At 36.7% G+C, this 57,671-nt stretch carries 58 protein-coding genes (2 of these 58 cut by a window edge); 31 read left to right on the top strand and 27 right to left on the bottom strand.

Annotated features, from left to right (window positions below):
- On the bottom strand, window positions 1-552 hold the 5' portion of the coding sequence (hemA, locus tag ABN212_RS08160; RefSeq protein ID WP_109372210.1) for a glutamyl-tRNA reductase. The gene continues 711 nt to the left of window position 1, outside the view; the window shows 552 of its 1,263 coding nt (coding positions 1-552); its start codon is at window positions 550-552; its stop codon lies beyond the left edge, outside the window.
- Between the two features lie 240 nt (window positions 553-792).
- Between hemA and lolB the strand changes: the two genes are divergently transcribed.
- The 3 genes from lolB to prs all read left to right on the top strand — a co-directional run bounded on the left by lolB (window position 793) and on the right by prs (window position 3,338).
- Entirely contained in the window at window positions 793-1,431 is a 639-nt protein-coding gene (gene lolB / locus ABN212_RS08155) for a lipoprotein insertase outer membrane protein LolB (protein WP_198632175.1), read from the top strand.
- Window positions 1,428-2,303 carry a 4-(cytidine 5'-diphospho)-2-C-methyl-D-erythritol kinase gene (gene ispE, locus ABN212_RS08150; RefSeq protein WP_198629995.1) on the top strand — a complete coding sequence of 292 codons (876 nt, stop codon included), beginning with the start codon at window positions 1,428-1,430 and terminating at the stop codon, window positions 2,301-2,303. Before lolB ends, ispE begins: the two co-directional genes overlap by 4 nt.
- An 87-nt stretch (window positions 2,304-2,390) precedes the next feature.
- Window positions 2,391-3,338, top strand: coding sequence for a ribose-phosphate diphosphokinase (prs, locus tag ABN212_RS08145; RefSeq protein ID WP_036912921.1), 948 nt, complete (start codon window positions 2,391-2,393; stop codon window positions 3,336-3,338).
- Window positions 3,339-3,576: 238 nt separating this feature from the next.
- Here prs and ychH read toward each other — a convergent pair whose 3' ends face one another.
- Complete coding sequence (ychH, locus tag ABN212_RS08140; protein WP_072068239.1) at window positions 3,577-3,855, bottom strand: stress-induced protein YchH; 279 nt, start codon at window positions 3,853-3,855, stop codon at window positions 3,577-3,579.
- 344 nt (window positions 3,856-4,199) lie between these two features.
- On the opposite strand from ychH, the gene pth reads away from it, so the two are divergent.
- Entirely contained in the window at window positions 4,200-4,784 is a 585-nt protein-coding gene (pth, locus tag ABN212_RS08135) for an aminoacyl-tRNA hydrolase (protein ID WP_198619972.1), read from the top strand.
- 190 nt (window positions 4,785-4,974) lie between these two features.
- A complete protein-coding gene (ychF, locus tag ABN212_RS08130) occupies window positions 4,975-6,066 on the top strand; it encodes a redox-regulated ATPase YchF (RefSeq protein ID WP_023582042.1) in 1,092 nt (363 codons plus the stop codon).
- 93 nt (window positions 6,067-6,159) lie between these two features.
- On the opposite strand, the gene ABN212_RS08125 is transcribed toward ychF, so the two are convergent.
- Complete coding sequence (locus tag ABN212_RS08125; protein WP_349443096.1) at window positions 6,160-7,977, bottom strand: hypothetical protein; 1,818 nt, start codon at window positions 7,975-7,977, stop codon at window positions 6,160-6,162.
- Window positions 7,978-8,248: 271 nt separating this feature from the next.
- Here ABN212_RS08125 and budA point away from each other — a divergent pair, with 271 nt between their 5' ends.
- The 12 genes from budA to lhgO all read left to right on the top strand — a co-directional run bounded on the left by budA (window position 8,249) and on the right by lhgO (window position 20,468).
- Complete coding sequence (gene budA / locus ABN212_RS08120; RefSeq protein WP_198619969.1) at window positions 8,249-9,076, top strand: acetolactate decarboxylase; 828 nt, start codon at window positions 8,249-8,251, stop codon at window positions 9,074-9,076.
- A gap of 66 nt (window positions 9,077-9,142) precedes the next feature.
- Complete coding sequence (gene alsS, locus ABN212_RS08115; protein WP_349443095.1) at window positions 9,143-10,822, top strand: acetolactate synthase AlsS; 1,680 nt, start codon at window positions 9,143-9,145, stop codon at window positions 10,820-10,822.
- A gap of 305 nt (window positions 10,823-11,127) precedes the next feature.
- Entirely contained in the window at window positions 11,128-11,556 is a 429-nt protein-coding gene (locus ABN212_RS08110; protein ID WP_198619967.1) for a PPC domain-containing DNA-binding protein, read from the top strand.
- Window positions 11,557-11,633: 77 nt separating this feature from the next.
- On the top strand, window positions 11,634-12,215 hold the full coding sequence (locus ABN212_RS08105; protein WP_349443094.1) for an ECF transporter S component: 582 nt from the start codon (window positions 11,634-11,636) through the stop codon (window positions 12,213-12,215).
- Between the two features lie 2 nt (window positions 12,216-12,217).
- Complete coding sequence (locus ABN212_RS08100; protein WP_198619966.1) at window positions 12,218-12,919, top strand: energy-coupling factor transporter transmembrane component T; 702 nt, start codon at window positions 12,218-12,220, stop codon at window positions 12,917-12,919.
- Window positions 12,913-13,755, top strand: a complete 843-nt coding sequence (locus ABN212_RS08095) for an energy-coupling factor ABC transporter ATP-binding protein (RefSeq protein WP_198619965.1) — start codon at window positions 12,913-12,915, stop codon at window positions 13,753-13,755. The genes ABN212_RS08100 and ABN212_RS08095 overlap by 7 nt, the downstream gene beginning before the upstream one ends.
- The gene (locus tag ABN212_RS08090; RefSeq protein ID WP_198619964.1) at window positions 13,742-14,542 is read left to right on the top strand and encodes an energy-coupling factor ABC transporter ATP-binding protein; all 801 of its coding nucleotides are present in this window, start codon (window positions 13,742-13,744) and stop codon (window positions 14,540-14,542) included. The genes ABN212_RS08095 and ABN212_RS08090 overlap by 14 nt, the downstream gene beginning before the upstream one ends.
- 78 nt (window positions 14,543-14,620) lie before the next feature.
- Complete coding sequence (locus ABN212_RS08085) at window positions 14,621-15,133, top strand: DedA family protein (RefSeq protein ID WP_349443093.1); 513 nt, start codon at window positions 14,621-14,623, stop codon at window positions 15,131-15,133.
- A gap of 388 nt (window positions 15,134-15,521) precedes the next feature.
- Entirely contained in the window at window positions 15,522-16,556 is a 1,035-nt protein-coding gene (locus ABN212_RS08080) for a TAXI family TRAP transporter solute-binding subunit (RefSeq protein WP_109372195.1), read from the top strand.
- A gap of 12 nt (window positions 16,557-16,568) precedes the next feature.
- Entirely contained in the window at window positions 16,569-18,536 is a 1,968-nt protein-coding gene (locus ABN212_RS08075; protein WP_349443092.1) for a TRAP transporter permease, read from the top strand.
- The gene (locus ABN212_RS08070; RefSeq protein ID WP_109372191.1) at window positions 18,537-19,250 is read left to right on the top strand and encodes a FadR/GntR family transcriptional regulator; all 714 of its coding nucleotides are present in this window, start codon (window positions 18,537-18,539) and stop codon (window positions 19,248-19,250) included.
- 15 nt (window positions 19,251-19,265) lie between these two features.
- Complete coding sequence (gene lhgO, locus ABN212_RS08065) at window positions 19,266-20,468, top strand: L-2-hydroxyglutarate oxidase (RefSeq protein WP_349443091.1); 1,203 nt, start codon at window positions 19,266-19,268, stop codon at window positions 20,466-20,468.
- Window positions 20,469-20,537: 69 nt separating this feature from the next.
- Here lhgO and ABN212_RS08060 read toward each other — a convergent pair whose 3' ends face one another.
- Window positions 20,538-21,416: a LysR substrate-binding domain-containing protein gene (locus tag ABN212_RS08060; RefSeq protein ID WP_198630012.1), complete on the bottom strand. Its 879-nt coding sequence runs from the start codon at window positions 21,414-21,416 to the stop codon at window positions 20,538-20,540.
- Window positions 21,417-21,587: 171 nt separating this feature from the next.
- Here ABN212_RS08060 and bla point away from each other — a divergent pair, with 171 nt between their 5' ends.
- Window positions 21,588-22,484, top strand: a complete 897-nt coding sequence (gene bla, locus ABN212_RS08055; RefSeq protein ID WP_198630011.1) for a class A beta-lactamase — start codon at window positions 21,588-21,590, stop codon at window positions 22,482-22,484.
- Window positions 22,485-22,990: 506 nt separating this feature from the next.
- Here the strand turns inward: bla and ABN212_RS08050 are convergent.
- Window positions 22,991-23,455, bottom strand: coding sequence for an Lrp/AsnC family transcriptional regulator (locus ABN212_RS08050; RefSeq protein ID WP_023582027.1), 465 nt, complete (start codon window positions 23,453-23,455; stop codon window positions 22,991-22,993).
- A gap of 161 nt (window positions 23,456-23,616) precedes the next feature.
- Between ABN212_RS08050 and ABN212_RS08045 the strand changes: the two genes are divergently transcribed.
- Window positions 23,617-24,228, top strand: a complete 612-nt coding sequence (locus ABN212_RS08045; RefSeq protein ID WP_100160242.1) for a LysE family translocator — start codon at window positions 23,617-23,619, stop codon at window positions 24,226-24,228.
- Window positions 24,229-24,285: 57 nt separating this feature from the next.
- On the opposite strand, the gene ABN212_RS08040 is transcribed toward ABN212_RS08045, so the two are convergent.
- Both ABN212_RS08040 and ABN212_RS08035 read right to left on the bottom strand, forming a co-directional pair.
- Entirely contained in the window at window positions 24,286-24,855 is a 570-nt protein-coding gene (locus ABN212_RS08040) for a HutD/Ves family protein (protein ID WP_198619959.1), read from the bottom strand.
- A 114-nt stretch (window positions 24,856-24,969) separates the two neighbouring features.
- The gene (locus ABN212_RS08035; protein ID WP_198619958.1) at window positions 24,970-26,385 is read right to left on the bottom strand and encodes a PLP-dependent aminotransferase family protein; all 1,416 of its coding nucleotides are present in this window, start codon (window positions 26,383-26,385) and stop codon (window positions 24,970-24,972) included.
- Between the two features lie 136 nt (window positions 26,386-26,521).
- On the opposite strand from ABN212_RS08035, the gene ABN212_RS08030 reads away from it, so the two are divergent.
- The 5 genes from ABN212_RS08030 to ABN212_RS08010 all read left to right on the top strand — a co-directional run bounded on the left by ABN212_RS08030 (window position 26,522) and on the right by ABN212_RS08010 (window position 31,288).
- Window positions 26,522-27,856 carry a cytochrome ubiquinol oxidase subunit I gene (locus ABN212_RS08030; RefSeq protein ID WP_198619957.1) on the top strand — a complete coding sequence of 445 codons (1,335 nt, stop codon included), beginning with the start codon at window positions 26,522-26,524 and terminating at the stop codon, window positions 27,854-27,856.
- Complete coding sequence (gene cydB, locus ABN212_RS08025) at window positions 27,846-28,853, top strand: cytochrome d ubiquinol oxidase subunit II (protein ID WP_198619956.1); 1,008 nt, start codon at window positions 27,846-27,848, stop codon at window positions 28,851-28,853. Before ABN212_RS08030 ends, cydB begins: the two co-directional genes overlap by 11 nt.
- Window positions 28,834-28,995 carry a DUF2474 domain-containing protein gene (locus tag ABN212_RS08020; protein ID WP_109372179.1) on the top strand — a complete coding sequence of 54 codons (162 nt, stop codon included), beginning with the start codon at window positions 28,834-28,836 and terminating at the stop codon, window positions 28,993-28,995. The genes cydB and ABN212_RS08020 overlap by 20 nt, the downstream gene beginning before the upstream one ends.
- Window positions 28,996-29,666: 671 nt before the next feature.
- Window positions 29,667-30,050: a DUF805 domain-containing protein gene (locus ABN212_RS08015; RefSeq protein ID WP_198619954.1), complete on the top strand. Its 384-nt coding sequence runs from the start codon at window positions 29,667-29,669 to the stop codon at window positions 30,048-30,050.
- Between the two features lie 392 nt (window positions 30,051-30,442).
- A complete protein-coding gene (locus tag ABN212_RS08010; RefSeq protein ID WP_198619953.1) occupies window positions 30,443-31,288 on the top strand; it encodes a siderophore-interacting protein in 846 nt (281 codons plus the stop codon).
- A gap of 88 nt (window positions 31,289-31,376) precedes the next feature.
- Here the strand turns inward: ABN212_RS08010 and ABN212_RS08005 are convergent, their stop codons facing one another.
- From ABN212_RS08005 to phoH, 6 genes are all read right to left on the bottom strand, one after another.
- Window positions 31,377-32,081 (bottom strand): fimbrial biogenesis chaperone, encoded by a 705-nt coding sequence (locus ABN212_RS08005; protein WP_198619952.1) that lies wholly within the window; start codon window positions 32,079-32,081, stop codon window positions 31,377-31,379.
- Between the two features lie 13 nt (window positions 32,082-32,094).
- On the bottom strand, window positions 32,095-33,174 hold the full coding sequence (locus tag ABN212_RS08000; RefSeq protein WP_198619951.1) for a fimbrial protein: 1,080 nt from the start codon (window positions 33,172-33,174) through the stop codon (window positions 32,095-32,097).
- Window positions 33,175-33,185: 11 nt separating this feature from the next.
- Complete coding sequence (locus ABN212_RS07995) at window positions 33,186-35,699, bottom strand: fimbria/pilus outer membrane usher protein (RefSeq protein WP_311747430.1); 2,514 nt, start codon at window positions 35,697-35,699, stop codon at window positions 33,186-33,188.
- A 13-nt stretch (window positions 35,700-35,712) separates the two neighbouring features.
- Window positions 35,713-36,405, bottom strand: a complete 693-nt coding sequence (locus ABN212_RS07990) for a fimbrial biogenesis chaperone (protein WP_198619950.1) — start codon at window positions 36,403-36,405, stop codon at window positions 35,713-35,715.
- Between the two features lie 50 nt (window positions 36,406-36,455).
- A complete protein-coding gene (locus ABN212_RS07985) occupies window positions 36,456-37,046 on the bottom strand; it encodes a fimbrial protein (RefSeq protein ID WP_100160253.1) in 591 nt (196 codons plus the stop codon).
- A 453-nt stretch (window positions 37,047-37,499) separates the two neighbouring features.
- The gene (phoH, locus tag ABN212_RS07980; RefSeq protein ID WP_198619949.1) at window positions 37,500-38,285 is read right to left on the bottom strand and encodes a phosphate starvation-inducible protein PhoH; all 786 of its coding nucleotides are present in this window, start codon (window positions 38,283-38,285) and stop codon (window positions 37,500-37,502) included.
- 352 nt (window positions 38,286-38,637) lie between these two features.
- Between phoH and ABN212_RS07975 the strand changes: the two genes are divergently transcribed.
- Entirely contained in the window at window positions 38,638-39,081 is a 444-nt protein-coding gene (locus ABN212_RS07975; RefSeq protein WP_160230411.1) for a methyltransferase family protein, read from the top strand.
- A 15-nt stretch (window positions 39,082-39,096) separates the two neighbouring features.
- On the opposite strand, the gene ABN212_RS07970 is transcribed toward ABN212_RS07975, so the two are convergent.
- Window positions 39,097-40,080, bottom strand: coding sequence for an endonuclease (locus ABN212_RS07970; RefSeq protein ID WP_232797457.1), 984 nt, complete (start codon window positions 40,078-40,080; stop codon window positions 39,097-39,099).
- A 253-nt stretch (window positions 40,081-40,333) separates the two neighbouring features.
- On the opposite strand from ABN212_RS07970, the gene ABN212_RS07965 reads away from it, so the two are divergent.
- Entirely contained in the window at window positions 40,334-40,516 is a 183-nt protein-coding gene (locus ABN212_RS07965) for a hypothetical protein (protein WP_064720096.1), read from the top strand.
- Between the two features lie 4 nt (window positions 40,517-40,520).
- Here the strand turns inward: ABN212_RS07965 and ABN212_RS07960 are convergent, their stop codons facing one another.
- The 6 genes from ABN212_RS07960 to ABN212_RS07935 form a co-directional block, all read right to left on the bottom strand.
- Complete coding sequence (locus ABN212_RS07960) at window positions 40,521-40,994, bottom strand: threonine/serine exporter (protein WP_198619947.1); 474 nt, start codon at window positions 40,992-40,994, stop codon at window positions 40,521-40,523.
- Window positions 40,985-41,788: a threonine/serine ThrE exporter family protein gene (locus ABN212_RS07955; RefSeq protein ID WP_198619946.1), complete on the bottom strand. Its 804-nt coding sequence runs from the start codon at window positions 41,786-41,788 to the stop codon at window positions 40,985-40,987. The genes ABN212_RS07960 and ABN212_RS07955 overlap by 10 nt, the downstream gene beginning before the upstream one ends.
- 354 nt (window positions 41,789-42,142) lie before the next feature.
- On the bottom strand, window positions 42,143-42,580 hold the full coding sequence (locus ABN212_RS07950) for a universal stress protein (RefSeq protein ID WP_088495397.1): 438 nt from the start codon (window positions 42,578-42,580) through the stop codon (window positions 42,143-42,145).
- A 66-nt stretch (window positions 42,581-42,646) separates the two neighbouring features.
- Window positions 42,647-42,985 (bottom strand): hypothetical protein, encoded by a 339-nt coding sequence (locus ABN212_RS07945; protein WP_072064066.1) that lies wholly within the window; start codon window positions 42,983-42,985, stop codon window positions 42,647-42,649.
- Between the two features lie 118 nt (window positions 42,986-43,103).
- On the bottom strand, window positions 43,104-43,532 hold the full coding sequence (locus ABN212_RS07940) for a universal stress protein (RefSeq protein ID WP_036912874.1): 429 nt from the start codon (window positions 43,530-43,532) through the stop codon (window positions 43,104-43,106).
- Between the two features lie 142 nt (window positions 43,533-43,674).
- A complete protein-coding gene (locus tag ABN212_RS07935) occupies window positions 43,675-44,559 on the bottom strand; it encodes an NAD(P)H-hydrate dehydratase (RefSeq protein WP_196532572.1) in 885 nt (294 codons plus the stop codon).
- Between the two features lie 271 nt (window positions 44,560-44,830).
- Here ABN212_RS07935 and ABN212_RS07930 point away from each other — a divergent pair, with 271 nt between their 5' ends.
- The 4 genes from ABN212_RS07930 to ABN212_RS07915 all read left to right on the top strand — a co-directional run bounded on the left by ABN212_RS07930 (window position 44,831) and on the right by ABN212_RS07915 (window position 48,017).
- A complete protein-coding gene (locus tag ABN212_RS07930) occupies window positions 44,831-45,052 on the top strand; it encodes a DUF2594 family protein (protein WP_006536484.1) in 222 nt (73 codons plus the stop codon).
- A 742-nt stretch (window positions 45,053-45,794) separates the two neighbouring features.
- Complete coding sequence (locus tag ABN212_RS07925; RefSeq protein ID WP_198619945.1) at window positions 45,795-46,157, top strand: hypothetical protein; 363 nt, start codon at window positions 45,795-45,797, stop codon at window positions 46,155-46,157.
- 352 nt (window positions 46,158-46,509) lie between these two features.
- Window positions 46,510-47,487 carry a porphobilinogen synthase gene (gene hemB / locus ABN212_RS07920; protein ID WP_072064069.1) on the top strand — a complete coding sequence of 326 codons (978 nt, stop codon included), beginning with the start codon at window positions 46,510-46,512 and terminating at the stop codon, window positions 47,485-47,487.
- 65 nt (window positions 47,488-47,552) lie between these two features.
- Window positions 47,553-48,017, top strand: a complete 465-nt coding sequence (locus tag ABN212_RS07915; protein WP_349443090.1) for an HIT family protein — start codon at window positions 47,553-47,555, stop codon at window positions 48,015-48,017.
- A 100-nt stretch (window positions 48,018-48,117) separates the two neighbouring features.
- On the opposite strand, the gene ABN212_RS07910 is transcribed toward ABN212_RS07915, so the two are convergent.
- From ABN212_RS07910 to ABN212_RS07900, 3 genes are all read right to left on the bottom strand, one after another.
- A complete protein-coding gene (locus ABN212_RS07910; protein ID WP_349443089.1) occupies window positions 48,118-49,395 on the bottom strand; it encodes a cytosine deaminase in 1,278 nt (425 codons plus the stop codon).
- On the bottom strand, window positions 49,385-50,635 hold the full coding sequence (gene codB, locus ABN212_RS07905; RefSeq protein ID WP_198619941.1) for a cytosine permease: 1,251 nt from the start codon (window positions 50,633-50,635) through the stop codon (window positions 49,385-49,387). Before codB ends, ABN212_RS07910 begins: the two co-directional genes overlap by 11 nt.
- A 292-nt stretch (window positions 50,636-50,927) precedes the next feature.
- A complete protein-coding gene (locus tag ABN212_RS07900; RefSeq protein ID WP_198619940.1) occupies window positions 50,928-52,388 on the bottom strand; it encodes a TrkH family potassium uptake protein in 1,461 nt (486 codons plus the stop codon).
- Between the two features lie 284 nt (window positions 52,389-52,672).
- Here ABN212_RS07900 and ABN212_RS07895 point away from each other — a divergent pair, with 284 nt between their 5' ends.
- On the top strand, window positions 52,673-53,830 hold the full coding sequence (locus ABN212_RS07895; protein WP_198632183.1) for a pyridoxal phosphate-dependent aminotransferase: 1,158 nt from the start codon (window positions 52,673-52,675) through the stop codon (window positions 53,828-53,830).
- A 98-nt stretch (window positions 53,831-53,928) separates the two neighbouring features.
- On the opposite strand, the gene oppF is transcribed toward ABN212_RS07895, so the two are convergent.
- The 4 genes in view from oppF to oppB are tightly spaced (at most 18 nt apart) and all read right to left on the bottom strand, a layout consistent with a single transcriptional unit that may run on beyond the window.
- Window positions 53,929-54,936, bottom strand: a complete 1,008-nt coding sequence (oppF, locus tag ABN212_RS07890; protein WP_198619938.1) for a murein tripeptide/oligopeptide ABC transporter ATP binding protein OppF — start codon at window positions 54,934-54,936, stop codon at window positions 53,929-53,931.
- On the bottom strand, window positions 54,933-55,919 hold the full coding sequence (locus ABN212_RS07885) for an ABC transporter ATP-binding protein (protein ID WP_198619937.1): 987 nt from the start codon (window positions 55,917-55,919) through the stop codon (window positions 54,933-54,935). Before ABN212_RS07885 ends, oppF begins: the two co-directional genes overlap by 4 nt.
- 10 nt (window positions 55,920-55,929) lie before the next feature.
- Window positions 55,930-56,838: an oligopeptide ABC transporter permease OppC gene (gene oppC / locus ABN212_RS07880; protein ID WP_100160272.1), complete on the bottom strand. Its 909-nt coding sequence runs from the start codon at window positions 56,836-56,838 to the stop codon at window positions 55,930-55,932.
- Between the two features lie 18 nt (window positions 56,839-56,856).
- A protein-coding gene (gene oppB, locus ABN212_RS07875; RefSeq protein WP_349443088.1) for an oligopeptide ABC transporter permease OppB crosses the window boundary here: on the bottom strand, window positions 56,857-57,671 show its 3' portion. It continues 106 nt past the right edge of the window; the window shows 815 of its 921 coding nt (coding positions 107-921); its start codon lies off the right edge, out of view; its stop codon occupies window positions 56,857-56,859.

Genomic DNA, 57,671 nt, shown 5'->3' with positions numbered 1-57,671 from the left:
AGTCAAAGAAGATAACGATTCAAAGATTTGACGCGCTAGCGTACAAGCTGCAAAAGCGACAGAAACCGCATTGGCACCGATTTGTGTCTCTGTTCTCACTCTTTTCGCAACTGAAAAAGATTTCTGAAACAAACGTTCCAGCTCTGAAGAGAGCGAGTGATAGCTTTGAGAATCGGCAAAGGCTTTTTTAACTTGCCCTAATATTTGAGGTTCACCTAATACTAGAGAATCTAAGCCACTTGCCACTCGCATTAAATGGCTGACAGCTTGATTATCTTGATGCCAATAAACACTGCTTTTCAGTTCATTTGGCTCTATTTGGTGATATTGACATAACCAGCGAATAAGCTGTTCATGACTATTTTCTTTGTCTTCCATACTAAGATAGAGCTCAGTACGGTTACAAGTAGACAGCACAACACCGCCTCTGACAGCGGGTTGCTGTAAGAGGTTATTTAAGGCATCACCCATGGTATCGGGAGAAAAAGAGACTTTCTCGCGTAAAGCAACGGGGGCTGTTTTATGATTAATACCTAATGCTAATAACGTCATATCAACTATATCGAGTTATGAATAAATACCGCCTCGCGACTTGACTTAGTGTAAACCTAAAACAGCGCATTTAGTATGGACTCTTCATTTCCGACATTCTACTTGATGAACAGATTCAATAAAAGAGCTTACTTGAGTGATAGGAGATTTCTATACACAATTTAACGAAATATCGTTATATCATAAGGTTTATGATACTCTTTTTTTTAACTAATAACGAATTAAAGGAATGTCTCAGCTATGCGTTCACGCTTTTTTTCAACCAAACAACTCCTGCGCCTTATCCCGCTAACGGCGTTGTTGCTGAGTGCCTGTAATCTAAATCAGATAAAGACTCAAGGTTCGGCATCTGATAATGATGTGCAATGGCAAGCTCGCCAACAAGCATTAAAGAAAATTTCACAATACGAAACCCGAGGCGCTTTTGCCTATATTGAAGATACCAATAAAACCTATGCCCGATTCTATTGGCAAGACAAAGCGGATGAGCGTTATCGCTTATTGTTAACCAATCCTTTAGGTACAACAGAACTCGATTTAAATGTTATGCCTGGTGTAATTGAAGTTACTGATAATAAAGGCAAAAAATATTATAGCGATAACCCTGCTGAGATGATCTACCAACTTACAGGAATGGTTATTCCACTGAAAAATCTGCGTGCTTGGCTTGTGGGTTTACCAGGTGATGCAACTGATTTCGAGTTAGATGCTAATCATTTATTAAAATCTGTCATATTACCTGCACCTGAAGGCGATTGGATTGTGACTTACCAAGCTTATGATTCAAGTACCACACCCAACCTGCCACAACGCCTTGAGCTAAAACAAGGTGAACGCACTATCAAATTAAAAATGGATAACTGGGATATACAGCAATGACACTAAGTTGGCCGTCTCCTGCCAAATTAAATCTTTTTCTCTACATTACGGGAAAACGCCCTGATGGTTATCACAATCTGCAAACGTTATTTCAGTTTTTAGATTATGGCGATACATTAACCATTACACCTCGTGATGATACCCAGTTAACTATCTTGACGCCGATTGATGGCGTAGAAGATAAAGATAATTTAATTATTAAAGCCGCTAAATTACTGCGTGATTATTGTCAACAACATAATATTTCTTTGCAGTATCACGGTGCAGATATCAGTGTTGATAAAAAACTGCCTATGGGAGGTGGTTTAGGTGGAGGCTCCTCTAACGCGGCAACCACCTTAATTGCACTTAATTACCATTGGCAAGCCGGTTTAAGTGATGAAACGTTAGCTGAATTAGGCGTTAGTTTAGGTGCAGACGTCCCTGTTTTTGTAAAAGGTCATGCAGCGTTCGCCGAAGGCGTTGGTGAAATTTTGACCCCCGCAGAGCCAAAAGAGCAATGGTATTTAGTCGCACATCCCGGAATTTCCATCCCAACACCGACAATCTTCACAGATCCAGAATTAAAACGTAATTCTCCTATTCGCTCTCTTGGCGCATTATTAAAGGCTCCGTTTGCAAATGACTGTGAAATGATCGCAAGAAAACGTTTTCGTGAGGTTGAATATCTGCTTTCGTGGCTGTTAGAATATGCACCGTCACGCTTAACTGGGACAGGTGCCTGTGTGTTCGGCGAGTTCGACTCACAAGTTGCCGCCAGTGAAGTGTTAATTAACGCCCCTGAGTGGGTGCATGGATTTGTAGCGCAAGGCGTCAACATTTCTCCTCTGCATTTATTCCGCTCAAGGATACCTGTGTTATTGCACCCGTAAGATGATGTTTACAAACCCTATGTTCATAAACACGTTCTTTACAGGTCAACAATATCTCTCTCTGGACGCAAGCCTGAGGTTTTTCTCGTGCCCGATATGAAGCTTTTTGCTGGTAACGCAACCCCGGAACTGGCTCAACGTGTTGCCAACCGACTCTACACTAGCCTAGGAGACGCGGCTGTAGGTCGTTTTAGCGACGGTGAAGTCAGTGTGCAAATCAACGAAAACGTACGTGGTGGTGATGTATTTATCATTCAATCAACCTGCGCACCTACTAATGATAATTTAATGGAATTAGTGGTCATGGTTGACGCATTACGTCGAGCTTCCGCTGGTCGTATCACTGCTGTTATTCCTTACTTCGGTTATGCCCGTCAGGATCGCCGTGTTCGTTCAGCCCGTGTTCCTATTACGGCAAAAGTTGTTGCGGATTTCTTATCTAGTGTAGGCGTAGACCGTGTTTTAACCTGTGACTTACACGCAGAACAAATCCAAGGGTTCTTTGATGTACCGGTTGACAATGTCTTCGGCAGCCCAATTCTTTTAGAAGATATGCTTCAAAAAGATTTGGACAACCCTATTGTTGTTTCTCCAGATATTGGCGGTGTTGTTCGCGCTCGTGCTATCGCTAAACTTCTGAATGACACTGATATGGCTATCATTGATAAACGTCGCCCTCGCGCTAACGTTTCTCAAGTTATGCACATTATTGGTGACGTTGCTAACCGCGACTGTATCCTTGTTGACGATATGATCGACACAGGCGGTACATTGTGTAAAGCAGCTGAAGCGCTGAAAGAACGTGGTGCTAAACGTGTATTTGCTTACGCGACTCACCCAATCTTCTCTGGTAATGCTGTTGAGAACATCAAAAGCTCTGTTATTGATGAAGTGGTTGTCTGCGATACAATTCCGTTATCAGCAGAAATCAAAGCATTAAATAAAGTCCGCTCATTGACCCTTTCTGGCATGCTGGCTGAAGCAATTCGTCGCATTAGCAATGAAGAGTCAATCTCTGCGATGTTTGAACATTAATTTGTTATAACATTCATTGCAATTTGAGATAACTAAACCCGCTATAGCATTTGTTATAGCGGGTTTTTTGATGTTTTTTTCTAGATTAAGAGAATTTTAGGCAACAAAAAACCCGTTATCATTAAACGGGTCTATAGGTGTATATTACAACGCATAATGACAACTATTATTCACTTAACATCAGTTTTTAATTTCTTGTTATTTTTATCTATTCTGATATTCATTTGTAATAATAACATTATGGATAACGGTGATTGTCATGACGACGATAACGTTCATCATGGTTACGTAACCACCAATATCTTTCTGCTATTGTTTCTCTACCACCAATACGGGCGCCAGCTAACCAAACTAGAGCACCAATAAAAATCCCCATTAAAGAGATATCCGCTAGAAATTCAGGGAGCCCTAATGGGAAAATATGGCTAAGAAGCGTATAACCAAGACTACCGAGCATCACAACCATCCCCGTAGCCATACATAAATTACCGACTGCAAATGCATGTTTATATTTCATGTTGCACCTCCAAGCGCGTCGTCAGACGATTCAACAACAAAATACATCGAATAACCTTTTATTCTTTGCAGTTATTATAGCCATAAATACTAAGAAGTTATTGTCGAAGGGATCACATCGCTCCGAAATTTATTGACAATTCTTAACAAAAAATGTGTTTTTTTCTTTCAAAAGAATAAAATAGCGCCGATTTTGTTATTTTCGCTCTTTTTGTTAAATCAAAAAATTAACATTTCCTCTGCTTATCATTTCAAAAAACATTCTATGTAATCTATTTTGTGCTTCTGAGCTTAGACAGGTAAACTATGGGCTTTCTTTTAAGACGATAACAGTGAAAGGCTATTGTGAGTAAAATTAAACTTATCGTCGGGTTAGCAAACCCCGGTGCAGATTATGCCCAGACTCGTCATAATGCGGGTGCTTGGTATGTTGATTTATTGGCTCAACGCCATCAACAATCTCTAAAAGAAGAGAGTAAATTCTTTGGTTACACTGCGCGTATTAATTTGAATGGTAATGATGTTCGATTATTAGTGCCTACCACTTTTATGAATTTAAGTGGTAAAGCGGTACAAGCAATGGCAAATTTCTATCGCATTGAGCTTGATGAAATTTTAGTTGCACATGATGAACTCGATTTACCACCCGGTGTTGTCAAAATGAAGCTAGGTGGTGGCAATGGCGGTCATAACGGATTAAAAGATATTCAAAGTAAGTTTGCTAATAATCCGAACTTCTATCGTTTACGCATTGGTATTGGTCACCCTGGTGATAAAAATAAAGTGGTTGGTTTTGTATTAGGCAAACCACCCATGAGTGAACAAAAATTAATTGATGACGCTATTGATGAAGCACTTTCATGCACAGAGATTCTCATGCGTGACGGCTATGAAAAAGCCATAAACCGCTTACATAGTTTTAAAGCTTAATCAGCATTAGTAAGCAAACTCAATTACTTTCAAGTTATTAAGTGGGTAAATCACCCTCTTCTTTTGCGCGATTAATCCCTGATGATTTAATCAATCGGGGATTTGCTCTATAATAGCGCCAAATTTTTTTTTAACAGCACACAACAGGAACACTCCCTCCTGTTGTTTTTATGTGACAAGGTGAACGTTTATGGGATTTAAATGTGGTATCGTCGGTCTACCTAACGTAGGGAAATCTACACTGTTTAATGCCTTAACTAAGGCAGGTATTGAGGCAGCCAACTTCCCATTCTGTACTATTGAGCCAAACACAGGTGTTGTTCCAATGCCTGATCCTCGCTTAGATAAATTAGCTGAAATTGTTAAGCCACAGCGTATTTTACCTACAACAATGGAATTCGTTGATATTGCGGGTTTAGTAAAAGGCGCATCTAAAGGCGAAGGTTTAGGTAACCAATTCCTAACTAATATTCGTGAAACTGAAGCGATTGGCCATGTGGTTCGTTGTTTTGAAAACGACAATATCATTCACGTTGCGGGCAAAGTTGATCCTGCTGAAGATATCGAAACTATCAATACTGAACTTGCCCTTTCTGACTTAGATACCTGTGAACGTGCAATGCACCGTAATCAGAAAAAAGCGAAAGGTGGCGATAAAATTGCTAAAGCAGAAATGGAAGTGTTAGAAAAATGCTTACCGCATTTAGAAAACGCGGGCATGTTACGTGCTTTAGATTTAACTGAAGAAGAAAAAGCGACTATTCGTTATTTAAGCTTCTTAACGTTAAAACCAACAATGTATATTGCAAACGTTAATGAAGATGGTTTTGAAAATAACCCTTACCTTGAAACCGTTCGCAAAATCGCAGAAGCAGAAGGCTCTGTGGTTGTTCCTGTTTGTGCTGCGATTGAAGCAGACATTGCTGAATTAGAAGATGCTGAGCGTGAAGAGTTTATGCAAGATTTAGGCATCGAAGAGCCCGGTTTAAACCGTGTTATCCGTGCGGGTTACGCATTACTGAACTTACAAACTTACTTCACTGCGGGCGTTAAAGAAGTACGTGCATGGACAATACCAGTAGGTGCAACTGCGCCACAAGCCGCAGGTAAAATCCACACTGACTTTGAAAAAGGCTTTATTCGCGCTCAAACTATCGCTTATAACGATTTTATCACTTACGGTGGTGAGCAAGGTGCAAAAGAAGCGGGTAAAATGCGTGCAGAAGGTAAAGAGTATATTGTTCAAGACGGCGATGTGATGAACTTCTTGTTTAACGTGTAATTCTCGTTATTACAAAAAATACATTTTCTTAATTAAACCCCAAAAGTTGATCTCCAGCTTTTGGGGTTTTTATGCTTTTGCAGTAAATAAGTATTATCTCCACTGTGGTGGTATCATCTTATTAAAAATAGAAGCACAGCGCATTTCTCCATATGCTCTCATTCGGAAATAAAGACCAGTTGTTTCAGTGGTCTCTTTACCGCTTCCCACTAAATCAGACATAAAATCATAATAATCATAGCCCATTAATTTTGCATTTAATTTATTAGCTTTATCTATTAATGCATAAGCATAAAGTTTCAATACTTGAGGTGACTTATTTCCCAAGCCAAATACATCGTTAGATGCATATTTAACAAATATAATTGCAAGGCACAGTAAGTATTTAGACTTTTCTTTATCCTTTAACCCGTTCAATTCAAAAATGTCACATATTTGTTGATAATGTTTATTTTTGAGTGATGTCATTGAAATATTGGTTTCTGGGATATCTATTAATTCTTTTAAAACCAAATATATTTTAGTTTGCTCTTTCTGATCACGATCAATTAATTTGTCATTAACCTGAATATGATTACCAATGAAAGCAGAATTGAATCCTTCAGCGTAACTATCAAAATTTGATGCTAGTTTCTTAAATTTCTCACTCAGAGCAAAATCATTATAATTCTCTTTAAAGATCTTAAAATCTTTATTAAATAAAACATAAAGATTGCTTTCGTTAACCTTCTGCAATATTTTATCGTTATAAAGATAAAATGAATTCCACTGTGTATCCGCTTTTTTAAGGTCGGCAAATAGCATTTTATTTAATTCGTTATAGCTTGTCACCATCGTTTTATTTTCATTAATAATAATTATATTATTAGCGTCTTTATTATCCCAATCAACCTTTTCATCATTAACAGTTTTATGCTTTTCATAAAAGGATCTTACCCTTTCTAATTTAAGATATTTATCATATAAAGTTCTAGATTTTTCTTGAATATTTCTGTCATCATGATAAAGAGCGACTGCCATTAAATTAATAAATTTTTTATTATTTTTCAATAGGAAATCATCCTGTTCTTGATCATTAAAAAACTTGGAAATAATATCCAGATATAACGATACGTGCTTTAGTGCTATATGTTTTTCATTATTATTAGTTAGAGTTAATTGATCAAGCAAAGATTTAACAGAATCTCTAATCTCTTTATCTTCCAAATAATATTCTTTTGAAAAAATGTAATCCAGAAATGAGTCAATATGTTGTACATTTACATAATTTTTATCCCAATAATGCACTGCTTTGATTAATTTCTTGACGAGATTTATTTTAATATCAGAATATTTATCATCAATACTTCTGAGAGTATTAAGTATTGCTTTCTTAGCCGGATCATCAATTATTTTTTCACCTATACACACTCTATCCATATATTTTATTTTTTTAAATTTTATTTGCGCACCATCAAGCTTGGCATTCGAAAAATCAGCATCATTTGCCTTGATTTTAGTTCCACTCAAATCACTATTTGTAAATTTCGATCTCTCCAAAAAATAACTACTTAAATCAACATTGGAAAGATCATAATTTGAAAAATCCATATTTACTTTAGAGAATTCATAATGAAATTTTTTTAAAGTTTCAAAACCTTTATGCCTAATATCTTTATCTTGATATGTTTTTCTTTGCTCAATTCCAGCTAATTTTCCAAGCAGTTTTTGGTATTTAATGGCTTTATTTATATTAAGTTCTTGATCCTTCTTTTTATAACAGAAATTACACTCAACAGTTGTTAACTTTATATTCAATATCTTTCTTGCGAAAGATAAGTTCTTAAAAGAAGGATGATAATCTGCCAGATCAACAGCGGCTGTAGTATCCTTAGCTAAATGAGCCTTTAGATATGTAAATACTATATTCATAATGGTAGCCTATATAATTAATTATGTATCGTAAGTGACGATAACAAGCATTTATGATTTCTACTTTTATAAAGCAACCACCATTCAAATAACTTAAAAGAAACCATTCAAATAACTTTATAAAATAATCACCACACACATCTAAAAAATAGTAAATTATCATTAATATTTTAATAACAATAAAAACATTTGAATTTTTTATTCACGAGACTAATAATTAAATTGATAGTCAATTAATGACCATCTTTATCAAATAAGGATCAGTTGCATTATGAATTATAATTTAAGCCATAATATGCGAGATAATAGCGATATAGCCCATAATAAAAATAGTAGTTGTCAATGTAGCCAAGAGATAGTAACCAATCTAAATAATTATATTAATAATCATCCCGAATGTACTATTTATCAGAATTCATTAATGAGCAGCTTAATTGCCGGCGTTTATGATAGTGATGTTACTATTGCTGATTTATTAAAACAGGGTGATTTTGGTTTGGGCACCTTTAATCAACTTGATGGTGAATTAGTTGCTTTTGATAACAACGTTTTCCAATTACGTTCTGATGGCAGTGCCCGTAAGGCATTAGACTCTCAAAAATCCCCTTTTGCTGTGATGACCTTTTTTAATTCTGATATTGAACATTCGTTTTCTTACGGCGCCTCACAACAAGAAATACATAATACAATCAATCAGTATGTTCCTTCTGATAATCTTTTTTGTGCAATTAAAATTGAAGGCGAATTTGAATTAGTCAAAACACGTACTGTTCCTCGCCAAGAGCCTCCTTACCTTCCCATGTTAGAAGCAATAAAAAATCAACCTATTTTCACGTTTCATAACGAAACCGGTATTATTGCAGGCTTTCGTTCACCACAATTTACTCAAGGAATAAATGTTGCTGGTTTTCATGAACATTATATAAATCAACAACGCCAAGGTGGTGGTCATGTTCTTGATTACTATTTAAAATATGGCACCTTAAAAATCGGTGTTATTTCTCGCCTTACCATCGACTTACCCTGCCAAGCTACGTTTCTGCAAGCTAACTTAATGCCAGACAATCTGCATCAGGCAATAGAAAAAGCTGAAAATTAATCTAGAAGCCTCTTAGCTTTATTACCCGCTTGTATTTTATTCACTTGCAAACTCAAAGAAGGTTATATGAACACTCATCATTGGAAATGTGGTGCAGATTTAGTCGTCAAACAATTAGAGCAACATGGCATCAAACAAGTATTTGGTATTCCGGGTGCAAAAATCGATCGTGTATTCGATTCGCTTGTTGATTCAAATATTGAAACTGTGGTTGTTCGTCATGAAGCGAATGCGGCATTTATGGCTGCGGCAGTCGGACGCTTAACGGGTAAAGCGGGAGTCGCTATCACTACATCAGGGCCAGGATGTTCTAATCTTGCAACTGGCATTGCAACGGCAACTTCTGAAGGTGATCCGTTAGTCGCATTAGGCGGTTCAGTAAAATCGGCGGATAGATTAAAACTGGTTCATCAGAGTATGGATACCGTTACCATGTTTAATCCTATCACTAAATTTTGTGCTGAAATTGATTCCTCAAAATCAATCTCTGAAATAATGGTCAATGCGTTTCGTCATGCAGAATCAGGAAGACCTGGCTCTGCTTTCTTAACATTTCCAATGGACATTTTAAATAATGCTGTTGATAGCCCAATATTAGTGCCTAAATCTAAATCTAATCTGGGTGGAGCAAACAATGATGCAATAAAAGAAGCGGTTACCTTATTATTAATGGCAAAAAACCCTGTCATTTTATTAGGTTTGCAGGCGAGTTATCCTGATAATGCATTATCACTGCAAAAACTACTCGATATTTGCCCTCTCCCAATTGTGGGAACTTATCAATCAGCAGGCGCTATCGCTCAACGCCATTTTCCTTTATTTGCTGGTCGCATAGGTTTATTTAATAATCAGCCAGGCGATGAATTACTTTCCCATGCTGATTTAGTCATTACGTTAGGTTATAGTCCAATCGAATATGAACCTTCATTATGGAATCACAACAATGCCAATATTATTCATATTGATGAAATTCCAGCTGAAATAGATCTAGCTTATTGCCCTGATTTAGAATTAACCGGCAATATCAAACTAACTCTCGATAATTTAACTCAGCGTTTCGCTAAACAATCCACATCTCAAATTACACTCTCAAATAACACTCGTCAGGTTTTAGAAAAAATTCGCCAGCAAAGAGAAACGCTGCAACAAAATAGTTATTTTAGGCAAGGTAGTCCTATTCACCCTTTAACCATTATTCATGAGATGCAAGATATTATTGATAACGATGTAACACTGTGTATTGATATGGGGAGTTTTCATATCTGGTTAGCTCGTTATCTTTATAGTTTTAGAGCAAGACAAATGCTGATTTCTAATGGTCAACAAACTATGGGTGTTGCATTGCCGTGGGGAATTGGTGCCTCTTTTGTTCGTCCTTCTGACAAAATTATTTCTGTTTCTGGTGATGGTGGCTTTATGCAATCTTCAATGGAATTAGAAACTGCGGTTCGTTTAAATACAAATATCCTACATATTATCTGGGTGGATAACGCTTATAATATGGTCGAAATGCAAGAAAAGGAAAAATATGGTCGTTATTCTGGCGTGAAATTTGGCGCAATTGATTTTAAACGTTACGCGGAATCCTTCGGAGCTAAAGGGTTTTCTGTTGAATGTGCTTCTCAATTACGTAGCGTTTTACATGAAGCAATGGCTGTTGATGGCCCTGCTGTTCTTGCTATTCCTGTCGATTATAGTGATAACGCTAAATTAATGGAACATATTGATTATAATTTGATTATTTAGTTATCTTACTTAAACGCCCTATTTAGAAAAATAAGGATGAACATTCTCCTTTCATCCTTATGCCCTCCTTTGTTTTTCCATATTTTATTCTTTTGATACAAAACAATTTCATTGTTAATAAAAAGTTATTATCTATTTCCTCTTTCGTTTTTTTTATTAATAATACATTATGCGAGTTTTGTGCATAAAAATGAAAGTAGATAATAAAAATAAACTAAGTCTTATCTTATCTGAAACGGTCATTTTAGTGCTTACAATAACCATAATAAATTAAATATAGACATTCAGTTATTAGGATAATCACCATGCCACACACCTCATTACTTTATTCCAATTCTCGATTTATTCCACTTCGCCTTCTCCCTAATGAAGATGTGATTATGGCATTACGACAGATGATTAAAGAACAAAACCTGAAATCGGCATTTATTGCAGGTTGTGTGGGCAGTTTAACAGATGTGGTATTACGCTTTGCAGGACGTGAAGAAAATCGCTATCTTACGGGTAAATTTGAAATTGTTTCACTAATTGGAACATTAGATGACCAAGGTGAACATTTGCATTTAGCGGTTTCAGATGAAAATGGATTAATGTGTGGTGGACATATGATGCCAGGTTGTACAGTGCGCACAACGCTAGAACTCGTTATTGGTGAGTTAGAGCAAGTGACTTTTAGCCGTCAGCCTTGTGAACACTCTGGTTATGAGGAGTTGGTCATCACACCGCGTAAATAGCCTTTTTATAAAAAGAGCGTTATTGATGCAGAATAATAAAACCAATAGTCACTATCCTTTGTAAAGGTTTTTAAACTATGTCTACAACTCCTCTAATTTCGAGCCGTACTCTTGTGCTCATTGTTGTTTCTATTGCAATAAATATGATCGGTGGTCAAATCACCTCAATGGTCAAACTTCCTATCTTTTTAGACTCCATCGGCACGCTTATCTGTGCCTTATTAGGTGGTCCATGGGTTGCATTATTTACTGGATTATTAACCAACCTGTTATGGGGATTAATTAGTGGCCCAATGGCTGCTGCATTTGCACCTGTTGCCATGATGATAGGATTAAGTGCAGGTTTATTAGCGCGTGCTGGTGGTTTTCGTTCATTAACTCGAGTTATTGGCTCAGGTATTATTATTACTTTAGCGTTAATGGTTGTCGCTGTTCCAATTCGGACTTATTTATTTGGTGGTGCCACAGGCAGTGGCGCAGATTTCTTTGTCGCTTATTTTCATGCGGTTGGTGAAGGGCTTATTGAATCTGTTGCAATTACTGTTTTAGGTGCAAATCTCGCCGATAAAATATTATCAGCGATTATTGCTTGGTTATTAGTACGTCAATTACCACAAAAAACACAACGCAACTTCCCTGCAATGGCTAAGGTTCGCTAATAATGCACCCCTTTACCTCATTGGCATTATGGCTTTGGCTAAGTGCCAGTGTGCTGTTTTTATCATTAAGCTTACCACTGCTGATAATTAGCAGTGGTACTTTTATTAGCTTATTACTCTGGAAAGCCTCTCGCTGGCGTTGGCGCCTTATTGCATGGTTGATGATCCCTATGGCGATAGGCCTATGGTTAGTTCATAGCGGTTGGTTTGCTTATTGGTTAACAGGTGGCATTTTAGATACCAGTAAACAAGCTATGGCAATAACGCTATGGCTAAGATTATTAGCAATAATAAGCGGTGCTCAATTGTGGTTGCAGTACACTTCAACCGAACAATTTATTAGGGCCTTATTTGCTAGCCGTCTACCTATGAGTCTTTCCTATTTATTAGCAGGGCCTTTGTTACTTGTAGAACAATTACGCCAACAGTTACACAATATAAGAGAAGCACAATTAGCACGAGGTGTACCTCTTGATGGTTCATTCTGGCAACGTCTAATAACATTGCCTGCTATTGTCTTGCCACTTATTAGCCATGTATTAAGTGATTTAACGATTCGTAGCGCTGCATTAGATATGCGAGGATTTCGTATTATTGCAAAACGTACCACGCTTTCTCCCCCTGTCGATACACCACTACAAGAGATGTTACGCTATTTTATTTTACTGCTTATCTTTGTTGAAGGAGCTATTTGGCTATGGTAATAAATCTTCAGCAATTTAGTTTTACTCCTAAAGACGATGAGCAACCTATTATTGGCCCTATTGATCTACAATTAAAGCAAGGAGAATGGCTTGTTGTTTTGGGAGGAAATGGCAGTGGAAAAAGCCTTCTTGCCCAACTACTAGCAGGTTGGCATCCCGATTTATTAACAGGCTCAGTGCAAGGCTTGGGAATTGTACAAAATATTGCTCTGGATAAAAGCCGATTAGTATCACTAGCCCCCGGTAGACAACTCGTTCAACAATCTCCTCAATTACAACTTTCAGGTTGTGCTTTTACAGTAGAGCAAGAGATTGCTTTTGGCCCTGAAAATTTAGGGTTAAGTGATAATGAAGTTCGATTTCGCGTAAAAGAAGCAATGATATTAACGCAATGTGACAGCCTTCGTTTCCGCCACCCTTCTACACTGTCAGGCGGAGAAGCGCAGCGTGTAGTCATTGCAAGCGCTCTTGCCATGCACCCTAAATTATTATTGCTTGATGAAGCATTTAGTCGTTTAACACCAAATGCAACACAACAATTACAGCAACGCATTAAACGGTACGCACAAGAGCACACATGTAGTGTGATTATTTTTGAACGCAATTTATTGCCTGCAATAACACTTAGTGAACAATTTTTATTGTTAGAAGCAGGAACAATAAAAGCAGCAGGTGCTTTAAAAGATATATTTCCTTTCTTATTTACAACAATTAATGCTCCTGATGCATGGTTAGCTTTAAATTGGTTAGTCGAAAACCATCATTGGAAAAAAAATATTGTAAATAACGATAAGGCCTTACTTAAGGCTTTTAAGGAGTTTTATGTTACAGCTTGATAAAGTGACTTATCGTTGGAGTGAAGATGTTCCACCGTGTATTTCTCAATTATCTTTAACATTAAATCAAGGTGAATGGATAACACTCGTTGGTGATAATGGTGCGGGTAAATCAACACTATTACGTTTAATTGCAGGATTGTTAACGCCTAATGAAGGTGAGATAAAACTCAATAATCAGTTATTATCTCAAATGAAAGCACAGCAACGTGCTCAATATATTGGTGTATTATTCCAAGAGCCTGAACGACAAATATTTCATAACACCGTAGAAAAAGAAGTTTCTTTTGGCTTGAAACAACGCAAGTTTTCTAAAGAAGAGATTAAAAAACGTTTGGATGAAACATTAATGCTTTGCGGTTTAAGCAATGTCGCTGATGTTCATCCTTTAGATTTACACGCAGGTCAACGTAGAATGGTTGCCGTTGCAAGTTTGAGTATTCTATCCCCCAAAATATTACTACTTGATGAGCCGACTCGCGATTTCGATGCACATTGGCTAACATGTTTTGAGAACTGGCTTCAGATACAAAAAACATTAGGTACATCTGTTCTTGCGATTAGCCATGATCTTGATTTTACGGCACGTCATTTTCAGCGGGTTATCCATTTATCATCAGGAAAATTAATTGCTGATGGTGCTCCTGAAAGTGTATTAATGAGCTCAACGTTGCAATCCCTTTCAGATATACCCGCACCTACGTTATACTCATTAAGTCAGAAATTAAAATTACCAATAAAAAACAGCCCTGTTGAATGGGCTAAAATGTTAATTAAGAATAAATAGAAATCATAATATTAGCTCATAATAATCTTAAGACTTATCTCTATTATTATCATTTATTTTGCTGCTGGAGATAATTAAATGGAAATCTTTCACATGGTATTAGACTCATTGAGTCACTTATCTCCTATTACCCTATTCTTATCTATTATCTTAATCACGGCTGGAAAATCGACCATCGGTATTTCTTCATTTTTGCCACCAGCATCTTTGATGTTGATCTTTATTTTTGGTGCCTGTTTACCACTTTACTCCCCGATATTTCTTTGGTTAGCAACCAGTTTTGGTGCCTTATTAGGTTCAATTTTAAGCTATGAATTGGGGTGTTCAATTTATCGTTTTCCTCGTCTTAAATTGTGGGTTAAGCGTTATCAATCAAAAATAAATCGAGTTCAACAGTTATTAAAAAATAAAACGTACTATATTTTGTTTATTTCTCGATTCTTAGCTGTCTTTCGTTATTTAACACCCTTTAGTGCAGGCTTATTAAAATTACCTGCTTATGGTATTTATATCACTAGCGCTATTTCTGCATTGGTGTGGTCTGCAATGTTTATTCTAATTGCAACAGGAGTGCTCTCTATTGCATTATAAGAATACTGATTAATCCTTAATTTTACTTATTTTCTTAATTCTCAAACTCATCTATTTTCACTTTTTTTCGCAAAATTGTTTAAATTTCTACCAACTTCTCTTTTTTTCATTTTATTTTTTATTATCGATAAATAGGCTATTTTTTAGCTCATTTTATCGTTTCCCTAGCAAGTTATTGATATTTTCTTTTGTGTTTTATGACTATCACCATAATTATGATTAAAAATTGCATAATTACTATGTTGATCACAAATTGTTATTTTCTTGTTTAAATTTCATTACGTCACCTCACAATTCTTTAACTTTCTTGTTTTCTATAAAAGTTGTCATGTTGTATACAAGTTAGTGTGAAACATTCACCTGCGTTTTTATGTACAGGAACAACATCATGAGAATAAGAAAAACAAAGCTTGCCATCGGTATTGTTGCTGTTATTGCTGTTGTCTCATTAGCAGTAATCGGCAAAAAAGAGAATGCGAATAAACAATTTCTCTCTGTAGCAACCGCTTCAACAGGAGGAACGTATTATCCGATGGGAGTGGGTTTAGCAAACGTATGGAGTACACATCTTAAGGACAGAGGTGTTCAAGTAACAGGACAATCTTCAGCAGGATCGATAGAAAATATCTATTTAATGCAGAAAAATGAAGCTCAACTTTCAATTTTACAAAGCCTTTTAGCCGTAGAGGCTTATGAAGGGGTGCGTAATTTTGAAGGCAAACCAGAAAAAGATCTGCGTTCAATTTCTATGTTATGGCCTAATGTTGAGCACTTTGTTTTAATGGATAACAAAGTAAAAACGGGCACATTAGAAGATATTCGCGCGACTAGCTTTTCTGTGGGTCCTCAAGCCAGTGGTACTGAACAATCCACGATTATTATTCTTCAAGGCGTGAATTTAACTAAAAAAGATATCACACCTGAATATCTTGGATATGGCGATACCGTTTCTGCCATGCGAGATGGCCGCCTTGATGGTGGTGCATTACCTGCTGGGGTGCCAGCTTCTGCGGTAACTGATATGTACGCAAGTGGTGTCAGTGCAAAATTACTCGAAGTCACGGATAAGCAACTTGATGATATCAATCATGTAGCGAATTCATGGTTTCGTTTTGAAATCCCCGCCAACACCTACCCTCGTCAAACTGAAATGGTCAATACGATTGCTCAACCTAATATCTTAATGACCACAACCAGCATTGATAATGATCTGGTTTATGAGTTGACAAAAACCATGTTTGAGAACCTTCCAGAGGTTCATCAAGTTCACAGCGCAGCCAAGTACATCACCACAGAAAATGCATTAAAAGGTGTTTCTGTACCATTACATTTAGGGGCTTACCGCTACTACAAAGAAATCGGATTAGAGATCCCTGATTATCTTATTCCACCAGAAGCTCAAACGCAGACTAATAATAAATAACAGGAGTGAGTTATGACTAACAATGACCACCTAACTCCGGTAGAGCCACCTGCATTAGATAAAGAAGCAAGCTCCGGCAATCGCCAACTTGCAGGTATTTACCTGAAAATTACCACGACTCTTGCAATATTAATTTCGCTTTACGCTATTTATTCCAACGCATTATCAAATACTCAAGAATTTTACCGTAATACTATTTTTCTTAGCGGTATTTTAATTCTAGGCTTTATTCTGTTTCCATTCTCTAAGCGTTTTTCAACGCCTAAATTTAATGGATGGGATTATCTTTTTATTGCTTTAACATTAATCAGTTATGGATATTTTTTCTTTAATTACGTCGATCTTCATGTTGTAAGAAAAAGTATTCCCAACACTACCGATTATGTCATGGCAATACTGGGTATTATTGTACTGTTTGAAGCAGCAAGAAGAACCACTGGGTATTTCATTCCAGGGCTTGCAACTTTTGCCATTATCTATGCTTTATTTGGTCAGTATTTTATGGGTATTTTCGGTCATGCCGGATTTTCTGTAGAAAGATTGTTATACCGTTTATTTATGACCAGTGAAGGTATTTTTGGGATCACCCTTTCAACAGCCTCGACAGCGATTGTTGTCTTTATTCTTTTTGGATCGTTCTTAAGTGTCAGTGGCGCAACAGCCCTGTTTAATGACTTAGCACTTGCTCTTGCGGGTCGTCGCCGAGGTGGTCCTGCTCAAGTCGCTGTTATTTCATCTGCATTAACAGGTTCATTAAGCGGAAGTGCTGTCGCCAACGTAGCAACAACGGGGACTTTTACCATTCCTTTAATGAAAAGCATTGGATTAACGCCTCGCTTTGCGGGTGCCGTAGAAGCAACAGCATCAACAGGCGGTATGATAATGCCACCTATTATGGGTGCTGCCGCATTTATTATGGCGGGCTTTTTAGGCATTTCTTATACCACTATTGTTATTGCAGCGATTATTCCAGCGTTGTTATATTACGCAGCTTTAATTATGGCGATTGATATCGAAGCCAAAAAACAAGGATTAAAAGGTTTAAGTAAAGAGAATATTCCACAAGTTAAAGCGGTATTAAAAGCGCGTGGTTTATTATTACTACCTTTAGTTATTGTTATTGGCACTTTATTAGTGGGTAAAACACCTATTTATGCAGGCTTCTTAGGTATTCTGACCATTATTATCGCAAGTTGGATAACGCCTGATAAATCAGTCCGTATGACATTAACTAAAGTAGCTGACGCCTTAGCGGAAGCGGCTCGTGGATCTGTTCAAGTGACTGTCGCTTGTGCTGCAATCGGTGTCATCATCTGTGTTGTGACAATGACAGGTATCGGTGCAACATTGGCATTCAATATCGTCTCAATGACAGATAACACATTATGGATGATCTTATTAGTCGTTATGCTAGTGTGCATTGTATTAAGTATGGGTTTACCTTCAACGGCGTTATATATTGTCGTAGCCGTTACAGTGTCACCTATCTTAATTAAAGCGGGTGTTATGCCTTTAGCGGCTCACTTCTTTGTTTTCTGGTTCGGAGCTTTATCCAATATTACACCACCCGTAGCATTAGCAAGTTATACCGCGGCCAGTATTGCTAGAGCTGATCCAATGCAAACATCATGGGATGCGGTTCGTTTAGCACTTCCCGGTTTTATTATTCCGTTTATTTTAGTCTATAACCCTGCTTTACTGATGCAAGGTGATAATTTAGGTGTACTTTCAATTGGATTAATGATTATTAGTGCATTAATCGGAATTTATGCACTCAGTATCGCAACGGCAAACTTCTGGATGATTAAAACAACATGGTTTGAGCGTATTGCATTTGCAGCAGCGGCAATTCTAATGATTAAACCGGGCTTATATACCGACCTTTTAGGTGTCGCCTTGATCCTATTAACGGGTGCATTCCATTTATTACGGTCTAAAAAACAGTTAGCCAATATGGAGCATGCATCTGGAGAAAACTAGATGATACAAAAGATCTCACGCCAAAAAGCGTCGCATCAAATTCTTGAGCAGATAAAGCAAAATATTAGTAACGGGACTTACCCTATTGGTGAAAAGTTACCCTCTGAAAATGTACTTGCTGACGCCTTTGGCGTCAGTCGAGTTCCCATCAGAGAAGCATTAGGTGTCTTAGAAGCCAGTGGCATAGTAACTTCACGCCAAGGGGGTGGTCGCCGTGTAATTGACCATTCTATACTCAGTAAATATGAACCATTGGTAATGGAAATTGCTTGCCCTGAAGAGATAGATTCACTGCTCGAAATGCGTGAGGTCATTGAACATGAAGCGGCAGCTATTGCCGCTTTACGTCGAACACCAGAAGAATTACGCGCTATCGAAAACGCCCACGATGCCTTTGTTTTAGCAACAAGACAAAACAAAAGTATTGGTCATAAAGAGGACTATCAATTTCATCGTTCTATTATGGTTGCCTCTCATAACTCTTTTTTTGTCCAGATCTTAGATAACTTACACGAACTCTACCTTGGCGTATTAATGTATTCGCTAAGTAAAAACAAAGGACGAGATACTGAAATTGAGCGAGTGATTGCGGAACATGAGGCAATTGTCGAATCAATACGCCAACAAGATCACGATGAAACAAGCCATAGAATGCGTCTTCATTTAACCAATGTACGTGGCAAATTAAAGCGATTACAACAAGAACCCTGTTAATTTAAAATTTATAAAATGGATAATATTATGGCTTATGACGTGATTATTATTGGTGCGGGATTAGTTGGATTAGGGGTTGCAAGTGCGCTACAAGAGAGTCAACCTGAGCTGAAATTGCTAGTGATTGATAAAGAGTCAGGCCCTGCTGCTCACCAAAGTGGGCATAACAGTAATGTTGTTCATTCCGGTATTTATTACACACCAGGGAGCCTTAAAGCAAGGCTGGCAAAACAAGGCAACATTACGACATATGCGTTTTGCCAACAACATAATCTCTATTATGATCGTTGTGGCAAAGTTATTGTTGCTAACAATGAAAAAGAGTTAAAAGCGTTAGAAAATATCTATCAACGTGGCATTGAAAACGGGCTTGAAGTTATCAAAATGACTGAATCTGAACTTAAAGTCAGAGAACCTTATGTCAATGGTATCGCGGCTCTATTAGTTCCTGATGCAGGTATTGTGAATTACCCTGAAATTGCAGCAAAACACGTTGAAATTATTCAATCACGAGGCGGTGAATTTGCATTTGGACAAACGGTGACAGCAATTAATGAAACCGATGATACTGTTACTGTCACAACATCCAATAATCAATTTACAGGTAAATGGTTGATTAATTGCGCCGGCTTATTTAGTGATCGTATTGCTAAAATGGCAGGTTATGACACAGGAATGAAAATAGTCCCATTCCGTGGTGAATATTTTATGCTTAATGCTAATAAAAACTACTTAGTAAACCATCTTATCTACCCTGTTCCTAATCCTGATTTTCCCTTCTTAGGTGTACACTTTACGCGTATGTATAACGGGCATCGTGATGTTGGACCTAACGCAGTATTAGCATTTAAGCGTGAAGGCTATAAAAAAAGCGATATTAACTTAAAAGATCTCACTGAAGTGCTGACTTATAAAGGATTTTGGAAAATTGCTGGAAATTATTTAGGTGAAGGAATGGCAGAGCTTCGCCGCTCATATTCACGTAAATTATTTACTGCAAATGCACAGAAACTCATTCCTGATTTACGTGAAGCAGATATTCATCCAGGTCCTGCGGGTGTTAGAGCCCAAGCGTTAACTCGTGAAGGGAAATTAGTAGATGATTTTCATTTTGTAAAAGGCAAACGCTCGCTGCATGTTTGTAATGCTCCATCACCTGCTGCAACCGCATCTATTGAAATAGGCAGAGAAATAGTAAAAGAGCATTTTTCTTTGTAATTGAAAAAATATATGCAAGTAAAAACAACAAATGGCACTGAGATTAATCAGTGCTTTTTTATTTTTATATCATTCACTGATTTCTTTTAGCGCTTCATTCATTAGCCATTGCTGAAATATTTCCATTGATGCTGTCATTGGCTTTGATTTTAAATATGTTAGCCAATATTTTCCCAATTCAACTTCTATTTTAAAGGGTTGTACTAACTGACCATTTTTAATTTCTCTTGAAAACATTTTTGCGGGTGCTAATGCAACACCCCCTTCATAAATTGCGCTTTCAATCATTAAGCGTGAAGAGTCAAAAATAGAGCCTGTTATTTTTATCGGCGGCATCTTTGCTTTTTCAAACCATTGTAACCACTCATCTTCTCGATAAGAGCGATATAAGTTTTCATTTATTAAATCTGTCGGATGTTGTAAACGTTTCGCTGTATCTGATGAACATAACACCGTTAATGGCGCAGAAAATAACGCTTTATTATGTGTCAATGGCCATAAACCTTCACCAAATCGAATCGCAAAATCTAATCCTTCAGTAGCCAAATTAACCACATTATTATTTGTTCTTAAATTTAATTCTATTCTTGGATATAACTGCCTAAATTCAGCTAATCTAGGTAATAACCATCCCACCGCAAATGTGCCAACAGCCGCAATTGAAACAACATCGCGATATTCACCACGTTCAAATTGCTTAAATACACGCTCAATATCACTAAAAGCCGTTGTTAACACAGAAAATAAAATCTGGGCATCATCCGTCATTTCTAAGCCACGGGGTAAACGCTTAAAAAGAATAACGCCAAGTCGCTCTTCTAACATTCTCACTTGTTGGCTAACAGCACCTTGAGTGACATACAGCTCTAATGCCGCTTTGGTGAAATTAAGGTGCCTTGCTGAAGCTTCAAATGCACGTAATGCATTTAGGGGAAGATGAGTTCGCATAATATTTTTAGCCATTAGATTTTCTATAGGCTAAGGTGATTTATTATCGATTGTCAATAAATCAATTAAATAGGATATTGCACCTCATAAATAAACGGCTCTATATCTACTCAATAACTGTCTATTTATATTGATATTTTCTTTATTAACTTAATATGAGCAACAATGACTATGTTTAAAACAACATTTCGCCAAACAGCGACGATTGCAGTTTCATTAATATCTCTATTGGTATCTCCAATGTTATGGGCTAACACCAATAATACGATTGAAGAGCAATTAAGTACGCTTGAAAAATATAGCCAAGGTCGTTTAGGTGTTGCTTTAATCAACACGGAAGATAATTCACAAATAACATATCGTGGTGAAGAACGTTTTGCGATGGCAAGTACAAGTAAGGTTATGGCTGTTGCGGCAGTTTTAAAAGAGAGTGAAAAACAAGCGGGATTATTAGATAAGAATATTACAATTAAAAAATCCGACTTAGTTGCTTACAGCCCTATTACAGAAAAACATTTAGTAACAGGAATGTCTTTAGCTCAATTAAGTGCTGCTACGTTGCAATATAGCGATAATACAGCAATGAATAAAATCTTAGATTATTTAGGTGGTCCAGCCAAAGTCACTCAATTTGCACGTTCAATTAATGATGTAACTTATCGCCTAGATCGTAAAGAGCCTGAATTAAATACAGCAATTCATGGTGATCCTCGTGATACGACTTCTCCAATTGCTATGGCTAAAAGCCTTCAAGCATTGACATTAGGTGACGCATTAGGTCAATCTCAACGTCAACAGCTTGTTACTTGGTTAAAAGGCAATACAACAGGTGATCACAGTATTAAAGCGGGTTTACCAAAACACTGGATTGTTGGGGATAAAACTGGCAGTGGTGATTATGGTACGACTAATGATATCGCCGTTATTTGGCCTAAAAACCATGCACCATTAATTTTAGTGGTCTATTTCACACAACAAGAACAAGATGCAAAATACCGTAAAGATATTATTGTGAAAGCCACAGAGATTGTAACAAAAGAATTTTCCAATTTATCTCAAAAAAAATAAATTTCTTTATTGATAATCTAAACAGGAAATTAAATATAATAGAGCTACTTATTAGCTCTATTATTACAAGAGTACACGGAACAATATAAGTAAAATAACTTAAAGATAAAAAATTAGACTGTAATAAATAAGCCTAATATACTTAATTCTATTAAATGGATTTATTTTAATGAAGTAAGATGTCCGATTTTTTGAGTTAATTGGTGAGTTATTATCGTGTGCAGGTCAAATAACTCTTACACAGTTCAGACTTTGTATCGTCATTCTTACAATATTAATGTTAATTATTGTCTCTTTATGTACTTGGTCATTTGATATCTATTTTATTGGTGCATCATTATTTATTTGTATGTTGCTTTATACACCAGAAATATATCGTTTTATTAAAAGCTGGATAATTTAACTTATAGTTATAAAAAAGCCTCCGTTAACTTTAACTAGAGGCTTTCTCGACTAAGAATATCGTGTGATAATTTAAAATCAACTAAACCTAACTGTTTAGAAAATTAAAGTGGCAAAGCAAAACTCACTTTTACCGTTTCCATTGGTACTTCTGTTTTTATACTTTGGATGCTTGGAATTTGTGTTAAATAATCGGCATGGAAGCGACGATACGTTGCTAAATCTTTCGTCACAATTCGAATTAGCGCATCGCATTCGCCTGCCATTAAATGACACTCAACCACTTCAGGTAATACCTTGATAGCCTTTACAAATTCTTCAATAGTTTCAGCATCTTGTGCTCTAAACCAAATTCTTGCAAATAAAGATAACCCTGCATCAACCTTACTACCATCTAATACAGCAACATAACGAGTGATCACACCAGATTCTTCAAGTAAACGCACGCGACGAAGACAAGGAGAAGGTGAGAGTCCAACCTCTTTTGCCAGCTCAATGTTCTGGATTTTGCCATCACGTTGAAGCACCTGCAAAATATGTTTATCTATCTTATCTAATTTTATTGACATCAAAGATTAACCTTAATTCTATTTATGGAATTTTATTGCCAATTAATTCTTTTTGTTAGCAACAAAGCAACCCGATTTTTTCGAAAACATCATATAATCTTTCCGCTAAATTTCACAGCAAAAACGATATTTCTCTTAAACTATCTCTATCAGGTGAAAAGATGGAATTTAACACTTTATTATTATTCGCATTAACGGTTCTACCGCTTATCTGCACACCTGGGCCCGATATTCTTTTTATCTCATCTCAAGGGCTATCAGGCGGTATGAAATCTGCATGGGTTGCCAACGCTGGCGTTATATCAGGCTATTTAACCCATGCATTACTAAGCGCATTAGGGCTTGCCGCCTTAGTGTCAGCATCACCCATTTTATTTCATTTACTCAAATGGGTTGGTGTGTTTTATATCAGTTATCTTGCAGTCAAAATGTTGATATCCGCCTGCAAAAAAGGTCAATTAGCCCTCGATGCCTCAAAAACCTCACACTTATTTCGTAAAGGTTTTTTAACCAGTTTTCTTAATCCTAAAGGACTATTAGTTTATCTCGCTATTTTACCAAACTTTATTGATAATCATAATGATATCGCAACACAATCATTACTGTTATCTGGGATATTTATCACGACTTGCTTAATTATTTATGGTTTGCTCGGCACCTTTTTTGCTTATATTGGCTTAAAAGGCGGTTTAAGTGAAAAACGTCGCCGCTATAACGATGGCATCGCGGGTGGATTACTCACATTTGCAGCAATTAATCTGGCTTTAAATTAGCCTTAATCCTAAGCACTATTTATTATTCTAATCAGAATTTGACCACAAGAATGCCCTCTATTTAAGTGGTCGAATATCTGCCCATAATAATTGACAGTTTGCGGTTAACGGTCTTATTTCACCTTCTCGAATATCAGGTAACCACCAAGCCCCCTGTCCTTTTGATAAACGCTGGCAAGTCGCGCCAATTAAAGTCCATTCACCTTGAGTGACATAAATTAATCCTGCATGAGAACTAGGTAAAATAAGCGGTTGTGTTATTAAGGTCGTCTCTGCTTTCCAACATGTCTGACGCACCATAATATTTAGACACTTTACGCTGCCTTTAATAAGTTCAGATTTAACAGGAATATCACCTGAAAAATCAAAAGGCTGATAAAAGTCAGTAACGGAATGATTAAGAAAACCAGGGCTATTTAAATTGATGCCATTACCTTCTAATAGCACTATTTGCCGTTCAATGTCAGGAAACTGTCCTAATGAGCTATTCTCTTCGATAGAGGTTAAACACGCTCGCCATGAAAAATCATTATTAACTGGCCAGCACACAATTTCTTGCGTTGTGCCTTTTTGATTATTCCATGATATAAACGGTAACTCTTGTTGATCAAAACAACGTAGCTTCATTGTATCCTCCTTCAATATCTGGCTATCAGTCTGATAATGAGGTTAGGGATCAATCATTGGAGATTACCGTCAATAAATCAATAGTTAACTTTTAAAAATGTGCGCTGGCGTCAGCTATTTACGTCGTAATTTTCTGCACCCTTCTCCAATAATTTCCATTCCTTTTTCAGTACGACTATTCCATTGAAAAGAAGAGTTTAAACGAAATGCATGATTAAATTGAGAGCTGGTGGAAAACATTGAACCTGGCGCAATACTGACACCTCTCTCTAATGCAAAATGATAGAGTTTATTCGCATCAAATGTTGATTCAAATTCTAACCAGAGAAAATATCCTCCTGATGGAATATTCACTTTTACATCTTCTGATAAATGCGTTTGTATCGCTTGTAACATACGATAACGCCTTTGTTCTAATAATAATCTTAATCGGCGAAGATGCGTATCATAGCCACCTTGTGACAAATAATCGGCAATAGCTTGTTGTGTTGGCATACTCGCAGATACTGTACTCATCATTTGCAACTGCTGTATTTTTGTTGCATGTTTTCCAGCTGCAACCCAACCCACACGAAATCCCGGTGCAAGGCATTTAGAAAAAGAAGCGCAATGTAAAACGCTATTTGTTTTATCAAAACCTTTTACTGGCATAGGTGCTTTCTGGCTGTTATAGAGTTCGCCATAGACATCGTCTTCGATTAGCGTTATCTGTTTCTTCGCTAATATATCCACCAGCTTTATTTTATTTTCATCAGGCATTGTTCCACCTAATGGATTTTGACAATGACTCATCAACCAACAGGCTTTAATATCGTATTGCTCAACCACTTTTTCGAGTTCATCTAAACAAATTCCTGTTACTGGATCTGTTCTAATGGCAATCGCTTTTAATCGTAAACGCTCAATGGCTTGTAATGCACCATAAAATGCAGGTGATTCAATCACGACCCAGTCACCCGGTTCGGTAACGGCTTGCAAACTAAAACTGAGTGATTCCATTGCACCAGCAGTAATCACAATTTCATCTGGAGAGACATGAATTCCTTGTAATGCATAGCGTTGCGCAATGTTACGGCGTAACTTTTCATTTCCTGGTGGTAGATTGATCACTGAACTTTGAGGCGCTAAATGCCTTGCAGCAGAAGCCAATGCGCTACTTAATTTAGGCTGAATAAATAGGCTGGGATCGGGGAAAGCGGAACCAAAAGGAATAATTTCAGGATCTTTACACGCTTGAAGTACATTGAAAATAGAGGTGCTAATTTCAACATTTTCACTCATGTGTAGCCCTTTGCTAGCGGTTACTTGACCGAAACGGTTATTACGATGTGCAACGTAATAACCTGATTGTGGTCGCGCTGTTATCCATCCTTGGCTTTCTAATAACTGGTACGATTGTAAAACAGTCATTAAACTTAAACCTGATTGTTTCACCGTATCCCGCAATGAAGGTAAACGGTCGCCAGATTGCCAGATATTATCTTCAATTTGTTGGCGTATTTGCGATGCAAGCTGTTCATATCGAGTCATATAAAACTGTTTACCTCAAAACTGTTATAGTCATTTTTAAACTTATTGTCACTATTATAGCTTACTGTCATATGGTCTACTAATCCACACGTTTTACCTGCAATTTACATTTTTATATCAATAAAACGAGGTTTTTATGCTTGGGTTAAGTGCCTTTGATTTGGCGCGTATCCAGTTTGCGTTCACAGTTTCTTTCCATATTATCTTTCCCGCAATTACGATCGGACTGGCTAGCTTTTTAGCCGTATTGGAAGGTTTATGGTTAAAAACTCGCAATAAGGATTATTTAGCGCTATTCCATTTTTGGTCAAAAATATTCGCTGTTAACTTTGCTATGGGCGTTGTCTCTGGTTTGGTTATGGCCTATCAATTTGGAACCAACTGGAGCTTTTTCTCTGATTTTGCTGGCTCAATTACAGGCCCTCTACTCACTTATGAAGTACTTACCGCTTTCTTCTTAGAAGCTGGTTTCTTAGGTGTGATGCTGTTTGGCTGGAATAAAGTAGGTGAAAAACTTCACTTTTTCGCAACCTGTATGGTGGCATTAGGCACATTAATGTCTACGTTTTGGATCTTGGCTTCAAATAGCTGGATGCAAACACCGCAAGGATTTGAAATTATAAATAACCAAGTCGTTCCGGTAGATTGGATCGCCGTTATTTTTAACCCATCGTTCCCTTATCGCCTTGCTCATATGGGTGTTGCAGCTTTCCTTGCTTCCGCCTTCTTTATTGCTGCATCTGCTTCATGGCATCTACTCAAAGGCCATAAAACATCTGCAATGAAAAAAATGCTTTCAATGTCTTTATGGATGATTTTAATTTTAGCACCAATTCAAGCACTCATTGGAGATGTTCATGGTTTAAACACCTTAAAACATCAACCCGCTAAAATCGCCGCTATTGAAGGTCACTGGGAAAATGAACCAGGAGAAGCAACACCGTTAATTCTCTTTGGTGTGCCTGATATGGATGCTGAAGAAACGAAATATAAGATAGAAATTCCTTATCTTGGCAGCATGATCTTAACTCACAGCTTAGAAAAACAAGTTCCGGCATTAAAAGAGTTTCCTAAAGAAGATCGACCAAACTCACTTATCGTCTTCTGGTCTTTCCGCATTATGGTTGGCCTTGGGATGTTAATGATTTTAGTTGGTGTATGGGGAACTTGGCTGCGATATAAAAAGAAACTTTATGAATCTAAAGCTTTCTTACGCTTAACTTTCTTAATGGCGCCTTCGGGTCTTATCGCTATTCTTGCTGGTTGGTTTACAACAGAAGTAGGACGTCAACCTTGGGTTGTTTATGGCGTACAACGAACACGAGATGCCGTATCTGCACATGGCGAAATGCATATGAGTATAAGCCTGCTGATCTTCTTAGTTGTTTATGGGTCTGTATTCGGTATTGGATATGCCTATATGTTAAAACTAATCCGTAAAGGTACACCGGAGGTTCATCATGGGAATTGATTTACCAGTTATTTGGTTCATCATTATCGTATTTAGTACGTTAATGTATATCGTAATGGATGGTTTCGATCTTGGTATCGGTATGCTTTATCCATTTATTAAAAGTGACCAAGATCGTGACTTAATGATGAATACTGTTGCCCCTGTATGGGATGGTAACGAAACATGGTTAGTCCTAGGTGGAGCTTCATTATTTGGTGCCTTCCCATTAGCTTACGCGGTTATTCTTGATGCCTTGGCAATGCCTTTAACCTTAATGCTTGTCGCATTAATTTTCCGTGGTGTCGCTTTTGAATTTCGTTTTAAAGCAGATGACAGTCATAAAGGCTTTTGGAATAAAGCATTTATCTTTGGCTCTATCTTAGCCACCTTTATGCAAGGTGTTGTCGTGGGTAGCGTTGTTCAAGGTTTGCCGGTTGTTAATCGCGCCTTTGCGGGTAGCTATTTTGACTGGTTATCCCCTTTTGCACTCTTTTGTGGATTTGGATTAGTTATCGCCTATTCATTATTAGGATGTGGCTGGCTGATTATGAAAACCGAAGGTCATTTACAACAGAGTCTATATAAGGTCGCTAAACCTCTCACACTCATTATGCTTGCAGTCATTGCAGCCGTCAGTGCATGGACACCATTAGCGCAACCTGCAATTGCTGAACGTTGGTTCACATTACCAAATCTGTTCTTCTTTTTACCTGTTCCTCTTTTAGTGTTGTACAGCACTTGGTTAATTTTACGCTCAGTGAAAAAACAAGGACATTACCTTCCTTTCTTTGGTGCGCTGGCTTTAATTTTCTTAGGCTTTGCAGGATTAGGCATAAGCATTTGGCCTAACATTATTCCACCTGCAATTAGTTTTGTAGAAGCATCTGCACCACCAGAAAGTCAAGGGTTTATGCTAGTTGGCGCATTGTTTATTATTCCAATTATTCTCGTTTACACATTCTGGAGTTATTACGTTTTCAGAGGAAAAACAAATTATGAAGAAGGTTATCACTGATCCACAAATACAAAGTAAACCCTCATTATTAAAAAAATGGGGATGGTTGATTACAATTTGGTTTTGTAGTGTTTTAGCCTTATTTGCTGTGTCTTCCCTCTTCCGTTTCTTAATGACGTTAGCCGGAATGAAAGTCAAGTAAAGGCAAAGTACATACAGCAATATAATTAACTAGCGCCGAATATGGTAAGCTATAAAATAGAAGTGAAGTAAAGAAAGGGCTGAAGTTATCTTCAGCCCTTTTATCTTTATTTAAGATAGTGGGTTACCGTGTAATGTCATTAAAACTTAACCTATTCTTATTAGAATGCTCTTTTAACAGCTAATTTTATATAAATAATTTTTTTATAAAAGAAAATACAAAAACAAATATTTTTATTCTTCCATGATTAACTAAATTTAAATCAAACTCCTTGATAAAATCATTTTAAATACATCATTTTTGATTAACAATAAGAGATAAAATCTTTTTTATGCATGTATTACGATAAATAAAAATATAAATAATCCTATAAAAAGCCTTCTCTCTAGAAATAAGATAGAATGAATGTTGAATTAGGCTTCCAAAGTAATTATGATATCGGCGCCTAGAGGATCCATATCTGTATTATTCTATAAAGACACGCTGAATGTGTCATTCAGGTATGCTCATATGATTAATTCAAGAATTAAATCCACACCCTATTAAAAGTGTGGATATGGATAATATCTGTTCAAAATACATATTTTGATAATTTAGATTTATCTTAATTGCTAAGAAAGATCTCTTACACTAGGCTTACGTATTGTTGCTACTAAATTAAGGATGAAGTCATGAATTGGTATTTGGAAGTCATTAAAAATAATTACGCTAACTTTTCAGGCCGTGCTCGCAGAAAAGAATATTGGATGTTTACTCTAGTAAATACCATTATTATTACTGTTCTATACGCTATTTTAATTTCATCAGTAGATATGAATACAGGTGAAATGAGTTCACTAGGTTCAATTGCAGGTATTATTATAGGTATTTATTCTTTAGCAATTATCATACCTAGTCTTGCAGTGACTATTCGTCGTTTCCACGATCAAGATAAATCAGGTTGGATGTTCTTACTTGCATTTATTCCTGCTGTTGGTGGATTAATTGTTTTTGTCTTTATGTGCCTTGAGGGTACTAAAGGTGACAACAGATTTGGTCCAGATCCAAAAGCTTAATCTAGTGCTGAATTAATATGACAATACAGTGAGTATACCTACTATTAAGTTTACTCACTGTATTAATTGATTTTCCTTCCTTTGTTACAACCATCTGAAAATATTCCTTCGTTAAAAAAAGAACACCAATTCACCTCCCTCTGTATTGTAATTTAGTATTTTTATTTATCTCTGACTTTTTAATTAATGCCTTAGAGTTATTACATTAAGCTTATTACATTGATTTTTAAGTTTTTTTCTTTATTGTTAATTTGAACCTAATCACTAGACATAAGTAAAAAATACGCATTCGTTTACTAAATCAACGTTAATTTTGATAATGACTATCATTATTAATTGAAAATGATAATATCTACGTCAATAAAACAATTAAATGAGTCAGGTAAAAAAACGTGAGTAACAAAAAAACACCTCAAGAAAAGAGTATTTATAAACCAGCGCCTCCTCGCCTAGTTCAAGTAAAGCGCATTACTGATGTTACACCGGGAATGCGTTGTATCACCTTTACGAGTGATGATTTAAATACTTACCCAACAGATACTGCGGGGGCACATTTAAAAATATTCTTACCTTTAGAAGGCCAAGTTAAACCAACAGTCCCAGGCTTTTCTGAAAAAGGCCCTAAATGGCCTGAAGGTGAACCAAGATCGATTGTACGTACTTATAGTGTTCGCGCTATTCGCCCTGAACAAAAAGAGTTAGATATTGAATTTGCAGTACATAACGATGCAGGCCCCGCTATTCATTTTGCGCTAAATGCTAAGCAAGGCGACTATATTGGGATCACTAATCCAGGTGGCCCTGAGCCTTTATTAGCACCAGCGTCACATTACTATATGGCAGCAGATCCAAGTTCATTACCTGCTTTAATGGCTTTAATTGAAGCCATGCAGCCTAATGTTCAAGGGAAAGTCGTTATACGAGTAGAAGACGAAACGCATCGCCAAGAAATTAAACGTCCTAGTGGCTTAGAGATAATCTGGTTAATTGGTTCTGTTGAAGAACAAACTCAAAACTTAATTAATGAATTTATGTCGTGGGAATTACCTGCTGAAGATGTGGCATTTTGGATTGCAGGTGAAGACAAAATTATTCGTGCATTAAGACGCCATATTCGTCGTGATAATGGTTACGATCGTAGCTTGATTTATGCCGTTCCTTATTGGCGTTTTGGTTATGACGAAGAAGGCTATCATGCTGAACGTCACCATGTTATGGATAACGAAGATGTAAGCTAAGCGATAAATTAAAGGCTAATCGTTGGCTGTACAGGCTGCATATTAATTTCATTAATAATATGCGGCCTTTTTTATTATACAAATATAATTAATGTATATTCTTCTTATCTTGCTGATAGTTTCCATCATCATCGATATAGATAACAGTAATTACTTGGTTCATATCAGTTTGCTTTTGATATTGAATGTGCTGTTTTGCAAAAGGAGCAACCATAATGGCATTTGTTAATAGTGCTTCTTTATCATTAAAATACATCTTCGAAATTGTAAAGTAATAAGCTGTAGGGTTATTTATTTCTAAATATTCTCCATTATGAGTTATCCCTATTTTTTTAAAAACATCCTCGGTGGTTAACTTAAGTTGTGCTGGACGATAAAAAAGTTTAATTCGTGTTTGCAATGCTAATTGTAATGTACTGAGGTTTTCTTTATTTTCTGGTTTAGGTGCAATATCTAATACATTTAAATAAAAAACAGATTCTCTATCTTTGGGTAACCTGTTTTCTAATTGTTGTATTTTTAATTGTAATCCACCATTTGCAGTTATTTTTGTCATAGGTGGAATAACAATAAAAGGTGCTGTTGTCGTTTCTGGTGTGGACGCAATATTCCCTTCATCTACCCAACTCTGTATTAATGTCGGCTGTTCACTTCGATTAAAAACTTGCAACGATATTATCGATTTATCGGCAGAAAGTATTAAACGAGTGCGCTCAAGCACCACACTTGCATAAGTAAAATGTGTTATCAACATGAATAATAGAATTAAAACACCTTTCATTTTCGCTTCCATTTTTTATGGCTTATTAATCGTAAGACATCACAAGTGTTGCCGCACTTGTCATTTTTCCTTGAGTGACTGAATTAATATTATAAGGATAATAATAAGCGCCCATATTTATCGAAAATGCAGAGGATATGGTGCCACCTTGATTAACACTAAAAATACTAGTCGCACTACCTTGTGTATTAATATTGTCAGATAAAATAAGCGGGCTTGCGGTGTTATCACTTTTTACGACACGGAATCCAACACCACCTGCACCTTGTGCTGTTGTGTTGGTTAATACGGTTTTATCCGTTGCCAATAAATTCTGGCTTGATAAAAACATATTAATATTACGTGATGCTTTTGAACCGCTCAAAAAATCTTGGCATGTAAAATTTAATGTAAAAGGGGTATATCCTGCTTTATCTACCGTTTTTGCATCTTTTACGCTAATTAACGGCAATGAAACAATTAAACCTGCATTAGAAAAATTACATGTTGTCATTACAGGATTATATGTAATTTGCATTGGTTGTAAGAAAATATCGTTTTGATCAACCGGCCACTGCCACGTTAATAAAAATTGAACTAATTTAGTGACAATATTCAATAACCATTGAACAAGCCCCAAACTTGATGCATCAGAGGCTAAAATAACGGGTGTAACAATTGCTGTACTGCCACTGACTTCAGTGTAGTTGGTCGAAGGTTTACTACTTAATAACGTAAATTTCAATGTAAAGTTAGTATCTAAATCTGAAGCAGGATGTGTTCCCGCTGGAATATTCGTTACGTTATCTTTTTCTAATGACGTTAACGTAATAGAAACAAACTGCTTACCACCATTAAAACCAATTGTTCCCGTCCGTCCATCATTAAAAGGTGAAGCGATACCCACTGTATTAGGAAATAATAATCCTCTTGCTGTACATTTATATGTACCTGGAAATGTTGTTCTACTCGATTTTGTGATCGTTGTTGAAGTACTATTTAAATCCGCAGATAAATCAAAATTAACGTTGGGTGCAGTAATAGTGCTATCGGGTTTACAGTTAGCGATTGCCTGCTGGCTTATTGTTCCTAATAGCATTAAAAATATAAAGGCAGATGATTTCATAAGACTTTCCTTTATCGACAGATATTACTATTTTTATCCATCGTATTAACTAAATGATTAATCACACACTCTGTTTTTCCTGCCTCATTTAATTTAATCGAGACAGAAGAAGGTAACGCATCACTTTTTAAATAAAGTACACTCGATTGCCCAACATAACCGATACTCTGTTTCTTATTATTTAAAACTTCAGTACCAAAAGGTAAGCTTTCATCATTTTCTAAAGAAGCTCTGATAATGAACGTTTTGCGCTGATCCGTGGTTAATGTGAGATGATTAACAGCACCTAAATAAGGCGTAACATGCGTTATATTTCCTAAAACTTCTGCATTCGATGGGTATTCTGTATTTGTTAATATATAAGTATTCGTTCGATAAGGGATCGTATTCGCGACTAAAACAACACCTTGATTATTGGTTAATGTCGCTTTATTCCCATTAACCATCATATTATTCGCCATAGGCGCTTCAATAATAGTATAAGTTTTTCCAGTATCCCCAGAAAACGCAATATGACTAGGTATAGCAACAATAGTTCCTCGGGTTCCCAGTCCACCTTGACGATAATTATTTGCTTCAGTATAAGAGGCAGATAAAGTGCTATAAGGATGGCGATAGCTCACATTAGCACCGACTAAATTATTCCCACCCGTCTGATTAGAGCCTGTTAAGGTATAATTAACCAAGTCATCTTTACCTGCTGTTCCGCTCATACTCAATGTAGATTGCTGATAGCGTGAATCAGTGGCATAAACCGAAGTATTAATATTTGCTCTTTTATCAAAGAATGAAATGGGCACACTGACGTTTAAATAATAACGAGTTTCTTCTTTATTATCGTAATTTCTTAATTTTGATACCGAAAGATTATAAGCAATATCTTTATAGTTATTTGAATAACCTAATTGATACTCTCGATTACTCTCATCAGTATTCCAATAATTTCGATGCGTTCCTGAAAGGAAAATAACACCTCGCTGGCCACCTAAATATTGATTAAGGTTTATGGTAAACGTATTTTTTGCTCTAGAGCCGCGTAGTGCATCAAATGTTGTGAGATCTAAATCAGATGCAGCATTATTATTTCCCTGCTGTTGAGCAAGATCATTTTGATAATCTTTCCAAGCTTGGTAATTATCATGAGAGTAAATTGAGTCCACAAAGCTATAATAATCACGGGTAGAGTAACGATAAGCCGCCAGTGTTAAATTAGTTAGTGTGGCATCCATATATTTGCTATATGCAAGACGAAAACTTTGCCCTGTTTTTTTGCCTGTTTGTAGATCTGCACTTGCATGAGTTATATCGGCAGAAATCGCCCCAAATTTGAAATTCCAACCACTACCAATCAATGCCGAATAATAGTCTTCACTGGCAATTCCCCCTGCATAAAGCGTAACAAGGTTATTTAAGCCATAATGAAATTCACCTTGCGCAAATTTAGGTCGGTAATCGGTATTATTAATACGTGATTCCCCCACCATCACGTTATAGCGATATACACCTTCTTTTAGCATATCGGGAACGGCTGAAAATGGCACAGTAAATGACTCTCTTCTGCCATCCGCTTCTTGAACCACCACTAACAGATCACCACCACCAGCTGTTGGCTGAATATCACGAAAAGAAAATTCACCAGGGGGCACATTCTCTTGAAAAACTAAGTTTTCGTTTTGATAAACACTCACTAATGCGTTTGTTTGTGCAACGCCACGAATAATAGGTGCAAACCCTTGACTTGAATTAGGTAGCATTCCCATTTCGGTCGCCAATGAAGCGCCTCTAAATGAAATACTGGTAAAGAGTGCGGCTGGTGTATAAAAATCACCTATCGTTAATCCTGCTGTTATCTGGCTTAATGCTTTATAGATATAGCGAGTATTATTTTTCCATTGGCTTTTACCATGAGAATAATAAGTATAGTTAGACTCGTCTCTAAACTGCCATGCCCCTAAGTTAATTCCTGAATTAATATTGGCAAAAAAGCTCTCGTTATTACTCTTATTCCCTTTTTTCTCTTTGTAGTTATAGTAATTTAAATTATAAGATAAAATCAGTGCTGAAATACCTTGTTCCCAATAACTGGGATCAACATATCCCACTTCTGATTGTTTAACAGAAATCTGAGGTGCTGTGATATCCAGTCTTAATTTATTAATATCTAATGTTGAAGCAACTCCCGTCGCCAATTCATTAGATAAAATTGTTTTTTGCTGTGCTATTTTTTGCTTTGCCGACAAAGATAGATTTAAACCTAACTTATTTACATCATCCGACTCAAAACTAATCCCCGTATTATTCCCTAGCACATTGACTTCAAATTGCCCTTTCCACACCTGATTGACATACACATCAACAAGTTGCTTTCCTTCAGGTACTTTATCATCAATATAAAATCGTGAAATATCGCCATGCTTTGATTTTCCAACTAATAAAGATGTGTCAAATCCCTCTGCATACAGATTTTGAGTATAATTTTGTATTCCTAAAAAAATAAGAACTGAGAGGTATTTTGAATTATTCACGATGTTATCTCTATTAGAGTTTAATATTCTGTGATTTATAAACACCAAAATCATCAACATAAATAACAACAGCGGAATTACTTTTTAATTTATTAATTAAAGGTAACTCACGAGAAGATAACGGCGGGATCATTTCAGAATCTACAAGCGTAACACGGGGTGTCTCTTGTGTAGAAATCGAGGCTATCGTGAAATGATACTGTGAGTTATTTTTAACTAAAACTTTATCACCATTTAATTGATACGTTATTTTCTCATTAACAAGTTCTGGTTTATCAGTTAAATCTTTTGGGCGATAAAAAACTTTAATTCGTGTTTTCATCGCTAATTGCAAATAGCTTTTTCCTTTTAATGCTTCGGCATTTTCTGGAATATCGAGAATATTTAAATAGTATACCCGTTCAACATTTCCTGATAATTTTTCATTAGAATTTTTTATTCTTAATGTCTGACCTTGCCTACCTGCTATTTTTACAATTGGTGGATATAAATAAAAAGGAGAGTTTGCATCTTCAGGTGTGGAGTTTATATCACCATCATCTATCCAACTTTGCACAAGTGAAGCTAAATCACCATTGTTGGTTAACTGAAGATTAACACTATCGGTTCCTTCATAATAAATAACTCGTGTACCATTAATAATAATATTAGCAAATACACTCGTTGGTAATATCAATGCCATTAAAAAAACGATTAACTTTTTCATTATAAACATCCTAAAAAACCAGACCCAATATTGAGTCTGGTTTTTTTATATTATAAATAAGAAACAGTATAGATAACGTTAGAGTGTACTGGCCCTGTTTTAGCGGCTGTCGCATTTGTTTTATAGTAACTGGCAATTAAACGCAGAGTATCTGAATCTGGCGCTGTTTTATCGCCTTTAATACCTGTATCAAAGGTTGCGTTCAGTGGTATAGCAACTGTTGGAGCCGCAGGTGTTGATAAACTAAAGCCAACATTCTTTGCCACTAATGGATCATTTTCATTAGCGGTATCATTGACTAAATATAATCCACTGGTGGAAATGGTATTTGCAGATGAGAAATGTATCTTTAAATTACTTCCACTTGGCGTAGATGCAGGAGCACAATCAGAGAATGTCAAAGCAAACTCTTTTTGGTTTTTGGCAATAACAGTACTCGCCGTTGTTCCAGCATCCGTTACGGTAATAGGATCTAATAAAATAGAAAAGTCCGCACTATTTCCTCCATTAATTGTACAGGTGGTATCACTAATAGCACCAGAGAAAGAGATTATTCCACCAGCGCTGTTGGTTGCAGCAAATGCCGACGTCGACAATATAGCCACTGATAATAATGACAGTGGGAGTTTATTTTTAAGCATATATAACCCCAAGAATAGACAAATATTTAATTAGCAAAAATAAGCTACTATTATTGCCATCATTAACTAAAGGTGATGAAATTAGACCCTAGTCAATTTGATATTAGCCATAATTTAAAAAACCAACAAATGAATTTATCCGCTTTTTTAAATTTGTGACTTAAGTCAAATTAGATTCATAACCATACTTAGTTAATATGTAAATGTATTAATATTTAGCATTACTATCTAATTAAAAAATCATAAACAAAAGAACAATAACAATTAATTTATTAATAACAAGTCATAAAAAGAATATCTATAAATGAATTGATTTATTTTGGAATTTTTTATTCAAATTAAATATTCCACAATTAATAAAAAAGATAAATCACATCAAGGAAAATCAACAAATAAAAAGGCCACATTAGTATGCAGCCTTTTTAAATGTATACAAAAATTCCCATGCTCTATTTAATCATTATAAGCAGCTAATACATGTTGGCATAATGTAGAGCGTACACAATCTTCTTGCATAAATTTAATCACGCCTACACGATTATTGGCTTCAAATCGAATAAGAGCATCTGCTAATCCTGAATTTACATTTGAGGGTAAATCACACTGGGTAATATCTCCATTGACAATCACGGTAACATTTTCACCCATACGAGTTAGAAATAACTTCATTTGATTTACCGTCACATTTTGCGCTTCATCTAAAATAACAAATGCATTTTCAAAAGTACGGCCCCGCATATAAGCAAAAGGCGCAATTTCGACTTTACCGATTTCAGGTCTTAAACAGTATTGTAAAAATGAAGCGCCTAAACGTTTGACTAATACGTCGTAGACAGGACGAAAATAGGGTGCAAACTTTTCAGCAATATCACCAGGTAAGAAACCAAGATCCTCATCAGCTTGCAACACAGGTCGAGTAACAATGATACGTTCTATTTCTTTATTAATTAAAGCATCGGCAGCCATTGCAGCGCTGAGAAAGGTTTTACCACAGCCCGCTTCCCCTGTGGCAAAAATAAGATTCTGATGTTTAATTGCATTTATATATTGGCGTTGCGCTTCGTTGCGAGGAGATAACACCCTCTCATCACGCTTTTCTCTGGCCATACCAATTGTATTGATATCCCCAAATCCTGGTAAGACCATAACATTATCTCGATGTGCCCCATTACGTTGCTCTTTACGTGAGGTGCGTTTATTTTCTCGGCGTAAACGTGTTGCTGCTTTTTGTCTACTCATAGTGGAATTTATCCTTGTTAGTCTTCAAAAAGTCATCGACATCTCTGTTTATATTCCATTCACTTACCGATGAGTCCCCTTCAGACCCTGTTTAGTCGCAAAAAACAAAAAAACCGGTCACAATCCTGAACATTAAACATCAATGAACGGTTGTTGCCGGTTTTCTGTGAGTAACGAGATATTTCCATTGCTTCTGTCATTCATATTCCCCATCATGGAGTTAGAGTGAAAATTAACGAAGCTTTATGACAGTATAATGACAAAAGAAAAATATTTTCAATACTGAAATGATTTATAACAAGATGGACTTAACATAAAAATAACAATTAAGTGTTATTTTAGGGGGAAGTAAATGAATTTCTTGCGATTACCTTTTGTTTATTGGTTATTACTTAACCTAATTCCATTTATTGGTTTTGAACTTCACTCTGGCTCTCTCAAAATGGGCTTCTTTTTTTACCTCGGTTTGCTCACCATTACGACTTCAGGGATCTGGCTTTTTTATTGCCTCTCATTTTTTATTAAACAAAAAACCTCTCCTAACCCCAATCACACCCCTCGACAATTAGTAATAAGTGGCCCTTATAAAATAAGTCGCAATCCTATGTATCTCGGTTTCTTGGATATTAGTATTGGGTTATTTTTTATTTTTGGTAATTGGGGATTTTTGGGCGCGGCAATTGCGTTTTACTTTATTACTGATCGCTATACGATAGTGCGTGAAGAGAAAATCTTAAGTGAATTATTTCCACAAGCGTGGCAACAATATTGTCGCCACGTTCGTCGTTGGATGTAATCTAAATAATTACGATTAAGGCTGTTTACAGTTATTAGCTAAACGGTAACCTGCCTTAATGGCCTCACTCTCTGTTTTAAATAAAACCGCATTTTTATCTGACATTGTTTTATAACCTGAGCAATGTGCAAAATGGTAGATCTTGCTATTTACATTACCCTTAATGTCTCCCGATTGTGGTGTACTGGCTTGTTTCGGTGTTTCCACTTTGGCTCTAGTCACTGGCGTACTATTTGTTGCAGATAATCCTGCACCACTATTTTTATGCCCTAATTGCCATTTCATTTCACCCGTTACAAAAGGATTATGATATCCAACAATACGAGCAATACGGCTATCACGCTCTTTTTCCCATGCGGTTGGTGGATAAGCATTATCCCAAGCCATTAATAACTGTTGTTGCTGACGTGACATTGAGAGGTTATAACGGTCGTGTAAATAGAAATAAACTCTTGCCACTTGGCCTTTGACTTCATTCCGAGGTTCAAAGGTGCGAGAAGCAAAGTCAACACGACTACGGCATTGCCCATATTGATAAGGTGCTTGAGCGGGTAATTGTCCAAAACTAAAATTGCTACGATCACCGTTAACTTCACCAATAGATGGCGCTAAGTTATGTAAATCGGCTTCGATTTTGCCAAAAACAGGATCGTTTTTCACACAGTTAGTTCGACCTCCATTTTGCCAACATTGACGTTGATGCCCAAAAACCCATGCTGGAACAATATGTTCCCACTCAATACGAGCCGCTCTTGTTTGCTGTGTTCTCACTTGATAACCACAACTGGCTAAATCAACGCGACCTCCCGATTTCCCTACCCATTCCCAATCACAACCACAATAAATCGTTCCTTGCGATTTTTGATTTTGATCATAATAAATACGTTCTTTTGCTATCTCTTTCGCTTTGGTGAAATTTTCAGGGGCTTGTGCTTGAACATTTAGCGCAATAACAAATAAACCCAACACAACCGCGGTATAGTGTAATATTTTTCTCAAAGTGGTATCTGCCTTACTCTTTATTTTATTAAACCCAATAAGAATTATCTTTAATAACCAACTGATAATCTTATTTTTATTTTGCCTAATATTACCTTTTTTTGATTTATTTTGGGCAATCTTTCTTGCTATTTTTTGTATAAAAAATAAAACAATAAGCGTGAATGGTGATAGAAAAAGCCGTTATTCTCGACATTAACGCAAAAGGGATTTGCTATGGTTTACTCCATCAATGATTTGGAGAAATTTAAAAATGAATGAGAATATGCTGAATTTGATGGACGAATTAGTCGAGATAACAAAAAAGCATGCGAATAACGAAGATGTTAAAGCGCATGCCAGTTTAGAATCTGAGAATAAATTACGAATTCAAATTATTATTTCCGACAAAAATGAGCTAGATATTACATTAAATTCGCTACAACACGCCGTATAAGCTTTTATACACTCGGACGCTTGCGATACAACCATAATCCCGGCAAGGATAGCCCGATAGAGAGCGCACCGACAATAAATGAAGCTTTAAGGAAATTAGTAACTAAAGCTTCAAAAATTTCCGCGCTATAACCAATTTGCGTTAACTTCACCACTGAGATCATCGCTATATATGCATTTATTCCAGGGAACATAGGAATAACCGCTGCAACAGTAAAAACTTTAGGGTGTGCAAGCCACCAGCGTGACCATTGAATACCTATGCACCCCACTAAAATAGCAGCACAAAAACTTGACCACTCAATGTTCATACCACTCATCACTAAAATAGTACGAGAGCCGTGGCCTATTGCACCTAATAATGCGCAATATTTTAATGCCCTTGAAGGTACATTAAATACCATTGCAAAACCGACCGCAGGAATAGCAGCTAAAATCATATCTTCAATCAGGGTAAGAATTATCGTTATTATGCCCAATCTCTTAACCCCCATACTGCCATGGCTAAAATAACACCTAGACAGGTTGCCAATGTTAACATTGTTGCCATTGCCCAACGCGCTAAGCCAGTATTAACATGCCCTTTAAACATATCAGCGACAGCATTAATTAAAGGAAATCCGGGAACCAACAATAAGACGCTGGCAGCCATTGAAATAGTCGCTGTAGTTTGAAAATAAGAGAGCTTTAATAATAGACCTGAAACTGAAGTTGCTACAAATGCCGTAATACAGAAATTAATTAATGGATTCATTTGGCGATGTGTTAATGCTTGGCGTACAAACATACCAAAACCACCACCAATGGCAGAAACTAAAAAGCCATCCCAATTACCACCATTCAATTTAGAGAAACAACCACAAGATAAGGCAACCATAAAAATAATCGCCCAACGAGGATAACGTAATGGTTTTATATGCTCAAAGCGTTTTCTGGCTTCATGAATATCTGCAAGATGATGTTCAACCAAAATAACAATATGCTGAACTTCTGTCACAACATGCATATTAATGCCACGGTCGACTATCTTTCGTGTTGATGTTTGGCAATGCCCGTTAACAATCGTGGTTAATACAACTGCATTAGCAGAAATTGCGCTTTCGACTTGATGTACACCTAAAGCTAAACCTAGACGGGTTGAAAGCTGTTCAACCAGCATACTTTCTGCGCCATGTTGCAATAGCAACAACGCAGTTTGAATACATAACTTGGTAATTTCACGCTGTTTATCTTGTGAAATGGCTGTGCACTCTGCCATTATCTCATTATCCATACTATGCCTTAGTTTTAATCCAAAACGAGCCATTGCTAATATAAAGTTTATCAGCATAGCTCGTTTCTCGCTCTATTATCTTTCAATACTATTATGAACAAATAAAATATTTTAGGCAGTAAGTAGATCAATTTTATCGATGGATAGCCATAAATATTGGCATAGGAAAGTACAATACAATGATAAATACCCATTCTTGTTTTTAAATCGCATCATCAAATAGCTATCACTATTTTAATAAGCAATCACACGCACAAATCAATTTAAAATGGCAATGCTTAAATGCAAAAATAAAAAACCCCTAAATAAAAAATCTAGGGGTTTTAGGCTATTTTTTAACTTTTATAAAAAATTTTAGCGAACAACTAAAACAGATTGTTTAGCATAAGCGACAATACCTGATGCATTGGAGCCTAATAGGTGTGTCGAAATACTTGGGCGGCGTGAGCCAATCACGATTAAATCAGCATTAATTTTTTCAGCCAGCTCTAAAACTTTATCTCTTGCAGAACCAAATACAGCTGAAAATTCAACTTGTTCATTTGGCAAATCAATACCATTAGCTAATTCTTGCAGTTGTTCTTGTACACGCTCAAGTGCTTTATTTGCAAAAGAACTGAGCATGTCATAATGGTAACTATAACTAATAGAGAAACGTGAAATATCAGGAATAGCATGGAAAAGATGCAGTTTTGCGCCTTCTAATTTAGCAATATAAACAGCGTGTTGTAAGGCTTTAGTCGTTAACTCATCTTCTGAAATATCAACAGGTACTAGAATTGTCTTGTACATAGCAACTCCTCATTATCAGATTATTGTCTGTTTATTATTGTAGCGTTAAACCCACAGCTTGCTTATTTAATCTTCCTCAAGATGCCATTTATGCAATTGTCGATGAATAAAAGGTGTCACTACAAGCCCAATCGATAAAATAAAAACACACTGAAGAAATAAACCATAGATTGCAATAAAAAAGCGCCCTGTTGGGGTTGCAGGTGCTGGCTCTACTGGCTGACCACTTAACATAGAGATTGCATTTAATGAAGATTCCATAAAGGTATGCCCTTCAATTAAATAAAACCCTAATACACCAGGTAATAATCCTAAGAAAAAGAAAATAGAGCCTATTACATAATAGCGTAAGATGCGTAGAATAAAATGATCGAGCCTTAAAAGTTCTTCGGTAAATTTTTCCATTCTTATCCACTTTCTAGACTGTTTATTCAATAAACTGCTTATTGAATAAATAAGATAAGCTACGCAAAAAAACTAAAATATATGCTATGAGGGATGCTCATAGCATATTAGTAATATATTAACGAACAACTAACACTGAAATTTCAGCATAGCGAACAACACCCGCTGCCGTTGAACCTAATAAATGAGTACTAATATTAGGTCTACGTGAACCAATCACAATTAAGTCTGCTTGAATATCTTTTGCTGTGACCAAAATTTCATCACGAGGTGAGCCAAAAGTAACCGTATAAGCGACCTTTTCAGCAGGCAAATCCACCGAATCTACCAACATTTGCATATCATTCTCTGCTTTCACTGTCGCTTTATCTTTAATTTCTGGATAACCCAATGAATAAGCATTAATGATTGCTGAAGAGATAGGAAGAACATGAATTAAATGTAAATTAGCTCCTGTTTCTTTGGCTAAATACACAGCATGTCGTACCGCTTTACTGGTTAACTCTTCTTCCACAATATCAATAGGCACTAAAATCGTTTTATACATAATAACTCCTCTTAACTCTCCATTTGCCTTAATCCTATCGCAATAACCCAAAGATTACTGTGAGTGAATTAACTAAAAACAACCTAATCTTAATATAAACCTACTTTAATTATTAATACGTTAAGCTAAAAAATAAAAGCGATTATTCAAAATAGTTTGCATTATGTTGCTGTGATAATGTCCATATTTGATTGCGAATATTCCGGATAGTATCAATCAATTCTGATGCAGTTAATCCGATTGGTCCAATACCTTTTTTAACTAAAATATCCGCCGACATTCCATGTATCCAAACAGCACTTCTCACCGCATCCGCCATTGTCATTCCTTGTGCTAAAAAACTTCCCATAACGCCTGTTAGCACATCACCACTCCCCGCGGTTGATAATCCACTATTACCAGTTGTATTAATTGTGATTTCCCCTTTCGGAGAAGTCACTACGGTATGTTGACCTTTGATAATTGCCCAGCAATGATAAATCTTCGCAATTTCTTTCGCCGCTTCTTCTCTATTATTTTGAATATCATTTAGCGTGCAATTAAGCAAAATAGACGCTTCTTTAGGGTGTGGTGTTAATACACAGTGCTGATTAAGTGAGAGTTCTGATTTAAGATTAGCCATTAACACTAATGCATCCGCATCAAAAACATAAGGTCTATTTTCATTACGCTGTGCTAAAGCTATTGATAAGATTTCTTCAGAATTTGCAGATAATCCTAATCCACACCCAATCGCCCAAGCAGAAATATCCTGCTGATTTATCAACGCTTGGGCTGTTTTAAGCATAAGCTCTGGTGCACTATCAATAAAAGGGATAGGAAGTTGCGATTGAGCAAAACCAAGAAATACCTTTCCACACCCTGCTTTCAATGCACTTTTGCCTGCTAACACAATAGCACCGCTCATTCCTTCTGAGCTGCCTACAATACCTAATGTGCCGAATGTTCCTTTATGTGTATTTCCTGATTTGCGCTGATAAAGTGCGGGATAATGAGTGATAGCCTGTAATAATTGTTCTTCATTCATATTATTTTCCCTTTTTCTGCATTTTTCTTATTGCTCGCAATGGTTGCTCTACCACATTTTGTTTGTATTAACGTTAAAAGCATAACGTTCAAAGTATAGCCTGATTTCGACTAATAAATGGGATCACTGGCTATTTTGTCTTTTTATCATGCTAACAAATTCAATATGATAAAATGCTTTTATTATCGCTATTCATACCTTGCTGAGACTTTGCTATTCTAATGACCTAGCCTGATATGATTTATAAATTAAAGACAAAGGAACGTAGATAATGAACGAGAAGTTTAAAACACAAGCAGATGTAGAAACATTAGCAGAAGAAGTGGCTTGCTTAAAAACACTAGTCACCTATATGTTAAAAGCATTAGGTCAAGCAGATGCTGGACGTGTTATTTTAAACATTGAACGTGCTATTGCAGAAGTTGATGATGAAAAACAAGCAGAAACATTCCGTAATACGATTAGCCAAATTAAGACAGCCTATCGTCAATAATACATTTATTTTCGAATTGAGTACTCGCACATATTTTTATTCTATTTTCTAATCTTTTTGTGCTGCACAAATAAACAAATTTTGATTTCAAATTTCCTATATACTCAATCTCGAAATAAACCATTCTTTATTCATTTAGCTACCCCTCTATCTTTATAGAGGGGATTTTTTTCTTTTACCCGCCTCAATATTTCTATTCAAATTCTTTTCATATCATCCAAATGATAATGAGTTTGTTTTCTTTTGGTGTATTTAACCAATAGTCACTATCAAAACTTATTTTTGTTTAAAATTTTTAATGTTATTTGGATTAAATAATAGAATTAGAAATCTTGCCATCATTGCCAACACGAACATAAATTAACTTATTAAATACAATGTATTAAAATTATCTCAATGATAACTGATAATCACTTAACTTTTTTATTCTGTTTTTTATATTTAAAGCGCACATTTTGTTATTTTTAACACAAATAAAAATCAATCGTATAAAATGTAAATAAAGATAAATCCTAATATTATTGTATTTTGAGTTATTTTATATATTGTAAATTGTAAGTTTTTATTATGTCAAAATTTGCTAGCTTATTGTCCCTAAACACAATTATAGCGAAAGCAACTAAAACCAATAGGATTAAAAATATTAACTATTTATATTTTTACACTTTTTCTGATTTATCGTCACTCCTGTTTATATGTTACACTCAATAAATATGTACTAAAAAATAAACATGAGGCTAAAATGAAACCACTTCTCTTATCTCTGCTATTATTACCTGCTGTTGCTTTTGCAAACCCAACAAAAATGGCTGATGATTACTGCGATACTTTTAAAGATATCTCAATTAAAGCTTATGATACAAAAGAGCCAGCAGAGAAAATTGCTAAAGATGCAATGGCCTCTCTGAGTGCAAAGAAATTTGATTTTGCAAAACTGGAAGCAACTGAAGCACAATTCACTGAAGGTGCTATTGAGGTTGTTAATTCTTTACGTGAAGCCAAATCTGAAATTGGTTCTCGCGCAGAGTTCCAAGATGGTTTAACTCAAATTGTTGCGGCTTGTAAAGTTCAAATGGTTGCAGCATTAGAAGAGCCAAAAAAATAATCTTCTCATTAAAGAATGGGTAAAAATCAATATAAAGAGTAGAAATTATCCTGCTCTTTTTTATTTTCCCCTCACCTATCACTTATTCCTCTCCTCTTTTCTCTTTTCTCTTTTCTCTTTTCTCTTTTCTCTTTTCTCTATAATTAACGTTCTATACTCTAAATAATTCAAGATGTAGCTAGGCGACAAGTGAATGAGTCGCTAGGAGCATACATAAGTAGTGACTACGCAGCCAACAACGCTACAGCTTGAAGTATGACGAGTATGAATTATAGAGTATCTATGTATCAATATTAAGGTTTATAATACCTCGGTAAATACTTGTTAGTACTGGCCATAAAAAGGAGATATTGTGAGCAACGAACAATCCATCCAGCGTTTAAGAAGACTACGCCAGTCAGAAAACCTGCGCGCGCTCTTTCAAGAAACAACTCTGACTAAAAATGATCTCGCTCTGCCTATCTTTGTAGAAGAAGGGCTTGATGATTACCAACCGATTAAAAGCATGCCAGGTGTCGTTCGTATTCCTGAAAAACGCCTTGCTTATGAAATTGAACGCATTGCAAAAGCAGGCATTAAAACTGTTATGACTTTTGGCGTATCACATCACCTTGATGAAACAGGAAGTGATGCTTGGAAAAGTGACGGTTTAGTTTCTCGCATGTCTCGTATTTGTAAAGATGCCGTACCAGAAATGATTGTCATGTCTGATACCTGTTTTTGTGAATACACATCACATGGTCACTGTGGTGTTTTACATGGTGAACATGTTGATAATGATGAAACTATCTATAATTTAGGGCTTCAAGCTGTTGCTGCCGCACAAGCGGGTGCTGATTTTATCGCGCCATCAGCGGCAATGGACGGCCAAGTTGCTGCTATTCGTGCCGCACTTGATAAAGCAGGATTTAGCGACACAGGTATTGTTTCTTACTCGACTAAATTTGCTTCTGCCTTATATGGTCCTTTCCGCGATGCAGCAGGCTCTCGCTTAATTGGTGATCGTAAAACTTATCAAATGAATCCAATGAACCGCCGTGAAGCGATCCGTGAATCATTAATTGATGAGCAAGAAGGCGCTGATATGCTGATGGTAAAACCAGCGGGTGCTTATTTAGATATTATTCGCGATGTGCGTGAACGTACTTTATTACCTTTAGCGGCTTATCAAATCAGCGGTGAATATGCGCAAATTAAATTTGCGGCATTAGCGGGTGCAATCGATGAAGATCGTGTGGTAATGGAGACTTTAGGCTCAATTAAACGTGCAGGTGCAGATTTAATTCTATCTTACTTCGCACTTGATTTAGCAGAAAGAAATCTACTTTAATCACCTTATACGCTAAATAATTCAATAAGTTGAAGTATGTAGAATATAGATATGAGGCTACGACTATGGATAACTGTATTTTCTGCCAAATCGTTGCGGGTAAAGCGCCTTGCCATAAAATTTGGGAGGATGATCATCATCTTGCTTTCCTCTCTATTTTTCCCAATACCAAAGGTTTTACCGTTGTTATTCCCAAAAAGCACTACCCGAGTTATGCGTTTGATTTAAACGATGAAGCTTTAGCATTATTGGTTATCGCGACAAAAAAAGTAGCAAAAATCTTAGATAAAACATTCCCTGATGTTTCACGCTCAGGAATGTTTTTTGAAGGGTTTGGGGTTGATCATGTTCATAGTAAACTTAGCCCGATGCACGGCACAGGTGATATGACAAATGGGGCGCCTATTGAAAATAAACAAAAGATTTTCTTTGAGAAATACCCCGGATATCTTTCATCGCATGATTTTGAACGTGCGAGTGATGAAGAACTTGCACAATTAGCGGCGTTGATCAGAAAAAATAGCCGATAATAAAAAGAAAACAGGTATTAAATCTTTATAAAAAAATAACGGATAAGTGATTAATCGACTTATCCGTTTTATCTGTTATTCGAAAATCCAACTTGTTAGATTATTTATAATTAATCGCTGTTGGCTTATCTAACATAATTTCTGTTTTCGCTGGCTCTGTTTGTGCAATCACTTTACCGTGGCGAATTGAATAACGTACAGGTACTTGACGGCGTAAGGCATCAAATCCATTATCTGCGGGCAAAATAATAAAGTTTGCACTATTTCCTATTTCAACACCGTAATCCGTTAAGACCAATGTTTTCGCACTATTATGACTAATTAACTGTAACCCATTATCAATTTGACCATAGCCCATTAATTGGCAAACATGCAGTCCCATATGTAAGACTTGAAGCATATTTGCTGTGCCTAATGGATACCAAGGATCAAAAACATCATCATGACCAAAGCAAACATTAATATTACTTTCTAGCATCTCTTTTACGCGAGTAATACCGCGACGCTTTGGATAAGTATCAAAACGACCTTGCAAGTGAATATTAACTAAAGGATTCGCCACAAAGTTAATACCAGACATTCTTAATAAACGGAATAAACGCGAAGTATAAGCCCCATTATAAGAATGCATTGCGGTTGTATGACTTGCTGTTACTCTTGAGCCCATATTTTCTTTATGTGCTAAAGCGGCAACAGTTTCAACAAAGCGAGATTGTTCATCATCAATTTCATCACAATGAACATCAATTAAGCGATCATATTTTTGTGCTAATGCAAAGGTTTTATGCAGTGATTCAACACCATATTCACGCGTAAATTCAAAGTGAGGAATAGCACCGACAACATCAGCGCCTAATTTTAATGCTTCTTCTAATAAAGCTTCACCATCAGGGTAAGACAAAATACCTTCTTGTGGAAAAGCAACAATTTGCAAATCAATCCAAGGTTTAATTTCTTCTTTCACTTCCAGCATGGCTTTTAATGCTGTCAGCGATGGATCCGAAACATCAACATGGGTTCTAACATGTTGAATACCATTAGCAATTTGCCATTGAAGCGTTTGCCATGCACGTTGTTTAACATCATCATGAGTTAACAGCGCTTTTCTTTCAGCCCAACGCTCGATACCCTCAAATAATGTTCCCGATTGATTCCAATTCGGTTGCCCTGCTGTTTGTGTTGTATCTAAATGAATATGAGGCTCAACAAAAGGAGCATGAACTAAACCACCTTGCGCATCTAATGCTTCAGGATGAAAGTTATTCTCAGGTTGTGACTCTATCGCTTCAATTTTATTGTTTTTAAGCGTAATGCGCCACAAACCCTCTTTTCCAACGAGACGAGCATGATTAATTTGTTCGATATTCTTACCCAGCATGACTTATCTCCGCTTGTCGAGCTGTACGACGATTTAATATTGGATTTAACACAGCGTAACTAATTGCACCACCTAATACTGCGTTAACAGGTACGATACCTGGTAACCAGTGCCCCGCGGCAATACCAATTGCAACAGCCAGTAATGCGACCCAGTTAACTGATTGCATTTTATCTGCATTGAAGGTGCTATAACGATCTTTATTCATCAGATAATCTGCAATGATAACACCACCTACTGGTGGAATTGCGGCAGATAAAAAGGTTAACCAGCCAACAAAGTTATTATAGAGCCATAATGCACACAGTGTACCGACAATGCCATTTATCACTGAAAGCTTTTTGCTTGATAAGCCTGTAATATTGGCAAATCCTAATCCAGAGGCATATAACGCATTATCATTGGTTGTCCAAATATTTAAGCCTAATACGACAATCGCTGGAAGTAATAATCCTTGCGCAATCATCACATCAGAAATATCTGCCATTCCCAATGAAGCGGCACCTGCTGCACCAAAGACAAACATCAATGTATTGCCTAAAAAGAACGCAACAATTGCGACAACTACTGCAACTTTAGGGTTTCGTCCAAAACGGACAAAGTCAGCTGTAAGCGTTCCCGCACTAATAAACGATCCGACAACCATCGCCAGCGCTAAATTGAAATCTAATGGCTGAGTTGGTTTAACACCCATTAACGTTGAAAGCCCGCCCATATCATGTATGGCAAGATAAACAGAGTAACTGCCAAGGATGGCGATTGCTGGAACAGCAATGATAGAGAGAACGGTGAGAGCGGAAATACCGAAGAATACAGTGATGGTCATTAAAATGCCGGAAACGGCGATGAGGAGATTAATATCAATACCAGTGGCTTTTCCTACCGGGATGGCAAACATTGCCACACCCACACCAAACCAACCAACTTGAGTACCACCGAGTAAAAATGAGGGAAGCCAAGAACCTTTAATACCGAAAGAGTAACGCGCGAGGAGATGAGTAGTAAGACCTGTTTTTGAACCAATAAAACCAAGAAATGCGGTGTAGATACCAAGAAGAAGATTACCAATTAGAACTGCGAGGAAGAAATCATTGAAGGAAAGACCAGTACCAAGAGCGCCGCCAGTCCACATACTGGCTGAAAAAAACGTTAATCCCAACATCACAAAGGTTAACGCCAATCCACCCTTTCTTGCGGATATGGGCACAGGGCCCTGACTATAATTGTTGTCCTGAGACACTTTAACCTCCTATTCATTTCACCTAGCCAAAAAAATCTGACGAATTCTATCTATATAAAAATATTATGCAAACGTTTTCGTTGTCTGTTTATTATAATTAATGGAACGCTTCATTTAAGGAGAGTTGATGTTTATCACAAAAATAGGAGAAAAATCGTTATTGTATTTGAAGTTATCTAATTTTATAGAATGGATTTTTAAGAAAGAATTTCTTTAGAGAAATTAATGATAATATTCTTTATCTTTTAAACCATGTTCATTTTTAAATCATAACGTTTATTTTAGTCATATTTTAATTACGCCAAAAGGAAGCAGATAATAAAACAAGTAGCGTATAAATTTCTAATCGACCAAGTAACATAGCAAGACACATTAAATATTTTGCACTGTCGGTAATTTCACCAAAACCAGCAACTGTTTCACCAAATCCCAATCCCATATTATTTAAACATGCTGCCACCGTAGCAAAAGCTGTAATTAAATCGTAGCCCATCATGCTTAAACACCAAATAAAAAAACAAGCGCAGAGTGTATAAAGAAAAAAGAAACTCCAAACGGAATTAAGGAGTCGAGAAGTTATAATACTGTCGCCGACACGAACGGAACTCACTGATTTTGGATGAATTAATTGATGAATTTCTTGGCGACTCTGTTTATAGAGAATTAAAAATCGAATAGCTTTAATTCCACCACACGTCGAACCAACACAACCACCAAAAAAACTAGAAAATAGTAAGAGAACAATAATATGTTGTGGCCATTGAGCATAATCTGCTGTTGCAAGCCCGTTGTCAGTGATCATCGAACTGGTTAGAAAAAAAGAATGAATAAAAGCATCTGGGAATGAATACATATTACTGCGCCATGTTTCAAATGTGATCAAACCGATAACTAGCAATGCCACTGTAATAAAAAAACGAAACTCTGGATTGGTTAATAATGGTCGTAAACTAAATTTAGCTAAGGATGCAAAATAGAGGGTAAAATTGACGGCTGAAAGGAGTGAAAATAGCCCTGCAACAAATTCAATTTTTGCGCTATTAAAATAGCCAATGCTTTCGCTATATGTTGAAAATCCGCCTAAAGACACAGTCGATAAACCATGACAAAGCGCATCAAAAAAAGACATTCCCGCTATTTTAAACGCGATAATACATAAACTACCTAGCAGAATATAAGTAAACCATAAATTACGAGCTGTACTTGCTAAGCGAGGCGTTAACTTTTCTTCTTTAAATGGCCCAGGCATTTCAGATTGATATAATTTCATGCCCCCAATGCCTAATAAGGGAAGAACGGCAACAGCCAGTACAATAACACCTAATCCTCCAACAAAATTTAACTGTGCGCGATAGTAAAGAATAGATTTAGGTAAATCAGTCACATTGTGAAAAACAGAAGCGCCTGTGGTTGTTATCCCTGACACCCCTTCAAAAAGCGCATCAACAAAGCGCATATTAAGTTGCTCATTCAGCCATAAAGGTAATGTGCTAATTAAAGAAAATAACAACCAAAACAAGGCAATAATAATAAATCCATCTCGTGTTTTCAGCTGAATATCTTTTATTTTTGTTTTCAGCCAAATAAATAAACCTCCACAAAAAAAGATAAAAAAACACAATGCAAAAGAAAATAGACTTTGCTCTTTTTCATATAGCGCAACCAACATAGGCGGTATCATTGTTAAGCTATAAAGAACAATGAGAAAGCTACAAAGATGCACAATGATTTTAAAATGATTAGATACACGCATAAATGATGATGCCCATATTCGCGATTTAGTCCGCTACATTAAATGTTCAGAATTGACATAATTCAGTATGGCTTATCATTATCAATAATTTTTCTTTTTATTTTAAATTGATAACTGACAAGTTTACTCCCTACTCATTCTTTTTTTCAATGACAGAACTTTTCCCCCTAACCCCAAAAGTGAATTTATACTCACAAATACAACATAATTATTTACTTCTATCTTTTTTTTAGTAATCTATAAGAACTAATAAAACATAGAATAATTTACTTGGGAAACATAACATGAATCGTCGGTCATTTTTAACTTCATCCAGCTTAGTGATTGGTGGTCTTTCATTAAGTTCATTTGTTAGCTCTGCCTATGCCAATGAAACACTAAAAAATAAATTGGTATTTAATGCAGAAAATCCGTTACTGCTAAATTTTAATGAAAATTCACTTGGTATGTCGCAAAAAGCGAAACAGGCTATTATTGATGCTTTACCTAATGCCTTTAGATATCCAGACGATGCGCGTAGCGCATTAATTAGCGAATTAGGGAAAGAATTTAAACTTTCAGATAAGCACATCACCTTGGGAAATGGCTCATCTGAGACAATTCAAGCAGCCGTACAGTTTGTGGCAAATAAAGCACAAAAAGAAGGTAAAGCGGTTCAACTTATTGTTCCTGATCCAACATTTAACTATGCCGAACTTTATGCAGAACCTTTAGGCGTAAAAATCGTTAAAGTACCCGTTGATAAAACACTGGCGTTTGATTTAGCAACCATGCAGAAAAAAGCGCAAGAGTTTGATGGTATTAGCATGGTATATTTATGCAATCCGAATAACCCAACAGCGATGTTAACGCCGACGGCTTCATTGACGAATTGGATAAAATCAGCCAAAGAAAATGTCTTTTTTATTATTGATGAAGCTTATGCGGAATTCGCTTCAACGCCTGAATTTACCAGTGCGATTACATTAGTTGAAGCGGGTTATAAAAACCTAATTGTTGCACGTACTTTCTCAAAAATTTACGCATTAGCAGGGCTTCGTGTGGGTTATGGTGTTGCTGTACCTGAGGTTATTGCCAATGTTGATGTGTTTGTTTCCATTGATAATACCAACACCGCGGGCGCAGTGGCTGCATTAGCCTCATTAAAAGATAAAGCTTATGTGGAATATAGCCGTAAATCGATTGATGTTTCTCGTCAAATGGTTGTTGATGTCTTAAAAGAGCTGGATATTGAATATGCACCCTCTTATGCGAACTTTATATTCCATAAAGTGAAAGGCGATGTAAAAACCTATCAAAACAGAATGAAAGAAGCGAATATTATGGTTGGTCGTGAGTTTCCACCTGCTTTAGGTTGGAGCCGTTTAACGTTAGGCACACCAGAAGAGATGAGCTATTTTGTTTCTACATTAAAAGCCTTTAGAACTAAAGGTTGGATTTAATCTGATTTGGTGATCTTTCGATCCGTTAATAAATAGAATGCCCTTGAAAATAAAACTTCAAGGGCATTTTTTCTACTTTACTTAATCATTCAATCGCCTTAAAGCGGATCGACTTTTAAGCAAGAGACTGCATGGCGGAAGCTCCCTTCTAATAAAGGGCGTGTTTTGGCACATTCTTCATCTGCCATCGGACAACGTGTACGGAATATACAGCCTGATGGTGGATTAATCGGAGAAGGCAATTCTCCTTCCAATAAATCAATATGCTTATTGCGCTCTTTATCAGGATCAGGAATAGGCACCGCTGACATCAACGCTTTGGTATAAGGGTGTAATGGATGATGATAAACTTCATCATACGTTCCTAACTCCACTGCATGCCCTAAATACATCACCAATACACGATCTGAAATATGTTTTACCACCGCTAGATCATGGGCAATAAAGATTAAAGATAATCCCATCTCTTTTTGAATATCTTTCAGCAAGTTAACCACTTGAGCCTGAATTGATACGTCTAATGCTGAAACGGGTTCGTCACAAATCACTAATTTAGGTTCTAAAATTAACGCGCGAGCAATACCGATACGTTGGCATTGTCCACCTGAGAATTCATGTGGGTAACGGTTGATTAAGTTTGGCAATAATCCGACTCGCATCATCATTGCTTTCACTTTTTCAACAACTTCAGCCTGTTTCATTTTAGGGTGATAGGTTTTAAGCGGCTCCGCAATAATATCACCAATGGTCATTCTTGGGTTTAAGGAAGCCAGCGGATCTTGGAAAATCATCTGGATATCTTGGCGAATATCGCGCCATTGTTTATTTCCCATTCCCAATAAATTATTGCCTAACCAAGAGACTGTACCACCAGAGGCTTTAACTAAACCAATAATGGCGCGAGCAAAAGTCGATTTACCACAACCAGATTCACCAACAACCCCTAATGTTTCACCTTCATATAAGCGTAGTGTGACACCATCAACGGCTTTTAGGCTTTTTTTCGCTTTCCAAAACCACTGTTTATTATCTTGAACATCGAAATAAACTTTTAAGTCATTCACTTCAAGAATAACTTTTCTATCTTGTAATATGGCTTGAGTCATACCAATTCCTCCACCGCTTTAAAACAGGCACGTAGTCGGCCTTGTGCGAATTGCTCTAATTGAGGTTCACTCGTTAAGCATTGCTCTGTTGCATACTGGCAACGAGGTTGGAATGGGCAGCCTTTTGGTAAACGTAATAAATTAGGCGGATTTCCCGGAATGGTTGCGAGTCGTTCATCTTCACCGTCTAAGCGAGGAACAGCCTGTAACAATCCGATAGAATATGGATGTGATGGTTGATAGAAGATATCACGCGCTTTACCGTACTCCATGGTACGTCCTGCGTACATCACCAATACTTTATCGCAGATACCCGCAACAACCCCCAAGTCATGAGTGATCATAATAATCGCAGTGTTTAAATCATTCTTAAGCTCATTGAGTAAGGTCATGATTTGCGCTTGAACCGTCACATCAAGTGCGGTTGTCGGTTCATCAGCAATTAAAAGTTTAGGCTTACACAGCAATGCCATTGCAATCATGACTCGTTGGCGCATACCGCCTGAAAACTCATGAGGATACATACTCATTCGTTTATGAGCTTCTGGCATTTTTACTGCATCTAACATGCGTACTGATTCTGCATAAGCATCATTCTTACTCATGCCTTTATGAAGCATTAATACTTCAATAAGCTGCGAACCAACTTTCATATACGGGTTTAATGAAGTCATTGGATCTTGAAATATCATAGATATTTCTTCAGCGCGCATTTTATTTAATTCACTTTGGCGAAGGTTTAAGATCTCACGACCATTAAAGTTTGCGCTACCCGCTGTGCGACCATTTTTCGCTAATAATCCCATTAATGCGAATGCCGTTTGGGATTTACCTGAGCCAGATTCACCAACGATCCCGAGGGTTTCACCTGCGGATAATTCAAAGTTGAGCTTATTAACTGCGGTAACATCACCATCCGGTGTACCGAAAGTCACACAGAGATCTTTAACACTTAATAACGACTTGTTTGTTGTATTTGTCATTTTGTTCTCCTTAACGATCTTTCGGATCTAATGCGTCACGTAAGCCATCACCGATAAAGTTAAAGCAAAACAGTGTGACAACTAAGAACGAAGCCGGGAAAAGTAACAACCAAGGAGAAACTTCCATTGAGTTTGCACCATCACTTAATAGTGCTCCCCAACTACTTAATGGTTCTTGTGTTCCTAAACCTAAGAAGCTTAAGAAGGATTCAAATAAAATCATACTAGGGACTAATAAAGAGGCATAAACCACAACGACACCCAGTACGTTAGGTACGATATGTCTTAACACGATATTGCGTGATGACACACCACAAACTAATGCAGCTTCAATAAACTCTTTACGTTTTAAACTTAAGGTTTGTCCTCTTACAATACGCGCCATATCGAGCCAAGATACCATCCCGATAGCAACGAAAATCAGTAAGATATTTTGACCAAAGAATGTCACTAATAAGATAACAAAGAACATAAATGGAAATGAGTTTAGGATTTCCAGTAAACGCATCATCACAGAGTCAACACGTCCACCAATATAGCCCGCCATTGCGCCATACAGTGTACCAACAATAACGGCAACAAAAGCAGCCGCTATACCGACCATTAATGAAATACGTCCACCAATCGCAACACGGACTAATAAGTCACGCCCAGATGAGTCAGTACCAAAATAGTGAGAAGAGGCAAAATCAGGTGCCATTGACATCATCTCCCAATCGGTATCGTCATAGACAAAAGGCGATAACATTGGGGCAAAAATGACAAATAATAAAATAAAGAAAAGTAATATAAGGCTCGTAATTGCCGCTTTATTGTGCATAAAACGACGACGAGCGTCTTGCCATAAACTACGGCCTTCAATATCTAGCTGCTCCGAGAAATTCCCCAGAGCTTCGCTGTTTTCCTTCAGTGATAACATAACGCGCTCCAGTATCTATTAGTAACGAATTTTCGGATCAATAACGGCATATAAAATATCGACAATCGCATTAAAGAAAATTGTTAATGCACCTACGATAATGGTTAAGCTTAATACCAATGAGTAATCTCGGTTTAAAGCACCATTAACGAATAATTGTCCGATACCTGGCAATCCAAAGATGGTTTCAATAACCATTGAGCCCGTAATAATACCGACGAATGCAGGCCCCATATAAGAGATAACAGGTAGCAACGCAGGTTTTAAAGCATGACGCAGCACAATTCTTTTCATCGGCAAGCCTTTCGCTTTTGCCGTTCTGATAAAGTTTGAGTGTAATACTTCAATCATTGAACTACGGGTAATACGCGAGATACTGGCAATATAAGAAAGCGACAGTGCAATCATTGGTAGCAACATATATTGCACCGCACCGCCATTCCAGCCACCAGCTGGTAGCCACCTTAAGGTAATGGCAAAAATAAGTACAAACAGTGGTGCAACAACGAAACTCGGTATTACAACTCCCGTCATGGCAAAAGTCATGACGGTATAATCCCATTTGGTGTTTTGATTCAGTGCGGCTATCACGCCTGCCCCCACACCTAAAATCACGGCAAAAATAAATGCCGACAGCCCTAATTTAGCTGAAACAGGGAATGCTTTACCGACTAAGGTGTTTACACTGTAGTCTTTATATTTAAAAGAAGGCCCTAAATCCCCTTTCGACAATTGAATTAAATAATCGAAGTATTGTTTATAAATGGGATCATTTAAGTGATATTTCGCTTCAATATTTGCCATGACCTCTGGTGGAAGTTTCCTTTCCCCTG

The organism is Proteus genomosp. 6 (genome assembly GCF_040139785.1).
GTDB lineage: Bacteria > Pseudomonadota > Gammaproteobacteria > Enterobacterales > Enterobacteriaceae > Proteus.
The sequence above is the reverse complement of the archived record's forward strand: the minus strand, read 5'-3'. Positions and strand labels throughout refer to the sequence as shown.

Coding starts and splice junctions, on each gene's coding strand:
- lolB (WP_198632175.1), top strand. CDS start 793: ATGCGTTCACGCTTTTTTTCAACCAAACAACTCCTGCGCCTTATCCCG.
- ispE (WP_198629995.1), top strand. CDS start 1,428: ATGACACTAAGTTGGCCGTCTCCTGCCAAATTAAATCTTTTTCTCTAC.
- ychH (WP_072068239.1), bottom strand. CDS start 3,855: ATGAAATATAAACATGCATTTGCAGTCGGTAATTTATGTATGGCTACG.
- ychF (WP_023582042.1), top strand. CDS start 4,975: ATGGGATTTAAATGTGGTATCGTCGGTCTACCTAACGTAGGGAAATCT.
- ABN212_RS08125 (WP_349443096.1), bottom strand. CDS start 7,977: ATGAATATAGTATTTACATATCTAAAGGCTCATTTAGCTAAGGATACT.
- budA (WP_198619969.1), top strand. CDS start 8,249: ATGAATTATAATTTAAGCCATAATATGCGAGATAATAGCGATATAGCC.
- alsS (WP_349443095.1), top strand. CDS start 9,143: ATGAACACTCATCATTGGAAATGTGGTGCAGATTTAGTCGTCAAACAA.
- ABN212_RS08110 (WP_198619967.1), top strand. CDS start 11,128: ATGCCACACACCTCATTACTTTATTCCAATTCTCGATTTATTCCACTT.
- ABN212_RS08105 (WP_349443094.1), top strand. CDS start 11,634: ATGTCTACAACTCCTCTAATTTCGAGCCGTACTCTTGTGCTCATTGTT.
- ABN212_RS08100 (WP_198619966.1), top strand. CDS start 12,218: ATGCACCCCTTTACCTCATTGGCATTATGGCTTTGGCTAAGTGCCAGT.
- ABN212_RS08095 (WP_198619965.1), top strand. CDS start 12,913: ATGGTAATAAATCTTCAGCAATTTAGTTTTACTCCTAAAGACGATGAG.
- ABN212_RS08090 (WP_198619964.1), top strand. CDS start 13,742: ATGTTACAGCTTGATAAAGTGACTTATCGTTGGAGTGAAGATGTTCCA.
- ABN212_RS08085 (WP_349443093.1), top strand. CDS start 14,621: ATGGAAATCTTTCACATGGTATTAGACTCATTGAGTCACTTATCTCCT.
- ABN212_RS08080 (WP_109372195.1), top strand. CDS start 15,522: ATGAGAATAAGAAAAACAAAGCTTGCCATCGGTATTGTTGCTGTTATT.
- ABN212_RS08075 (WP_349443092.1), top strand. CDS start 16,569: ATGACTAACAATGACCACCTAACTCCGGTAGAGCCACCTGCATTAGAT.
- ABN212_RS08070 (WP_109372191.1), top strand. CDS start 18,537: ATGATACAAAAGATCTCACGCCAAAAAGCGTCGCATCAAATTCTTGAG.
- lhgO (WP_349443091.1), top strand. CDS start 19,266: ATGGATAATATTATGGCTTATGACGTGATTATTATTGGTGCGGGATTA.
- ABN212_RS08060 (WP_198630012.1), bottom strand. CDS start 21,416: ATGCGAACTCATCTTCCCCTAAATGCATTACGTGCATTTGAAGCTTCA.
- bla (WP_198630011.1), top strand. CDS start 21,588: ATGTTTAAAACAACATTTCGCCAAACAGCGACGATTGCAGTTTCATTA.
- ABN212_RS08050 (WP_023582027.1), bottom strand. CDS start 23,455: ATGTCAATAAAATTAGATAAGATAGATAAACATATTTTGCAGGTGCTT.
- ABN212_RS08045 (WP_100160242.1), top strand. CDS start 23,617: ATGGAATTTAACACTTTATTATTATTCGCATTAACGGTTCTACCGCTT.
- ABN212_RS08040 (WP_198619959.1), bottom strand. CDS start 24,855: ATGAAGCTACGTTGTTTTGATCAACAAGAGTTACCGTTTATATCATGG.
- ABN212_RS08035 (WP_198619958.1), bottom strand. CDS start 26,385: ATGACTCGATATGAACAGCTTGCATCGCAAATACGCCAACAAATTGAA.
- ABN212_RS08030 (WP_198619957.1), top strand. CDS start 26,522: ATGCTTGGGTTAAGTGCCTTTGATTTGGCGCGTATCCAGTTTGCGTTC.
- cydB (WP_198619956.1), top strand. CDS start 27,846: ATGGGAATTGATTTACCAGTTATTTGGTTCATCATTATCGTATTTAGT.
- ABN212_RS08020 (WP_109372179.1), top strand. CDS start 28,834: ATGAAGAAGGTTATCACTGATCCACAAATACAAAGTAAACCCTCATTA.
- ABN212_RS08015 (WP_198619954.1), top strand. CDS start 29,667: ATGAATTGGTATTTGGAAGTCATTAAAAATAATTACGCTAACTTTTCA.
- ABN212_RS08005 (WP_198619952.1), bottom strand. CDS start 32,081: ATGGAAGCGAAAATGAAAGGTGTTTTAATTCTATTATTCATGTTGATA.
- ABN212_RS08000 (WP_198619951.1), bottom strand. CDS start 33,174: ATGAAATCATCTGCCTTTATATTTTTAATGCTATTAGGAACAATAAGC.
- ABN212_RS07990 (WP_198619950.1), bottom strand. CDS start 36,405: ATGAAAAAGTTAATCGTTTTTTTAATGGCATTGATATTACCAACGAGT.
- ABN212_RS07985 (WP_100160253.1), bottom strand. CDS start 37,046: ATGCTTAAAAATAAACTCCCACTGTCATTATTATCAGTGGCTATATTG.
- phoH (WP_198619949.1), bottom strand. CDS start 38,285: ATGAGTAGACAAAAAGCAGCAACACGTTTACGCCGAGAAAATAAACGC.
- ABN212_RS07975 (WP_160230411.1), top strand. CDS start 38,638: ATGAATTTCTTGCGATTACCTTTTGTTTATTGGTTATTACTTAACCTA.
- ABN212_RS07965 (WP_064720096.1), top strand. CDS start 40,334: ATGAATGAGAATATGCTGAATTTGATGGACGAATTAGTCGAGATAACA.
- ABN212_RS07955 (WP_198619946.1), bottom strand. CDS start 41,788: ATGGATAATGAGATAATGGCAGAGTGCACAGCCATTTCACAAGATAAA.
- ABN212_RS07950 (WP_088495397.1), bottom strand. CDS start 42,580: ATGTACAAGACAATTCTAGTACCTGTTGATATTTCAGAAGATGAGTTA.
- ABN212_RS07945 (WP_072064066.1), bottom strand. CDS start 42,985: ATGGAAAAATTTACCGAAGAACTTTTAAGGCTCGATCATTTTATTCTA.
- ABN212_RS07940 (WP_036912874.1), bottom strand. CDS start 43,532: ATGTATAAAACGATTTTAGTGCCTATTGATATTGTGGAAGAAGAGTTA.
- ABN212_RS07935 (WP_196532572.1), bottom strand. CDS start 44,559: ATGAATGAAGAACAATTATTACAGGCTATCACTCATTATCCCGCACTT.
- ABN212_RS07930 (WP_006536484.1), top strand. CDS start 44,831: ATGAACGAGAAGTTTAAAACACAAGCAGATGTAGAAACATTAGCAGAA.
- ABN212_RS07925 (WP_198619945.1), top strand. CDS start 45,795: ATGAAACCACTTCTCTTATCTCTGCTATTATTACCTGCTGTTGCTTTT.
- ABN212_RS07915 (WP_349443090.1), top strand. CDS start 47,553: ATGGATAACTGTATTTTCTGCCAAATCGTTGCGGGTAAAGCGCCTTGC.
- ABN212_RS07910 (WP_349443089.1), bottom strand. CDS start 49,395: ATGCTGGGTAAGAATATCGAACAAATTAATCATGCTCGTCTCGTTGGA.
- ABN212_RS07900 (WP_198619940.1), bottom strand. CDS start 52,388: ATGCGTGTATCTAATCATTTTAAAATCATTGTGCATCTTTGTAGCTTT.
- ABN212_RS07895 (WP_198632183.1), top strand. CDS start 52,673: ATGAATCGTCGGTCATTTTTAACTTCATCCAGCTTAGTGATTGGTGGT.
- oppF (WP_198619938.1), bottom strand. CDS start 54,936: ATGACTCAAGCCATATTACAAGATAGAAAAGTTATTCTTGAAGTGAAT.
- ABN212_RS07885 (WP_198619937.1), bottom strand. CDS start 55,919: ATGACAAATACAACAAACAAGTCGTTATTAAGTGTTAAAGATCTCTGT.
- oppC (WP_100160272.1), bottom strand. CDS start 56,838: ATGTTATCACTGAAGGAAAACAGCGAAGCTCTGGGGAATTTCTCGGAG.